The organism is Caenispirillum bisanense, assembly GCF_900230255.1.
In the GTDB taxonomy this organism is placed as follows: Bacteria; Pseudomonadota; Alphaproteobacteria; order Rhodospirillales; family Rhodospirillaceae; genus Caenispirillum; species Caenispirillum bisanense_A.
On record NZ_OCNJ01000013.1, the window covers coordinates 54,673 to 95,734 of the forward strand.

Consider the following 41,062-nt stretch of genomic DNA (forward strand, 5'->3'; position numbering starts at 1 on the left):
AAGAGCATACTGCCCCCCCAGCGCCGTCCACCCGCCGGGTTCGAGCGAGACCTGCAGCGCCGTCGCGTAGGAGGCGAAGTTGTAGGTGTCGTCGCCGCCGCCATCCCACAGCGTCATCAAGACGACCGGGGCCGTCGGATCGAAGCTGTAGATCGTGTCGCCCGCGTTGTTCGCCCAATTGGGGCCGTAGAGGTGCTGGACCGCCGCGATGTCGTTGAGCATCGGCCGGGACGGGTAGCTGCCCGGCGCGATGGTGTAGCTGCTGACCGGGCCGCCGATGGTCGACCGATAGCTCATGACCGACAGCGGCACGCCGTCGGCAGTCGGATCGGCGGCCGGGAAACCGTTGACGGCCTGGTCCGGGTGTTTGAGCCCGAGGGCGTGGCCGATCTCGTGCACCAGCGTGAAGTAGGGATAGCGCCCGGTCGAGAAGTCGCCCGCCACGGCGGCGCCCAGCTGGATGTCGCCGCTTTCCGCGGTCGCACCGGGAAAGGCGACCGTGCGGGCCGTCAAATTGCCGATATCACTGTAGCGGTAGATCCGCATGTCGGCGGGTTCGGCCGCGCCCTCGGTGAAGGTCAGGTTCGCGACGTCCGACCAGCTTTGCAGCGCCGACCGCACGGCGGCCATCTCGGTCACGGTCAGAGCATGGAAATCGTCACCGTCGGGCCCCGACGTATACCCCGTGACCTCGCCGACGAGCGTCGGAAAGCCGAAGGTCAGCGCCGAGGCGTTCCACTTGCTGCCGTAGAGGAGCGAATCGATGGTGGTCGAGCCGCTCGCCCCGACCAGCGTTCCGGTTGCCATTGCCTTGTTCCCCGCACCGCGCCGGTCCGCTCCACCGCCCTCTCCCGACGGTGGCATGGCGTGGACCGCACGTTGATATCATTCAGCGATAAAAGGATACCAAAAGGAACTTTTTACAAGGCAAAAGTCAACCTACGGCTAATTGGCGCCACTCTAGATCGCCCAGCGCGCGCCATTACCGCCATCGCTGCGGGACGCGACCAGCGCCTGCCCGGCCCCGTCTCCGTGGTTCTGGGACGCAGGTGGTTCCAGGTGCGAGAAGACCTGTGGGGAGGTGATCGGTTTGGCACTCAAGGGGGACGGTGAGAAGGGCGCCTAACCGGCGGATTTCTGCGCCTTTCGGGGCTACGGCCGCTTTGGCACCCGGTGAGCCGTTCTGCGCCAATCTGATCGGGGATCGATTGGAAATCGGCAGCGCTTTGGCACCAGACTGATCGGGGAACGATCTTTATCGGTGGTGGCGACCACCGGCGGGGTATGCGCCCACGGCTGCGCGCCCGGTGGGTGCATATGGCGCGCGTGACGATCACCCGTCAACGACTCTTCAACCCACCGCCGCTATCACGGTCGGCAGTGCCCCCTGCCAACCGTGATCCATCCATGTAGTTGCCTCACCGTAGAACAGCCTGGAAGCCTCAGAAACCCTGCGGCGAGGCCGGGCCGTGGGTGGGGGCGTCGCGTACCAATCTCAGGCCTGGCGTTTGGCGTGGGCAGGATCGGCGGCGTCGCGGCGCAACTGGGCACGGTGTTCCTCAATTCGGCCAGCGAGGGCCAGGCCCTGACCAATGGGATCGTCGGGTGCCTCGGCGACGATCTGGTTGTACCAGCCGGCGGCCACCTGCCCGACCTGGATGTCGGCAATCCCGACGCCCTGAGCCTTGTACAGCGCCTTGATGGCATCAACGACGCGGCCCATTAGCTGCGCGTCTACCTGCGCAGCGTTTTTGCTGCCAAGCATCGTACCCTCTCCGGTCAGCAGCCAGTGTGCGTCGAAGCCGAGGCGGACCAGTTGCTCGAGAACATCTGCCTTCGGCAGTTTCCCTTCGAGTTCATAGCGCTGCCAGGAGTTGATACCGAGCCCGAGCTTTGTCGACAACTCCTGCTGGCTCATCCTGAGGTGCTGGCGCACCGCCCTCAGTCGACCTGATACATCATTCATGATGTGAAGCTCCCAGGGGCCAAAGCTTCACACGAGACCTTCACTGGGACGGCGCTGTGAAGGTCCTGGAAAAAGTCTGATCTATCAATGCAATAAGGCTGGTTGTGGCACCCCCGCCGCCCCATGGGCGAGAGACGGTGACCTTCACATCTTTTTCCATGTTGACGACAACACCGAAACGGATGTATGCCTATTCCTGCGCCGGGAATTGGCGCGGTCACAGAACCTAGACCAGCACGGGGCGATATGATCAAGCCGAAGGACATTCCGACGTCTCCGCACGAACGGCAGCTGTGGGTGAGCATGCAGCTGAAACTGCGCGGGAAGACGCTCGCCGGCCTGGCCCGAGACAACGGGTGGGGCAAGACGACGATGTACTTCGCCATGCGCAGTCCGAGTTATCCGCAGGAACAGGTCATCGCCGACGCGCTTGGGATCGCTGTGCGCGACCTGTTCCCGGAGCGGTACGACGCCATCGGCAATCGCATCCACCCGACCCGCAGTAAAGCGGACGGTGATCCCGAGAGCAATGTCGAAGGCCTGGCGGCCGCCTAGGCACCGCCAGGCCTAACGCGGCGGGGGCCGCGACGGGGAAAGCAGCTTTTTCGCAGGGGAGTACCATTGATGACGATGACCAACCGGCTGGCCGAGAGCCAGCAGGAAACCCTGGCGGCTTGCCCGCTGCCGGCCGACACCGTGTTCATGCTGCGCTGTGACGAGGCGGCGGCGACGTTCGACGAGTTGTACCGCCTGACGTGGCCGAACATCGGCGACACGGGCTGCACGCTGACCGTCGTCGGCGGCGACGTGGTGGCGATCCTGTCCGTCATGCACGACGCTGACACCATCGCCACCTATGTGAACCGGGCCGCCGGTGGAGATGATCCGTTCATCGGCAAGGCCAGGGGCATCCAGGCGCTGTTGAAGGACCGCCTCGGCTTTCTGAGCACGGACCTGATGCCGACGCAGGTCCTGCTGGACGGCGCGCCGCTGGTCGACCTGGATCTGGATGACCTGGTCGCGCGGATCGCGGCGCGGCGGGAGGCGGGGGAATGAAGATGACCCGCCCCATCGGGATCGACGAGGTGCTGGAAGAGCGCAAGGCGATCCGGCAGGAACAGCAGGCGCGTCGCGCCATCCGCCGCGCGGAGATCATGTCCCGGCTGTCGCCTCCGCCGTCGTGGCGCCGGTGGCGCGGGACGGTCGCGAGGCTGCGCGCCAGCATCGTCGACGCCCGGAAGGCCGCAGGCCTGACGCAGGCCGATGCCGGTTTGCTGATCGGTGTGTCCCAGCGGACGTACCGCGACTACGAACGCGGCGCGATCGAGCTGCAGTGCGCCAAGGTGATCCAGCTGGCGGCGTTGCTGGGTCTGACCGTCACGGTGGGCGCGTGCGGCAATGGGCAGAATTCTGCCCATTCGAAGCGGCCGACGGATGCGGGGGATGGCAGCCATGATGCCGCCGCCGGGGCGGCCGCGCAAGAGGGCTTCGGGATCATCGAGCGCGTGAACGGCTTCCGGCTGGACCCAGCCCCCGCGCCGGAGCACGGGAGCCGGGATGTGGAGACGGTTCAGCGGGTGAATGACGTCCGGTCTACTCAGATGGCGGAGTTCTGACATGAACCGGCAAGCGCCGACAGTGCCCGATACCAGAACTCCGTATCTCCATACACGCGGTACGGCGCTGGATCAAACAGAGGCTCTGCATCACGCACTTCCCCCACTGCCCTTATTGCATGGGACAGAAGTCCCCGATACGAGGTCCCCACATAATCTTCCAGTTCTGCCGCTGCGCGGATCAGAAGAAGCGCCTCCAGTGAAGCCGCGACCGCACCAAAGCGGAGAAGCTCGGGTTCAGTCGCAGTCTTCAGAATTTTCTTCTGTTGGGCGGGAGTGGCGCCGACAAGCGCGGCTACGTCGTCAACGTGCTTTGCTTGCCACTCTGCCCACCCCACCAGGCCCATGGCGGCGAGCTTGGTACAGAGCCTGTCGATTGCTGCTTCAGTCCATCCAGCGCCTTGCTCCATCGCGAGGCCCCGAGCTTCCTGGGCGTACCGGTGAAGAGACATAGTTTTCCCCTGGTGGTTGCTTTCCCACCTCCACTCTAGGGGAAGCGGCGGCGGTCGTCACGGGGGCATTCCCCGGCCCGTCCCACCCGTGGCGACCGCGCCGCACCAACCTCCCCCGCACTGGCCGTCAACCCCGGTGCGGTTCCTCGGCCCGGCGCGTCGCGCGCGCAAAACGGCGCGCCGGGTCCTTTTCCACCCCATCAAGGGCAAGAGCAACATCATGACCAGGACGATCAAAGATCCTCGGCAGCTGGTGCTTGACGACTTGTACCAGGTGCCGCCGGCCCGACCGGCAACCCCCGGAAGCCTGCGGATCGCGGACGCGGTCTGCGAGGCGATGTCGGCGGCGCTGAAGGCGTCCTGCCTCAGCCGTTCCGAGATCTGCACCCGCATGAGCGACCTGACCCTCGACCGCATCACCGAACCGATGCTGAACGCCTGGACGGCCGCCAGCCACGGGCGGCACCGCTTCCCGCTTGAGTACGCGGCCGCGTTCGAGACGGCCGCCGAGACCGCCTGCCTGATCGAGCTGCTGGCCAGCCATCGCGGCAGCCTGGTGCTGCACGGGCGGGAGGCGCAGGACGCGCAGCTCGGCTGGGTGCGGCGCCAGCTGACGCAGCTGCGGGCGGCGGAGCGGACCCTTCTGCGGGAGGCATCGCGATGAGCGGGCTCATGCTGAGGGCGAGTGAAATCGCCAAGGCTACCGGAACAAAGCACACCGCCGTTCTCAATCGCGCGAAGCGTGAGAACTGGCCGCACACCGAAGCGAAAGACATGGGCGGCCGCATCAAGCTCTTCGACGCCCGCCGCCTTCCCCAGGACGTTCGGGAGGCGCTCGTCGCCCATGCGGCCCAGGCACCGGCCCAGATGGACCTGCCGCTGCCGCCGGTAGCCGTCGCCGCTGCGCCAACGCCCCCCTCGGCCGTCGGCTTGGCGGACTGGCAGCGGCGGTGCCGCGATGCCCGCATGGCGGTGTTGATGGAGGTCGACCGCTTGGCCGCGGTCGGCGGCATCAACAAGGCGGTCAAGACGCTGGTGGCGCTCGCCTCGGCCGGACAGTTGCCGAGGGCGCTGCAAGAGCTGGTGCCCGTCGCCAATGCGCGGGCCGGCGGAAACGGGGCACGGACGCTTTCCGAGCGCACCCTGAAGCGGTGGCGGTCGGACTTCGCGGCCGGCGGCCCCGCGGCGCTGGTGCCGGCCGACACCCGCACGCCGACGGCGCCGGCGGGCTGGGAGAAGCTGTTCCTGCGGCTCTACCGCATCCCCAGCAAGCCGTCGATCGCCGAGACGCTGGAACGGCTGGCCGAGCGCCTGCCCGAGGACGTCGACATGCCGTCCTACGAGCAGGCCCGCCGCTTCCTGAAGGGTCTCGGTGCGGTGGAGCGCGACCGCGGACGCCGCAGCAGTGGTGCCCTGCTGGCGCTCAAGGGGCACAAGCGCCGGTCGACCGCCGGCCTCCTGCCCATGCAGGTGGTCAGCGCGGACGGCCACAACCTCAAGCAGGGCGTGGCCCACCCGAAGCACGGCCGGCCGTTCACGCCAGAGGTGGTCACCATGCTCGACAGCGCCACGCGCCGGATCGTCGGGTGGTCCACCGGCATAGCGGAAGCCAGCCACGTCACCCTCGACGCCCTCCGCTGCACGGTCAGCACCCACGGCCTTTTCGACATCTTCTACACCGACAACGGGTCGGGCTTCGTCGCCAACGTCATGGGCGGCGAGGTGCTGGGGCACCTGGCGCGCCTCGGCATCACCCATGAGACGGCGACGCCCGGCCGCGCCCAGGCGCGCGGCAAGATCGAGCGCCTGCAGGCGATGTGGAAGCGGGCGGCCCGCCGAATCGTCACCTATCGCGGCCGCGACATGGACCGCGAGGCCCTGATCCGCATCGACCGCCGGATCACCAAGGCCATCCGCGAGAACGGCGCAAGCGACTGGCTGATGCCGTGGGAGACCTTCATGGCGTGGTGCCAGGAAACGGTGGACGCCTACAACGCCCGGCCGCACAGCGCGCTGCCTCGCATCACCGATCCGATCACCGGCAAGCTGCGGCACATGAGCCCCGACGAGGCGTGGCAGAAGCATCTGGACGAGGGGTGGCAGCCGCACACGCTGCCCGAGACGGTGCTGGAAGACCTGTTCCGCCCCTACGAGGAACGGACGGTCACCCGCTGTGAGGTGAGCCTGCCCTGGGGCCGGTACTACGCGACCGCCTTGGAGGACTGGCACGGCGAGAGGGTTCGGGTCGGCTACGACATCCACGATGGCAGCCGGGTGTGGGTGCGGACGCTTGACGATGGCCGCCTGCTGGCGGTCGCGGAGCGCGACGGCAACGTCATCCCCGAAATGCCGGAGAGCAAGCTGGAGCACGCCGCTGTCAAGCGCGCCCAGGGCCAGATCAAGCTGCTGGATCGCCACCGTGAAGAGGCCCTGGCCGCCCTGCCGACCCGCCATGGCGGCACGCGGCCGGCGCCCGAGCCGGCACCCCAGGACCGGCTGATGATCAGCCAGTCGGTGGAGCGCCTGAAGGCGGAAATGTCCGCCCCGGCGCCGACGCCGACCCAGCCGCAGACCCCGAAGGAACGATACCGCAAGGCGCTGGCCGTGCAGGCCGCGCGCGAGGCCGGCCGGCCGGTGGATGCCGCGGATCTTCAGTGGCTGGAGCGCTACCAGAAGCAGTCGGAGTTCCGGGTGCAGCAGGAACTGCACCAGGACTTCGGCGGGGCCTACGTCGCGGAAACGGCGTGACCCGAAAAGGATGCGGCCGGGGGTCGAGCCCGGCCGCGAGGTGACTAGTACCTTCCAGAGGACCGTTATGACCCAGACCTCCCTTACCGTCAATGCCCCCGCCGCCAGTGGTGGCACCATCGCGCCGCTGACCAACGTCGCGCTGTTCGCCGACATGCTGACGCGCCTGATCGAACGGCCGGCGCACCTGCCCGGCATCGGCGTGTTCCACGGCTTCTCGGGCTACGGAAAGACCTGGTCGGCCCGCTACGGCGCCAACAAGCGGCGCGCCTTCTACCTGGAGTGCGGCGAGAGCTGGACGAAGCTGAAGTTCCTGCGGTCGCTGCTGATCGAGATGGGGCGCAAGCCGCGCGGCACCGCTGCCGACATGATGGAGGAGGCGATCTCGGCGCTGGCCATGACCGGCCGGCCGCTGATCGTCGACGAGGGCGACCAGATCGTGAAGCGGGGCTACATCGAAGCCATCCGCGAACTGCACGACCAGTCCGGCGCGCCGATCGCCCTGATCGGCGAAGAGGGCCTGCCCGACATGATCGCCCGTGCGTCCGAGCGGACCCACAACCGGGTTCTCGTGTGGCAGCCGGCCCAGCCCGCCAGCGTCGACGACGCCCACGTCCTCGCCCAGCTGTTCCACGCCGACGTGGAGATCTCCGCCGGCCTGATGGCCGCCCTGGTCAAGGCCAGCGGCGGGCGGCCCCGGCGTATGGTGGTCAACCTCTACAACATCGCCGCCGAGGCTGCGGTGAACGGGTGGGGTGCGGTCGACGAGGCGGCCTGGGGTGACCGGGGCTTCTACACCGGCCAGACGCCGGCCCGGAGGGTCGGCTGATGGGGCGCCGTCCGGTGGATGAAGAGGCCAAGCTGTCGGTGCGAGTGCCGCGCGGCCAACAGGGCTTCTGGGACATCATGCGCGAGCTGCGGCGGTTCCGGCTGGCCGACGTCGACCAGCGGTGCAACGTCCACCGCGAAACCATCCGCGGCTACCTGAAGGGCCTGGAGCGCGCCGGCTTCGTCGAGCCCGTCGGAAAGGACGGCGATCATACCGTCTACGAGCTGCGGCGCGATCAGCCCGACGCTCCGTCGGTGCGGCGGGACGGCACCCTGCGCAAGCCTGCCCTGGGGCAGGAGCAGATGTGGCGGGTGATGAAGATGGCCGGCGCCGGAGGCTTCTCGGCCGACGACCTGGCCGTCACCGCCAGCACCGAAGAGGACCCGGTGGCGGTGGAGACGGCGCGCCGATACCTCCGGGCGCTGCACCGGGCCGGGTACCTCGCCGTCGTCACGCCCGGCAAGACCACCGGCGGCCGCACGGTCTACCGCCTCCTGCCGAACATGCGCACCGGGCCGCTGGCGCCGCAGATCCAGCGCATCAAGGCGGTGTGGGACCCCAACCTGCGGCGCCACGTCGGCACCGCCGAGGTCGAGGGAGGCGCGTCATGAGCCATCGCGACAAGGCCGCCGCCGCCTGGCCCGATCTGCCCGACTGGGTGGCGGTGCTGGCCGAGCGGTGCGACCAGGCCAGCCAGCAGAAGGTGGCGCGCACGGTCGGGTACTCGGCCGCGACCCTCAGCTACGTCATCGGCAACCGGTACAACGGGGACCTCGGCAAGGTCGAGCAGGCCGTGCGGGCGACACTGATGGCCGCCGAGGTGGCCTGCCCGGAACTGGGCACCATGGCCCTCGTGCAGTGCATGGAATGGCGCGAGCGCGCCAAGACCTTCGAGACCACCAGCAGCTTGCGCAGGCAGATGTACGACGCCTGCCGCAGCTGCCCCTTCAACGGGGAGTGAAGGCATGTTCAGCGACCGCTTGCGAAACCTTGCACGGGATGTGCGCATCCAGCGGCACCAGCATTCGACGGCGCAGCGCGTGCTGGCCGACCAGCTGGACTACCTCGCATCCATGGCGCCCTGCGCGACGGTGGCCGACCGCCTGCGCGAGACGGCGGCGGGCCTCCGCACGCTGGCCGACATGGACCCGTGGGAGGCCATGACGCCGATCGAACTCCAGCAGTTCGCCGACTTCCTGGAGCTGGCGGCCGGCACCGCCGAACGGTCGGAGCGCCGCAGCGCGGCAGGGGGTGCGGCATGAAGCCGCCGCGGATCGGCGAGCGGCATCACCTGCCCGACGGGCGGTGGGGGACCATCGTCACCACGCGCGGTGCGGCCCGTGGCGGAAAGGTGTGGTGTGGGGTCAGCCTCGACGAGGGCGGCATCGTGTGCCTCTCCATCGAGACCGGCGAGACCGAGGACCGCCTGATGGTCACCGACGTTCCCGTCGGCCAGGCCTTCGAGCTGGCGCAGTTGGTGATCGGCGGGGCGTCCGTCGCCATGCCCGTGCAGTCCCAGCTCCTGCTGCTCGCCCATGCCCTGATCGCCACGGCGAGGCCGTCATGAGCCGCCGCCCCCCGATCAAGCCGCCCAAGACCCGCTTCGCTCATGTCCCCGGCGGCGGCCCTACTGGCAAGACCTGCGGCGACTGCGGCCACCGTCGTTTCGACGGCAGGACGAAGTACACCTGCCAGGAAGCCGCCCGCATGGCCGGGCTGCGGCCCGAGGCCTGCCAACCGGTCCCGGCGACCACGGACGCCTGCAAATACTTCACCCCCGCCACACCCCGACCTGGAGACCCGCGATGACCCTGCGTCACCTCCTGCTCGGCCGCCTGCTGACGGTCCTGCGGCCGCCGCCGGCGCCGCTGCCCCACGCGGAGCGGCTCGCCCTTTCCGGCGCCGCCAGCGACCCGCGCGCCAAGACCATCACCCCCACCACCTGACCGAGGACAGCATGACCACCACCACCGACCTCCCCGCCGGTTACATGAAGGACGCCAAGGGGCGCCTCGTGCCCGAGAGCATGGTGAAGGATCACGAGCGCCTGGAGGACCAGACCGTTCGGACCATCATCGGCTTCGCCCAGGACCTCGCCGCGCAGATCGGCCGGTTCAAGGGCCACACGTTCGAGGACGTGGCGACCCACCTCGACCTGGTCGCCGACAAGTACGGCCACCGGCCGCGCGGCCTGGACGGCAAGGGCAACGTCACCCTCTCCACCTACGACGGCACCATGCGCGTGCAGGTCCGCATCAACGACCAGCTCGACTTCGGGCCGGGCCTGCAGGTCGCCAAGGACATGATCGACGACTGCCTGCGCACCTGGAGCGTCGACGCCCGGCCCGAGCTGCAGGCGCTGGTGACCGAGGCCTTCCGCACCGACAAGACCGGTACGGTCAGCCGCGAGGCGGTGTTCCGCCTGCTGCGGGTCGAGATCCAGGACCCGCTGTGGCAGCGCGCCATGGAGGCTCTGCGCGAGAGCATCCGCGTCGTCGGCTCGAAGACGTACATCCGCCTGCAACATCGCCCGAGCGGCGCCCAAGGGTGGGCCACCATCGCCATCGACCTCGCCAGCGCCGAGGTGCCCGAGGGCATGGTCACGTCCCACCTGGACGGCGCCGGCGGCGAGAGCGGGGAGGTCGACCATGGGTAAGCCGCTGGAGTTCCCGCCCGTCGGCGACATCGTCTTCGTTCCGCCCGGCCTGCAGGGGCCGATCAAGGCGAAGACCGCGCTGCCCTGTGGGGGCGCTCGCCTCGAAGTGGAGCAGGAAAAGACCGGCGTCGTGTACGTCGCGACGATCCGGGTCATGCCGGGCAGCCGCGTCGACATCTCCATCTCCGCGCCGGAGGCCACCAATGGCTGACCGGGTCACCTGCGGCTGCCCGGCCTGTCGGGTGGCGGACCATGCCGCTCAGGTCGCGGCCGAAGCGAAGGTCGTCGGCACCGAGGACGACACCATCGGCCTGCTGCTCGCCGCCGTCGTCAAGGCCGGGCGCAAGGCCGGCTGGGACGGCGCGAAGATCGCCCACGTCGTCCTGCGAGCCGGTGGCCAGTTGATGGTCGAGCATCTGGCGGAAACCGCGATCCCCGGCACCCCTGCACCGCCGCCTCCGGCACCGTCCGCCCGCGGCCGGCTTCACTGAGGGAGGGACTAGAGCCATGACCGACACCCCCTCGACCACCTACGGCACGCCGCCGCGCTTCGCATGGCTGCCGACGGATACGCTGGTCGTCGACGAACGCTACCAGCGGAGCATCACCAAGGACGGCTGGAAGCGCATCCGCAAGATGGCGGCCGCCTTCGCGTGGCAGAAGTTCGGCGTCCTGCTCGTGAGCGAGGGGGACCGCATCGGCGATCACGCCGTCTTCGACGGTCAGCACCGTCTGGAGACGGCCCGCCTGCTGAAGCTGCCCGAGGTGCCCTGCATCATCGTGGACGCACCGGACCTCGCGGCGCAGGCCGTGGCGTTCAAGGGCGTGAACAAGGACCGCATCGGTGTCACGCGGGTCAACATCTTCTGGGCCGATCATGCCGCCGGCGTGCCGCAGGCCGTCGCCATCAAGGAGCTGTGCGACGCCTGCGGGGTGGTGATTTCCCGTGTCGGCACCGGACGCCAGAAGCCGGGCCACACGGTGGCCCTGGCCGCCATTGAAGCCTGCATGGCCCTGGACGAAGAGAGCCTCCGCCAGGGCCTGCGCGCCCTGGTGACGGCACAGGGCGAAGCCGAGAACGCCTTCCGGTCGGCGACGATCAAGGCCCTGACGCGGTTGCACGCCATGAACCCCGGCAAGGTCGAGCAGGAACGCCTGGTGCGCATCCTGGCCGATCTGGACCTCGACGACGAAATCGACGAGGCGCGGATCGCGGCCAAGAGCTTCCGCGGCAAGACTGAGATCGCCCTGCAGATGCGGCTGACCCGCGCCTACAACAAGAACCTCGGCGCCGACCGCCGCCTGGAAGAGCCGAGGCTGTGAGCATGCCGCACACCGACGCGCTGCTCCGGTGGGGCCTGTGGCTCTGCCTCCATCACCAGGACGCCGGCGAGCCCGTGACGCCCGTCGACGTGCTCGACCGCTGGCATGCCGAGCAGCCGGGCGCCGTCGAGCTGGTCGACGACATCGTCTGGATCACCCACCGGACCACCGTCGCCAGCCACGTCCGCGCCGAGTGGCCGGTGCCGCGCATCCGGTTCGGCCGGGGCATGGAACCGGTGCTGGAGATCCGCGACCGGGCCTCGGGCGAGATCCTGGCCAGCGCCCGCGGCGACGAGCTGGGGACGATCGGGCTGGCCCTGCTGTCGGCCGACGATCCGCCGGCGCCGCCGGTGGAGGTGGCGGTGGTCGAGCCTCGCGCCAGCGATCTGGGACGTCCCGACCCCGAGGACTGGCGCGAGCGGACCAGCCAGCTCCCGCCCCCGCCGCCGCGCGGGCAGCTTTCTCTCTTCTGACGGAGGGCCTGATGGCCGACAAGGACACGATCAAGCGGCGCATCCAGGCGCTGCTGGGCAAGACCACCGACCGCGGCTGCACCGATGCCGAGGCGGAAGCGGCCGCCGCCATGGCTGCCCGCCTCATGAGCGAGCACGGCCTGTCGCGCGAGGACCTGGTGATGGACGTCGACCGGGCGCCGTCGACGGCCCGCCCGACGGCGGTAGACCGTCTGTGGTCGGTGCTGGCCCACTACACCGGCTGCGTCAGCGTGCGCGAGGTCGGCATCCAGTCCCGGCGCGCCTACGTCGGCGAGCAGCCGGGGCCGACCATCGCCGTGTACCTGCACACCTACCTGCATCGCCATATCGAGGCGGCCGTCCGGCGCTACCAGGACAGCCGCGAGTACAAGCGCAAAAAGGCGGGCGGGTCCCGCCGGCGGGCCTGCGAGGCCTTCCGCGCCGGCATGGCGATGCGGCTGGAGCGGACCCTGGCGCAGCACTTCGACCGGCCCGACCCGGCCCGCATCGCTGCCGCCAAGACCTACCTCGCGACGCTCTACACCGGGCTTGAAGCGGACGGAACGAAGAAGCCCTCGACGAGGCACATGCGGGCGGCGGCGGCCGGGTACGTGGCCGGGGGCGAGGTGGAGATCCGCAACGGCCTCGCCGGCGGCACCGCCGGCCTGATCGGGAGGGAGTGATGGGGAGCCAGAGGGTGGTCCGCGCGCTCCCGACCCAGGGCGACCTGGAAAAGCGCCTGGCGAAGCTGACCAAGGATCAGCTGGTGCAGCTCTGCCTGAAGCTCGGCGGTTCGCTCTTCCAGGTCGGGGGCCTGGAGACGTACGTGCGCGAGATCCGGCAGGCGCGTGTGAAACGCGACATCGATGAGGCGTGGGCGGAACACGAACGGCTGACCGTCGCCGAGCGCGATGCCTTTGATGCGGCTTATGGCGCGAAGGAGGGCTTGTCGACCTCCAAGCGCCTCCAGCTGCAGCTGGCGGCCGAGAAGGCGCGCGAAGCCCGGCACGCCGCCTGGATGCGGTGGGAGCGCCTAAGCGACCTGGAGATCGCGCTCTACGACGACCCGTGGAAGGGGCTGTGACCATGGCGACCGCTGCCTGCTACCTCGGCCAGCTCGGGGTCGGCGGCTGGCTGGTGGCCACCTTCATCGTCACCGTCCTGCTGTGGGACTGCCGCTACACGCTGCGCATCACGGGCGACAACAACGTGGTGATCGGCCGTGCCTGCACCGACTGATGGGGCAAGCGCCGGCACGCGGTGCGCCTACGCCGAGGCGGCGACCGGCAAGACCTGGCCCTGGACCTACTGCCGCACCTGCGCCCGAGGACCGAACCACGGCCGGGGCAAGAGCTTCACGCCCTACTTCGCGCCAGGCGCCAAGGGACGGCCCGGCGAATGGGATTGCGCCGACCACCAGCGCCCCCGAAAGGACACGCGATCATGACCAAGTCCGCCCGCACGCCCGTCGCCCCCCAGCGGCGCGCCGCTCTCGCCAAGGTGGCCATCGGCCGCAAGACGCTGGGTTGGGACGACGACACCTACCGCGACACCCTGGAGGCGCGCTACGGCGTGCGCTCGGGCTCGCAGCTGACCGACCGTCAGCTGGTGGACCTGCTGGAGCACATGAAGGCCTGCGGCTTCAAGGGTGAGGCCGCACGGCCGAAGCGCGCCGGCACGCGGCGCCCGGCCGAGAACCCGGAGGGCCGCAAGATCCGCGCCCTGTGGCTGTCCCTGTGGAACCTCGGGGTCGTGCAGGAGCCGTCGGAGGACGCCCTGGCCTCGTTCGTGCGCCGGCAGACCAAGGTCGAGGCGTTGCAGTGGCTGACGCCGGCGCAGACGTGGCAGGTGATCGAGGCGCTGAAGAAGTGGGCGGCCCGCGACGGCGTCCTGTGGGACGATGCCGTCAACCCGGCGAAGTGCGTGGCGCTGGCGCAGGTGCGCAAGCTGAAGCTGCGGGGCCGGTTCGTCGGCCTCGACCTCGCCGCGGTCGCCTACCAGCTGATCGGCGTGCCGGGCCTGGCCTTCATGGGCACCGACGAATGGAACCGGCTGGTCGGCGAGCTGGGCAAGCTGGTGCGGGCGCAGCCATGACCGTCAGCTACCGCCAGACCTACGGCTACCTGCCCGAGCCCTGCGTGCGCCTCCTGGAAGGCGGCGACGAGGAGCTGATGTGGCGTGTGGTCGGCCGTCTGGGCGGGAACACGGTCACGGTCCCCGTGCGGCTGACCGCGAAGTGCATCCTGGTCCGCGAGCTGGGCCAGGACGATGCCGCGCGCGTCTGGCGGATCTGGCGTGGCGACGGCGCCGGCGGCGAGATCGAGGTCACGGTGCCGCGCATGACGCACGCCGCCCTGAAGGTCCGCCGTCGACGGCTGTTGTCTCTGATCGAAGCCGGCGTTACGGTGCGTGACGCCGCCCGGCGTCTCGGCGTGACCGAGCGGACGGCCTATCTCGACCTGGCGCGCGCGCGGCGCGACGGCGAGATCGCGACGCCCCAGCTCGATCTGTTCCCCGGCCTGTAGCGTCTCCCCCTGAAACCTTTCAGGGGCCTTGAAGGGCGCCTGAAACCGTACCTTCCCCGGAGTTACCACCTCCGGTGAGGGTTCCGCCGTGTCCACGCCCATCCTGGCGACCGCCGCCGACCTCGACATCATGGCCCGCACGCTGTGGGCCGAAGCGCGGGGTGAAGGCATCCCCGGCATGATGGCCGTCGCGCACGTCATCTGCGAGCGCCGCCGCCGCCGCCGGTGGTACGGCAAGAGCGTCCCCGGCTTCGACGACCACACCATTGCGGCTGTCTGCCGCAAGGAGTGGCAGTTCTCGTGCTGGAACGCCGGCGATCCCAACCTGCCCAAGCTGCTCGCCGTGGACCTGTCCGACCGCCACTTCCGGCGGGCGATGCTGGTGGCCTGCGCCGTCGTGAACGGCGAAGCCGGCTATGGCGACATCACCCAGGGCAGCGACCACTACTACGCCATGAACACGCCGATCCCGAAGTGGGCGCGCGGCCGGCAGCATGTGGTCGCTATCGGCCGGCATCTCTTCTTCAACGACATTCCGTGAGGCGCGCCATGACCGCTTCCCTGCCCAAATCCCCGCTGGCCAGCCGCACCATCATCGGCGTGCTGGTGTCCCTGCTGTCCAGCCTGTTGGACCGTTACGGCCACGGCCTGTCGCCCGCGCTTCAGGGCGAGGTCGTCGACCTGGTGTTCCAGATCATGACCATCGGCGGCGCCGCCTTCGCGATCTACGGCCGCTGGCGCGCCGAGCGCCCGCTGCGCCTGCTGTCTTCCGGCGGCGGCGACCCCGGCGGCGGGATCGCGCGGCTGTTCCTGCTGGCCTTCCTGTTCGGTGCCCTGGCCGTCACCGGCCCGGTCGCCTGTGCGAGCAAGGTCGAGACCGAGACGCCGCAGCAGCAGGTCTACGCCATCAAGTCGGACCTCGTGGCGGTGCAGACGGTGGCGGCGACCATGGTCGAGAGCCCGCAGACGCCGCCCCTGGTGGTCACGGCGATCCGCACCGCCAACGCCGTCGCCGTGGCGGCCGTGGATGCCGCCGAGGCGGCGGTGCGCGGCGGCGACCCCGCCACGGTGCCGGCGCTGATCGCCGCCGCCGTCGAGGCCGTCGACCAGTTCCACCAGCTGACCAGAGGGACGCCGTCATGACCGCTCTCGCCTACCTCACCCTCGGCCTGCGCATCGCCGAGGCGGCCGCCGCCGGCGTCGCCGCCGCCCAGAGCGGCAAGCGCCTGGTCGAGCGCATGGCCGCCGAAGGGCGTGACCCGACGCCGCAGGAGTGGGCCGAACTGGACGCCCTGTCCACCGCCCTGACCGCCCGCATCGAAGGCGATGGCTGACTTCGCCGACGAGGCGGCGGCGCTGACCGAGCGTGAGCGCACGGCGATCCTGACCCGCCGCGCCGCCACGCCCGCCCCGCCCGTCGCAGACGGCCCCTGCCGTCGGTGCAGCGGCGACATTGAGCCCCGCCGCCGCGCGACCCTGCCTCACACCACCCTGTGCGCCGCCTGCGCCCATGACGTCCGGAGCCCGCCGTGATCGACACCCTTCTCAAGTTCTGGCCGGCCGGCTTCGCCGTGATGAACCTCTTCGGGCTGTGGGTCATGTGGTCGCTGCGCCACACGTTCGTGTCGCGCGGGGATCTGGAAGCGCTGCGGGCGGAACTGTCGAAGGCCCAGAAGGCGACGGCCGACCGGGCCGAGGAAAGCGTCAAGGCAGTCCGCGCCGAAGTGGCCGAGGTGCGCGACGACGTCGAGAACGTGCGCGAGGCCCTGGGCCGCACCGCCACCCATGCGGAGATGGCCGAGCTTCAGCGGACGCTCGCGGCGGTCGGGGGCGACGTGAAGGAGCTGCGCGCCACCGTCCAGGGCATGGGCGCCGCCGTCGCCGGCGTGGCCGAGAACCTCAACATGCTGATCAAGCACCACGTGGAGCGGGGACGATGACGGAGATCCTGGAGCGCATCGCGCAGCATCACCGCCTGGTGATCCTGCGCTGCCTGACGGAGCGGCCGCGGGAGGAGATCACGCGGCTGTTGATCGTGTGGACGCTCGCGACACTACCCGAGGGCATCGGCAACCTCGCCATCCTGCAGGACCTCGTCGAGGGCCGCGGTCACCCGGTCACCCGCGATCAGGTGGCGACGGCCGCCGGCTGGCTGGCCGACCAGGGCCTTGCCGTCGCCGACCTGGGCGCGGCGGTGCCGGGCGTTGCGCTGACCGCCGCCGGCGCCGACGTCGCTCTCGGGCGGCGCCAGGTGCCCGGCGTGATGCCGCTGCCGTCCTCGGCCTGGCTGCAGGACGCCATGCGGCGCGTCCACATCGCCGCGAGCATGGAGGACATCGACGCCGCCACGTCGTGGCTGCGGCAGCATGGCCTGGTCGACGGCACCGCCGCCGCATGGTGGCCGGTGCTGCCCGACGCCGCCGACGTGGCCGCCGGCCGGAAGGTGGTGGAGGGTGTCAAACGGCCGTCGCTCGGTGCCTCCGCTCTGACGGCGGCGGCCCGGCTTGCCGGCGACCGGCTGCGGGGCGTGTGATGGCGCACACGCCCGAAACCAAGGCGGCGGTGCGCCGCAGCTACATCGCCGACCGCCTGGGCCTGGAGGCGGCGGCAGAGCGTCACGGCGTGTCGCTGCCGACCGCCCGCCGGTGGAAGAGCCAGGCTGCGGCGGCCGGTGACGACTGGGACAAGATCCGCGCCGCGAGTGCCATCTCTCACAGCGGCGCCAACAATATCGCCCAGTTGGTGCTGACGGACTACCTGACCCTGCACCAGGCCGCCCTGGACGGCCTGAACGCCGCCACCGACGTGTCGCCGCTGGACCGGGTGAAGGCCATGGCGCTGCTTGGCGACAGCTTCACCAAGATCACGAACGCCGTTTCCCGCGCGGCTCCAGACGTTGCGCGTCACGCCGTCGCCATTGAAGTGCTTCACTTCCTGGTGGACTTCCTGCGAGCCAACTATCCCGCCCTCGCGACGGCGTTCGCAGATGTGGTCGAGCCGTTCGCGGCGGCATTGAGCGAGAAGTACGGAGCATGAAGGCCGGCGGTATTCCCCGGTGGAAGCGAAAGGGCCGCTTCGGGACCGAGGAATTCCTCGAAGAGGCGCGCCTCCTGGCCCAGTCGCTGCGCGACCAGATCGCCCAGGCCGACGTGCTCGGCGACGACTTCCCGGCCGACGCGGCCAGCATCGCCGCCCGCCGTCGCCGGGCCGGCGACGACTTCGGCTACTTCTGCCGGACCTACTTCCCGCACCGCGGCCGGGCCGAGTACTCGACCTTCCATCGCTGGATCTTCGCGCGCTGCCACGAGATCACGGAAGCCGGCGGCGGCGCCCGCGATGCCGTCGCCGCGCCGCGCGGCAACGCGAAGTCGACGTACCTGACCGAGCTGTTCCCGCTGTGGTGCATCCTGACCCGCCGGCGCCGCTATCCGGTGATCCTGTCCGACGCCATCGAGGTCGCGGCCATGATGCTGGAAGGCATCAAGACCGAACTGACCGACAACCCGCGCCTGGCGGTGGACTTCCCGGCGGAGACGGGGCAAGGCGCCGTCTGGCAGGTCGGGGTTATCGTCACCCGCACCGGCTGCAAGGTCCAGTGCGGCGGCGCCCGCAAGCGCCTGCGCGGCTTTCGCCACGGGGCGCAGCGCCCTGACCTGGTCATCCTCGACGACCTGGAGAACGACGAGAACGTCCGGTCACCGGAACAGCGCCAGAAGCTCGACGACTGGATCAACAAGACCGTCGAGCCGCTCGGCCCGCCCGACGGCTCCATGGACATCGTCTACGTCGGCACGGTCCTGCACCTCGACAGCGTGCTGGCCCGGAAGCTGAAGGACCCGACGTGGCAGTCCACCCGCTTCCAGGCGATCATCCGCTGGCCCGACCGCATGGACCTGTGGGAGCAGTGGGAAGAGGTCTACCGCAACACCGAGGCCGGCGGCGCGGCGGCGGCGGAAGAGTTCTATCTGGCCAACCGCGACGAGATGGAGCGCGGGGCCGAGGTGCTGTGGCCGGCCGTGCAGACGCTCAAGCGCCTGATGCTGATCCGCATGCGCGTCGGCACCAGCGCGTTCAACAGCGAGTATCAGAACAACCCGCTGGCCACCGACGCGACCTTCACGGCCGTCACCTACTGGGTCCAGCTTCAGCCGCGCCTCGTCTACTTCGGGGCGCTCGACCCGTCCCTCGGCAAGAACAACAAGAGCCGCAGCGACCCGAGCGCCCTGCTGATCGGGGCCTTCGACCGGCAGGCGCCGCGGCTCGACGTGGTCGAGGCGTCGATCCGCCGGCGGCCGCCCAACGTCATCATCGCCGACGCCATCGCCCTGCAGCGCCAGTACCGCTGCGTGCTGTGGTTCGTCGAGAGCGTCCAGTTCCAGGACTTCCTGCGCACCGAGCTGATGGCGGCGGCCGCCCGCGCCGGCATCAACATGCCGTGCCGCGCGGTGCTCAACAGCACCGACAAGGACCTTCGCATCGAGAGCCTGCAACCGCCCATCGACGCCGGCATGATCCGCTTCCATCCGAGCCAGACCACGCTGCTGGCGCAGTTGCAGGGGTGGCCGCAGGCCGATCACGACGACGGGCCGGACGCGCTGGAGATGCTGTGGGCCGGCGCCGTGGCCAGTGCCGCGCTGGTGGACGGCGGCGGGATCGTCGTCGGCGGCCGCCGCGCCAGCGCGACCCTGGAGCCGACCCGCGCCGCACCGGCGCAGATGCACGGCGCCGGCTTCGCCACGGCCCCGAGCAGCCTGAACCTGAGGGACTACTGACATGGGTGAAAAGGTCGTGAAGCCCCTGCTGAAGGAAGTGGCGGCGAGCCGGGACGTTTACCTGTGGGACGGCTACGTCGGCGAGATCCGCGGCACGCCCGACCCGGTGCTGGAGAGCATCGGCGGCGACCTGGCGCTGTACCGGGGCCTCTTGCGCGACCACCAGGTCAAGGCGGTCTGGCAGCAGCGGGTCCAGGCCATGACGGCCGCCGAGTGGGTGGTCGAGCCGGGTGGTGACGCCGCCGTCGACAAGGAGGCGGCCGACTGGTTGCGCGACACCCTCAACGGCCTGCGATGGGACGCCGTCTGCGCCAAGATGGCGCATGCCCAGTTCTTCGGCTTCGCCGTGGCCGAGTTGATCTACGAGCGCGACGGCGGCCGCATCGCCCTGGCCGACATCCGCGTCCGCCGCCAGGAGCGCTTCGGCTTCGACCGCGACGGCACCCTGCGCCTGCGCCGCCACCTCGCCGACTGGAAGGGCGAGCCGGTGCCGCCGGCGAAGTTCTGGGTGGTGAAGGCCGACGGCGACAACGACGACGACCCCCATGGCGTCGGCCTGGGGCACCATCTGTGGTGGCCGGTCTTCCTGAAGCGGAACGGCGCCCGGTTCTGGGCCATCGCGCTGGAGAAGTTCGGCATGCCGACCGTTCTCGGCCACCATCCGCCCGGATCACCCGACAGCGACGTCCAGGCGCTGCTGTCGTCGCTGATGGCCGTCCACGGCTCGACCGCCATCGCGCTGCCCGAGGGCTTCAAGGCGGAGCTGCTGGAGGCGGTGCGGTCCAGCGGCGGCGACCACGAGCGGTGGATGCGCTACTGGGACGGCGCCATCGCCAAGATCGTCGCCGGCCAGACCATGACCACCGACGACGGGTCCAGCCTCGCCCAGGCGAAGGTTCACCAGGACACCGGCGACGCCATCGTGAAGGCCGATGCGGACCTCCTTCACCAGTCCTTCAACGTCGGCCCCGTGCGCTGGCTGTGCGGCTGGAACTACCCCACCGCCGCGCCGCCGCGGGTGTGGCGCCAGCTGGAGGCGGAGGAAGACCTGACGCAGCGCGCCCAGCGCGAAGCGGCGGTCGCCCGGATGTCGGGCCTGCGGCCGACCGCCCGCCACGTCGCCGAAGTCTACGGTGGCGAGTGGGAGGCGCAGCCGGCGCCGGTTCCCCCGGCACTCGGCCAGACGCCGGCGGCCGACGCGCCGGCGGAGTTCGCCGAGGCGCCGCGCGATGCCGTCGACGATCTGGTCGACCAGGTGGAGACGCTGGCCGCGTCGGTGATGGACGGCCTGGTCGCCAAGGTGCGCGCCCTGGTGTTCGCCTCCGACCTGGAGAGCCTCGACCACCTGCCGGCGCGGTTGCTTCAGCTCGCGCCGAACCTGCCGACGGACCAGCTGGCCGAGATCCTCGGGCAAGCCATGATCCTCGCCCACCTCGACGGGGCGGCGGAGGCGGCCGATGCCTGACGGCGGCGTGCCCTTCGTCGAGGCGCAGGAGTACCTGCGTCAGAAGATCCGCCTGCCGTCGCGCGCCTGGACGGATCTGAGGGAGGGTGCCCACGCGCGCTCGTTCGTGGTGGCCGGCGCCAACTCCGACACCCTGGTCGCCGACTTCCACGCCAGCATCCAGCGCATGCTCGACGACGGGCTGACGCTGGCCGACTTCCGGCGCGACTTCGACACCATCGTCGCCAAGCACGGCTGGACCTACAAGGGCGGCCGCACCTGGCGCACCCGCGTGATCTTCGACACCAACCTGCGCATGGCGCGCGCCGCCGGCCGGTGGGCGCAGATCGAGCGCCAGGCGGAGCGGGAAGCCCGCCTCGGCCGGGTGCTCTACCTGCGCTACGTGGCCGTGCTGGATGATCGGACGCGCCCCGAGCATCGCGGCTGGCATGGCCTGGTGCTGCCGTGGGATCATCCGTGGTGGGCGTCGCACTACCCGCCCAACGGCTGGTATTGCCGCTGCACGATCCAGGTGCTGACCGAGCGCGACCTGAAGCGGTTCGGCTTCACCCCGACGCCGGCCGACAAGGTGCCGGCGGTGGAGATGGAGGCGCGTTCCGTCACCCTGGCCGACGGGTCGAAGGAGATCTGGGAGACGCCCGCCGGCATCGATACCGGCTTCGGCCACAACGCCGGGCGGAGCTGGCTGTCGGGTGCCGTGCCGCGCGAGCTGCAGGAGCCCCTGCCGCCGGCGCCGGCGCCGCTGCCCCGGCCGGAGGATCTGCCGCCGCTGCCGCCGCCCCGGCCGGTGGCGCCGGAGAAGATCCTTCCCGACGACCTGGCGCCCGAGGACTATGCCGCCGCCTTCCTGGGCGAGTTCGGCGCGACCGTCGAGCGGGGCGCCCTGTTCCGCGACGCGGCCGGGCATGCCGTGGGCATCGACGCCGATCTGTTCCGCCGCCGGGACGGCACCTGGAAGGTCGACAGCCAGGGGCGCCACCGGTTCCTGCTCGTGCTGGCGGAAGCCCTGAAGGACCCCGACGAGATCTGGATCGACTGGGCGGAGGATCACGAGGGGCGGCCGATCCTGCGGCGGCGCTACCTGACGGCGTTGACGCTTCCGAAGCTGTCGAAGGACGAGAAGGGAACGGGCCTCTACGCCGCCGTCGAGTGGACGGCCGCCGGGTGGCGGGGCGTCACACTCTTCCAGAGCCGCACCGCCCCGTATCTCGACCGCCAGCGCACCGGGGTCCTGCTGTATCGGAGATAGAAGCGGGATGCGGTCAGGGCGCCTCTCGACCGCATCCACCATGATCGCTTGGGAAACCAGGGCCGGTTCGCGATCATGGGAGCCCCGTGACCACCATTCTAGCGCCCCGCCGGCGGGCTGGCAACCGAGGCCGCCGTAGAGGCCGCTGGGATGATGTTCTACCCCCTTCGGGGCGCGCCGATACGCAGGAAGGGGCTTGCGCGCGTCCTGCCCCCTTCAAAACCCCTTCAACGGCGATCCTCCCGCGTGGGGTATTGACGCATTCGCGGTCCCGGCCCAGTGTGGTGCCGCATCCCCCACAGAGCCGCCCCTGAAACCTTTCAGGGACCCGCCGCCGGACGGCCCCGGCATTCTCGCTCCATCCAACGCCACCGATGGAGCGACCGGCCGTGTCCGTCCCCACCCCCGTCATCGAGATTTTCGCCGCCGGCACGCATACCGCGATGTCCGGGCAGCAGCTGGCGTTCGCCGAAGCTGATCTGCAGGCGACGGCCGACGGCTACGACCCGGCCCTGCACCAGGCGCCGGTGGTGATCGGCCACCCCAAGACCGACGATCCGGCCTACGGCTGGGTGTCGTCGGTCGCGGCGGCCGACGGCCGCATGACGGCCCACCTCGACCAGTTGGACCCGGCTTTCGCGGAAGCGGTGCAGGCCGGGCGCTACAAGAAGGTGTCCGCCGCCTTCTGGTCGCCGAAGGCGCCGGGCAATCCCAAGCCGGGCATCTACTACCTGAAGCACGTCGGCTTCCTCGGCGCCAAGGCGCCGGCCGTGAAGGGCCTCGCGCCCGTGCAGTTCGCCGGCGACGACGAGGGCGTGGTGACCGTGGAATTCGCCGAGGGCGCCGCCACGCTGTGGCGCGTCAGCGCCGCCCTGCGCTCCATCGGTCGCATCCTCGGCGCCCTGCGCGACCGCATGATCGAGACCGACGGCGTCGAGGCCACGAAGAAGCTGGTCGACGAGTGGGATCTCGACCGCATCACCAGCATCGCCGGCGAGCTGGAAGGCGCCGCCGATGCCGAACAGACCCCGGCCTATGCCGCTCCCGACACCCAGGAGGCCCCCGTGACCACGAAGGTTCCGGCCGCACCCGCGGCCGCCAATCCCCCGACCGCCGACGACGTCGCCGCGCGCGAGCGGGATCTCGCCACCCGTGAAGCCGCCTTCGCCGAACGCCAGGCGCGGGCCGACGCCGAAACCACGGTCGCCGCCCTGGTGGCGGCCGGCAAGGTGCTGCCGCGCGACCAGGGCTTCCTGGTGGCCTTCATGGCGGGCCTCGACGACGCCGGCACGGTGGAGTTCGCCGAGGGCGACCAGACCGTGAAGCGTCCCCGCCGCGAGGCCTTCGCCAAGTTCCTCGACGGTCTGCCCCGCATCGTCGAGTTCGCCGAGCTGGCGGGGCCGGAAGGCGCGGCCGCCGACCTGGTCGAGTTCGCCGGCGCCGACGGCCTGGCGGTCGACCAGGCCGACCTGGCCGTCCACGCCCGCGCCGTCGAGTACCAGCGGCAGAACCCCGGCACCGACTACCTGACGGCCGTCAAGGCCGTGGGTCGCAAGTAAGGAACCCGCGCATGCCCAACCGCAGCATCCACGCCGAAACCCTGCGCGCCGCCGGCGCGGTCGCCGCCGCCCGTCTGGTCGGCTTCGACGGTGCCCAGGCCACGGTCGCCGGGCAGAAGGTGCTCGGCCCCGCCCAGTACGCCGCCGCCGACGGCGAGCTGGTCGCGGTCGACGCCATCGGCACCAGCATGGTCGAGGCCGGCGCCGCCATCGCCGTCGGCGACGACCTGATCGCCGACGCCCAGGGCCGGGCCGTGCCCGCCGCCGGTGGCGCCGGCGAGTACGTCTTCGCCGATGCCCTGCAGGCCGCCACCGGCGCCGGCCAGCGCATCGAAGCCATCCTGCGTCGCTGACGCCCGATCCGGAGCCTCACATGTCCAACAGCCAGATGAACACGGCGCAGGCGCGGGTGATCGACCCCATCCTGTCCAACCACGCCCGCGGCTACACCAACGCCGAGCACGTCGGGCACACGCTGTTCCCCAACGTCCCGATCCCGCAGCGCGGCATCCGCCGGCTGGAGTTCGGCAAGGAGGCCTTCCGCGCCCAGAACACCCGTCGCGCGCCGGGCGGTGCCACCAAGCGCATCCAGTTCGGCTACGAAGGCAAGCCGGTCGCCCTGGAGCAGCACAGCCTGGAAGGCAAGGTCGCCTGGGAGCACATGGAGGACGCCAGCCGGGTGCCGGGCATCGATCTGGCGACCGGCGCGGTCAACCTGGTGCTCGACGTGATGGCGCTCGGCCGGGAGATCCAGCAGGCCGGCGCGGCCCGCAACCCGGCGAACTACGACGCCAACCACAAGCTCGTGCTCGCCGGCGCCGACAAGTGGTCCGACGGGGCTTCCAAGCCGGTGCAGGACGTCAACGACGCCAAGGAAGCCATCCGGTCGACGGCCGGGCGCTACCCCAACACCATGGTGATCGGCCCGAAGGTCTTCCTGGACCTGAAGGTTCATCCGGCCGTGATCGAGCAGTTCAAGTATACGGGCAAGGACAGCATCACCGTCGACATGCTGGCGCGCTACTTCGACGTCGAGCGCCTGGAAGTCGGCAAGGCCGTGTTCCTGCCCGAGAACGCCGGCGACGACGACGCCTTCACGGACGTCTGGGGCAACGACGTGGTGCTCGCCTGGGTGCCGACGGCGGGCGCCAACTGGCAGACGCCGTCCTACGGCTACACCTACCACCTGGCCGGTCATCCCTTCGTCGAGAAGCCCTACGACGAGCGCAACGCCAAGAGCTGGTTCTACCCGGTCACCGACGAGCATTCCGTCGAGCTGGTCGGCGCCGACGCCGGCTTCCTGATCCAGGGCGCGCACTGATGCGCGTCCTGGTGACCAGCCCGACCAAGTACGGTGGCCGGTTTCACGGGCCGGGCGCCGTCGTCGACATGGAGCCCGCCGAGGCCGAGCGCCTGGAGGCTCTGGGCGCCGGCCGCCGTATGCGCGAGCCGGAGCCCCCGCCGCCGCCTGCGCCCCCGCCGCCGGAGCCGGAGCCGGAGCCCCAGGCGGAGCCGGAGCCCCAGGCGAAGCCGGAGCCCCAGGCGAAGCCGGAGCCCCAGGCGAAGCCGGAGCCCCAGGCGGAGCCGGAACCGACCCCGGAACCGGAACCCCAACCGGAACCGACCCCGGAGCCGGAGCCCCAGCCGGAACCGGCCCCGACCCCCACCAAGGCCCGCAAGCCCGCCCCCAAGTGACCCGAGCGGCCGCCATCCCCGGCGGCCCTCCCGACTGATGGACCCGCCGTCCCATGGCCTACGCGACGCTCGCCGACCTGATCGACCGCTTCGGCGCCGACGAACTGGACGATCTCGCCCGCCCGCACCAGGTGCCGGAGGGCGAGACGGCGCCGGCGTTCGCGGCGGCCCTGGCAGCGGCCGACGCCGAGATCGACGCGGCGCTGGCGGGGCGGTACGCGGTGCCCGTCCCCGAGCCCGTGCCGACGCTGCTGGTGGACATCGCCTGCGACATCGCCCGGTGGCGCCTGCACGACACCAGCGCCGACGAGATGGTGACGGAACGGGCGCGGGTGGCGCGTGCCCAGCTGCGCATGCTGGCGCTCGGCCAGTTGACCCTGCCGCTCCCGGCGGCCGCCGGCGGCGGCGCCGGTGTCGGCCCGCGTCATGTGGCGGCGCCGGTGGTGTTCACCCCCGACAGCCTGCGGGGTCTGTGATGGCCGGCGCCGACATCACCCTCGGCCTCGAAGTCGTCGACGGCGACCTGCCGCTGGCGGTTCTGCAGGCCGTCGCCGCGCGCGCCGTCGACATGACCGACGTCATGACCGCCATCGGCGAGGCCCTGGTGCGCTCCACCCACGTCCGCATGGAGCGCGAGCAGGCCCCGGACGGCACGGCGTGGCAGAAGTCCCGCCGGGCCGCCGAGACGGGCGGCCGCACACTCTACAAGATCGGCCACCTGTACCAGTCGATCACCTCGCAGGCCGGCCCCGACAGCGTGGCCGTCGGCAGCGATGTAGTCTATGCGGCGATCCACCAGTTCGGCGGTGACGTCCAGCACGCGGCCCGCGTGCAGACGATCTACCGCCGCCTCGCTGACATGCAGGCCGAGCGTCCGGCGCCCTTCGTCAAGCGCGGCCGGGCCACCTTCGTCTCGAACCACCAGGTCGCCGCGCACACCGTCACCATGCCGGCGCGGCCCTATCTGGGCGTGTCGGCCGACGATCAAGCCGAGATCCTGGCGGTGGTCGAGGACGCCTTCCTTCTGGCCATGCAGGATGCCGGGCGATGATCGATCACGCCGCCATCGCCGCCCGCCTCACGGCCCAGGTGCCCGATCTGAAAGGGGGCGTCGAGGTCAGCCTCGACATCGCCGAGATCGCCGACCGGCCGGTGAAGCTGCCCCAGGCCTTCCTGTGCCCGACCGGCGACCGCGCCGGCCCGCCGGCGCATGTGACCGGGCACGACCAGCGGCTCGCCCACAGCCTCCTGGTGCTGCTCGGCCTGCCGTCCCGCAACGACCCCACCGGCGGCGGCGGCGTCTCCGCCCTGGAGGCCCTGCGCCGTGACATCCGCGCCGCCCTGCACGGCTGGATGCCCGCCGGCGGCGCCTCCGCCCTGATCTACACCGGCGGCCGCCTGATCGCAGCCCCGAAGGGCGCCGTGTGGTGGGGCCTAACCTTCAGCGTCGACACCTACGAGGACGATCCGACATGAGCGTCGAACGAACCGGCGGGCGCTACGTCCGCGACCCCGAGACCAAGAAGCTGACGCAGGTCGACGGCCCTGCGTTGCGCGCCGCCGCCGAGCAGAAGGCCCAGGCGGCCGCTGCGGAGGCCGCCAAGAAGGACAAGGCGCCCGCCTCGCCCAAGGCCGCCCTGCCGGCCGCCGAGAAGGAGTAACCGCGCATGCCCCGTCAAGACCGCGTCAAGGCCCTTCTGGTCGGGCTCAATACCGGCGCCTACGGCACCGACCCCGTGCCGGACACGGCCATCCGCGCCTTCGACTTCGGCCTGTCCATCGATGGCCAGACCCTGGCCGACGATCCGGTGCAGCCCTACATGGGCGCCGGCGACGATCACATCGTCGGCCGCAACGTCGGCCTGCAGTTCAGCATCCGCGCCGTCGGCGCCGGCACCGCCGGCACCGCGCCGCCGTATGGGGCGCTGCTCCGTATGTGCGGCCTGTCTGAGACCGTCACCGCCGCCACCGACGTCACCTACGAGCCGGTGTCGAAAGCGTTCGAGGACGGCGCCCTCTATTACGTGGTGGACGGCAAGCAGCGTGCGCTGCTCGGCGCCCGCGGGACGGTGACGCTGACGGTGGAGCGCAGCAACGTTCCCATGCTGCGCTTCGAGATGCGCGGACTCTACGCCGCGCCCACCGACGGCGTCGCCATGCCGGCGGTGGACTGGAGCACCTGGCCGCGCCCGAAGCCGGCGGAACCCGCCAATACCCCCACCTTCACCTTCCATGGCCACAGCCCCAAGCTGCTGCGCATGGAAGCCGCCCTCGGCCAGGCGGTGGAGTTCGTGCCGCGCGTCAACGACGAGCGCGTCGACATCACCAACCGCGCCTCGACGGGCAGCGTGACGATCGACGAGCCGGACAGCCTGGCGACCAAGGACTACGAGGCCGCGTGGGTCTCGGGCGAACGCGACGTGCTGCGGGTGGTCCACGGCACCACCGCCGGCAACATCGTCGAGTTCGTCGCCGACAAGGCGCGGATCACCAGCGTCGGCGAAGGCCAGTCCGAGGGGCGCGTGACCCAGCAGCTCGGGCTGTCGCTCAAGCCCGACGGCGGCAACGACGAATGGCGTCTCATCGTGCGCTGAAGCCCGCCTGAGACACCTTCCAGATCCTCCTGACGATAGGGACAGCACCCAATGAAGTTCATCCTGACCGAAGACCGCCGCGCCACCATCGACGTCTCCGCCAAGCTGCCCAACGACAAGGGCGGGATGAGCGAGTTCAAGATGAAGGTCACCTACCGCGTCCTCGCCGACGACGAGTTCCAGGAACTGGCCGGCAACAAGGCCTCTGATTCGGTGGTGGAGCGCTTGGCGGCGCTTCAGCGCAATGTCGATGCCGACGTGCTGAAGGCCACCGTGGTCGACTGGACGGCGCCCGATCTGGTGGACGAGGCCGGCGAGCCCGTCCCCTTCAGCGCCGACGCCCTCGCCAAGATCTGCGCTCACGTCGTGCCCCTGCGCACCGCCATGGCGGCCGGCTACGTCCGCGTCCACAACGGCGAGGGCGTGCGAAAAAACTGATCGACGCCGCCCGGGCCTGGGCGGGTGGCGCCCCGCCGCCCGAGACCACCGCCGACGTGGTCGACGAGCTGGCGGAATGGGGCGCGCCGCCGGAGCTGGTGGAGGAGGAAAGTGCCGCCGCCGAGCGCGCGGCGGCGACCGACCACGTGGCGACTTGGCCGGAGAACTGGCCGGCACTTCGGATCTTCCTCGCCAGCGCGACCCAGTGGCGCGTGGCCCACGGCGGACGGTCGGGCCTCGACTATCCGGCCGTGGAGTGGGTGGCCAAGCGCCACGGTATCGAGATCGACGCCGACTGCCTGGACCGGCTCCAGGTGCTGGAGACGACGGCCCTGGAAGTCTGGGCGGATCAACGTGAGCGAGCAGCCGAAAAGGCGAAGAGGGAGCGGAACCGGTGAGGGGTGACCTGCAAGTCAAGCTTGTCCTGACGGCCGATGCAGCCCAGCTGCAGACCGGCCTGCGGCAGGCCGAGCAGGCCATGACCGGCACGGTCACCACCGCCCGCGACCTCGGCCGCCAGATGACCGAGGCCGGGCGTTCGGCCATCACCGCCTCCACCGGCATCACCACCGCCGCCACCGGGCTGGCCGGCATCGCGCGTGCCGGCGCCGCTGCTGCCGCCGGCCTCGGCCAAGCCGGTGCGGGCGTCGCCGGCGTCGGTGAGCAGGTCGATCGCATGTCGATCAGGGCCAGCGGCGCGCTTACTGCGCTGGTCGCCCATGCGCGGCAGGGCACCGGCGCCGTCGCCGCGGTCGCCCAGGCGGCCGCCGACGCCGCCAAGGCGGCCGAGGGCACCGGCATCCAGGCCGCCGGCGCCGTGCGGGCGGCGCTGGGCGATCTTCAGGGCTTTTCGGGTGCCGTGGCCGGTGCCGTCCGCGAGGTGGGGGCGGCTTCGGAAGTCTCGGCCGGACAGGCCTCCATGGCCCGCCAGATCGTCACCCGCAACATCATGGACATCGGTAACGTCGCCGTCGCCACCGGCGGCCACATCACGTCCATGCTGTCGCCCCTGCCCGACCTGTTCTACGGCCTCAGCCTGCAGGGCGGCCGCATGGCGGGTGTCTGGTCGGCCCTGGCCGGTCCCATGGGCCTGGTGCTGATGGTCGCGGCCGCTCTGGCGCCGGCGCTTATTGCGGGCAGCGAGGCCAGCGAGGCGGCAAGCCGCGCCGCCGACAGCTACGCTCGGGCGCAGGAGTCTGCGGGCCGCGTTACCGAGGACGCGGTCGGCAAGGTCGAGCGGCTGAAGCGGTCCTACCAGGAGCTATCAGCGGCGCAGCAGGATGCGGTTCAGGCGGACCTTCGCAAGCAGCTGGAGGCCGATCAGGCCGCGGCGGAGAAGGCGGCGCAAAGGTTCAAGGACGCCGCCCGCAGCCTGCTCGCCCCTTTGCGCGAGGCCATGCGGGATGCCGGCGACGGTGACGCGTTCAGCGGTCTGACTGCCCGTCTGCGGTCGGTGGTCGACGACGACGCCCTGGTGGCGGTGGAGCGCCTGCAGCTGGAGCTGCGGCAGCTGGCCGCGACAGCTGGCGGTGAGGTGGCGACCCAAGCCGCAGAGGCTGCCGACGGCGTGGCCGGTATGGGAGCCGAGCTACGGGCAGCCAAGGAACAGGCGGCACTCACTGCGGCACAGGTTGCGGAGCTGGACAACAAGCTCACTCCGGCTCAGGAGGCCCTGCTCTCGGCTGCCCGCGCCGGCACGGCATTCCGCGAGGCCCTGCGGGACGTGACGACGGGCGCCGCCGAGGCACAGGCGGTGCTGGAAGCCTACCGCATCGGCGGCGAGGCGGCAGCGCGGGCGGCGGAGGATCTCAACCAGGCGCGCCGGCAGGCGGGTGAAGGAGCCACCCCGGAGGCCGTCGCCCAGCTGCGCGCGCAGATCGAGGCGGCGCGCCTGGCGCGCGAGGAAACCGACCGCCTGCGGGAGGCCGATCGAAAGGCCGTCGCCGAGGCCGAACGCGCCGCCCAGGACCGCAAGCGGGCCGCCGAGGAGTGGGAACGGCAGATCGCCTCGCTGGTCGAGCGCTACGACCCGCTGACCGCCGCCCAGGTCGAGTTCGAGGCGAGCCTCACGCTCATCAACCAGGCGCTCGATCAGGGCCGTATCTCCGGCGCCCAGTACGACGAGATGCTGGCCGGGATGGTCGACGCCTACGCCGAGGTGGTCGACGAGGCCGACATCCTCGGCCGGGCCCACGAGGAGATCTCGCAGCGGCTCCGCGAGCAGCGGGAAGAGCTGGAACTGCGCCTCGCCTACGAGGGCGATACGACAGGCGAGCTGGAAGTGCAGCTGGAGCTGCTGCGCATCCGCCGGCAGCTGGAAGCCGAGGGGGTCAAGGACGCCGCCGCCGTGGCCGCAGGCTACGAGGCCCAGGTCCGCGCCATCGTCGACGCCAACCGCGAACTCGAGCGCGCCGCCCGCGAGCTGGCCACCCCCATCGGCCGGGCCTTTCAGGCGATGGCCGACGAGGTCGAGGACGGCTTCAAGGACGCGTTCAAGGATGCCTTCCGCGAGGGTGAGGGCGGCTTCAGGCGGCTCATGGACGGCTTCGAGAACATGTTCTTCGACATGCTGGCGGAGCTGGCCTACCAGGCGCTGGCCAAGCCGATCATCGTGCCGGTCATGCAGCAGGTGGGCGGCGCGCTGGGCCTATCGGAAGCGGCCACCAACAAGGCGCTGGGCGTCGAGGGCGGCGCGGGCGGGGGTGGCTTCGGCCTGCCCGGCATGGGCGGCAACGGCCTGTTCTCCGGCGACTTCTTCACCAAGCCGTGGCTGTCGGTCGGCGGCGGCGTGTCCTCCGTGACGCAGATGACCTCGGCGGCCGGTGGACTGGCCCATGGCGCCGGTGTCGCCAGTGTGCCGGGCGGGATCGGCAACGCCGCCGGAGCGATCTCCACCACGTCCTCGGCGGCGGCGCCGGCGGCGTTTCAGTTCGGGGCCACTCAGGCCTTGGGCGCGGCCGGGACGCTGTTCTCCGCCTACAACTTCGCCAAGGACCCGAGCGTCGGGTCCGGCCTCGGCCTGCTCGGCAGCGGCGCGGCGCTCGCGTCCTCCATGTCGCCGGCGCTGGCCGCCATGGCGCCGTGGCTCGGCCCGGCGGGCATCGCGCTGGCGGTGGCCGGCCCGCTGATCGGCAGCCTGTTCAAGAAGAAGCCGGCCAACCCGAGCATGGCCATCGGCATCAACGCCGACGGTTCCGGCGCGTTCGCCGCCGGCGGCGCGACCGCCAAGCACCTGAGCCTTGCCGAGGCGCAGGCCATGGGCGAGCCGATCGCCGCCGCCGTCAACCAGACCCTGCAGCAGTTGCTGCCGGGCGCGGTGGTCGCCGGCAGCCGCTACCACGCCCTCGGCTACGACCAGCGCAAGGGCGTCTATGCCGTCCACGACGAGAGCGGCATGGTGGCGGAGTACAAGGACCAGGCCCAGGCCGTGGCCGACCTGATCTTCCGCGTCATCAAGGGCGGCGACTATGCCGGCGTCGGCGAGGACATCGCGACCGCCGTGCGCAACTCGACGGCGGCGAACCTGCAGGAGCTGGCGGCCGACATCGCGTTCGTGCGCGGTCGCCACACCATGTTCGACGCCGCCGATGCGGTCGGCGCCCTAGAGGGGGCGACGCGGACCCTGGTCGACCAGTACGAGGCCGCCACGGCCAAGGCCGAGCAGCTGGGTGTCAGCACCGACAAGATGACCGTGTCGTTCCTCGGCGCGTTGACGCGCCTGGCCGAGCCCGAGGCCGTCACCGGCCCGTTCGAGGCGGCGGTCAACGACTGGCGCAAGGCCATGGCGCTGGCCACCGAAGCGGCCGCCGACGGCGCCGACCAGGTGGCGGCGGCCTGGGAGCGCGCCGGGGTGCGCCTGCGGGCCGGCATCGTCGAAAGCCTCGACCGCGAGATCCGTGGTCTCTCCGGCCTGGGATGGGTGGACGAGCTGCAGGACGTGCTCGACGCCGGCACCGCCCGCCGGCGCGATCTGACACGCGCCGGCATCGGTACCGACCGCGGCGAGGCCCTGACCCGCGCCCAGCTGCGCCAGGTTCTGGAGGGCCTCGACCTGGCGGAGCTGACGGCGGCGGCCGATCGCTTCGGCGGCGTCGTGGCCGAGGTGGCGGTCGAGGTCGCCGCCGCCGCCGAGCTGACCGACGTGCGCGAGCGCATGCTGGACGCCTACGGCCGGGAGGCCGCGGCGCTGGAGCAGCTCGAAAGCCGCTGGATGTCGACGGCCGCGAGCCTGCGGGAGGCCTGGGCGCGGAACCAGATCGGCGACCGCTCGCCGCTGGCGCCGGGGGCGCAGCTGGAGGAGGCGCGCCGCCTGTGGCTCGACGCCCTCGGCCGCTCGCGCTCGCCCGATGCCGAGGTCGCGCAAGCCGCCATGGCCGAGATGACCAGCCTCGGCCAGCAGTATCTCGACGTCGCGCTGGCCAACCTCGGCGCCTCGGAGGCCTACTACGAGATCTGGCGCCAGGTGCAGGCGGAACTGCTGCGCGCCGGCGCCGTCGCCGAGGACCAGGCCGCGATTTTGCGCGACCAGCGCCAGCTGATGCAGCAGCAGCTCACCGCCATGGGCGTGCTGACGGCGGCGACCGAACAGGGCTTCGCCCAGCTCGTGGCGGCATTCCAGGCGGCCGAGGCGGCACGGTCGGCGGCGGCCGCGGCCGCGGCCGCGGCGGCGGCGGCCGGAGGCGCTGGGGGTGCGGCCGGTGGCGGCGGCGGCGGTGCCGGGCCGGGCGTCCAGCCCATCATCGACGGCATCAACAGCGGCTCGGTGTCGGCCGGCTCGGTCCTCGACCGGGCGCAGGCCTACCTGAGCAACAACCCGGACGTCCGCGATGCCATCAACAATGGCACCTGGGGCAGCCAGTACTCCGGCGCCTCTGCCATCGAACTGGCCATGCACCACTACCGGGATCACGGTCAGTACGAGGGGCGCGGGTTCGAGACCGGCGGCGTCACGAGCCACGGCGAGATCGTCCGCGTCCACAACAACGAGCTGCTCTACACCGGCCCGTCGACGCGCGTCTTCAACGCCCAGGAGGCGGCGGAGATCCTCGGCGGCGGAAGACGCGACGACAGCGGCATGCAGCGCCAGGTGGCCATCCTGGTCTCGATGGTCGCCAACCTGACCGCCGAGGTCGCGGGCCTGCGCGACGACACCGGCCGCCACCACACCGAGGCCCAGACCGTCCGCCGGCGCACCGCCGACGACCTGGCGCTCACCACCGCCGGTCTGGCGCCGGCGGGAGGCCGCCGATGACCGCGCCCGCCACCTGGGACGATCTGGTTCGCGATCCGCGTGCCGAGCGGCGCTGGCTTGTCATCGCCCGCCCCTACGACCCGGACCTCGGCGCGACCGTGCCGCAGTACTGGTCGACCCACCCGCTGTTCACGCGCCCGATCGACGGCCTGGCCAACGTGCTGTTCGAGCCCCGCGTCAGCACGCCCCTGGCCCTGCGCGAGAGCGTCTTGAGCGGCAGCCGGGTGCGCGGCCTGACCGCCACCGACGCCGGCTACATCGGCCTGCGCAACGAGGACGGCGGCCTCCATGCCCTGCGGCACCTGGTGTGGCAGGGCTGGCCGGTGGAGGTGCGCATGGGCGCGGCCGGCTGGCACGTCGACCAGTACCAGACCGTCTACAGCGGCGTCATGGCCGACCTGGAAACGCGGAGCGAGGAAGCCCGCCTGATCCTGCGGGACAAGCGCCAGGCCCTTGAAGGCGCTGTCACCGCCGGCACCTTCTCGGGCACGCCCGGCGCCGACCTGACCGGCGGCCCGGCCGAGCTGACCGGCCGGGCCAAGCCGCTGCCGCTCGGCCGCTGCCTTGTCGAGCCCGTGCGCCTCGGGACCACGACCGAGGGCAAGGTGCGGCTGATGGTGTCCGGCCTGCCGGTCCACGACATCCCCGCCGCCTGGACCGGCGGCTACCCGCTGACCAAGGTGGCGGGCACGCCGGCGGAGGGCCAATACCGCGCCCTGCCCGAGATCGGCTGCATCGACCTCGGCGGGTCGAGCCTCAACACCGTCATCATCGCCGAGGTGCAGGGCGTGCTCGATCACACCGGCGCCTGGGCCTCCAGCGCTGCCCAGCTGATCGAGTGGGTGGCGCGCCGGCGCGGCCACACGGCCGCTGACCTGGACGCCGCCAGCCTGGCCGCCGCCCATGCCTTGCAGCCGGCCGAGATGAGCCTCTACAGCAGCGGCGAGGCCGACGGCCTGCGCCTGGTCGGCCAGCTGGCGGCCGCCGCCGGCATGCTGGTCGGCCACGACCGCGCCGGCCGCCTCGGCCTCGACCGCCTGGAGCCGCCGGCGGCGGAGCCCGACGCCAGCTTCGGCGCGCACGAGATCCTGTCCATCCGCCAGGTCGCCACCACGCCGCCGCTGGCGGGCATCCGGCTGCCGTGCGCGCCCACCTGGCGGACGCTGAGCGGCGGCGAGCTGGTGGCCGAGGCGACGGAGGCCATGCGCGCCCGCCTGTCGACCGCCTGGCGCTACGCCGAGGCGCCGGCGCCGGCCGCCACCCTGGCGGCCTGGCCGCTGGCGGAGGTCGAGACCTTCGACGACGGCGGCGGCTTTGCCACGGTGGCCGCCGCCGAGGCCGAGGCCGCCCGTCTGGCGCTGCTGCACGGCGTCGGCCGCGCGGCGTGGGAGGTGGAGGTGGCCAGCGAGGCGCCGCTCGCCCTGCGGCGCGCCGCCACCATCGGCCTCACCGATCCGCGCAGCGGCCTCGACGGGTGGCACGGGCGGCTGATCGGGCTGGCCGGGTCGCCCGGCGGCGGCACCCTGACCCTGACCGTGTGGGGCTGACCCATGGCGCTCTCCACGGCCCATCACCTGCTTCTCAGCTGGCAGTCGTTCTGCGACGGCGCCGACGTCGACTGGTCGGCCTCGACCGGCTTCCTGGCCGGGGCGCCGGCGTCGCGGCTCGCTGATCACCGCCTGTGGCGCGCCGCCCGCACCAGCGGCCTGACCGCCGAGATCGTGTGGTACCGCGCGCGGCCCATGGCCATCAGCATGATCGCGTTGCTCGGCCACAGCTTGAGCGAGCGCGGCACCTGGTCGGTCGAGTGCGCCTCGCAGGCCGACTTCTCCGACGCCGAGACCGTGCTGCCCGAGGAGCTGATCTGGCCGCAGACCGTGCCCTTCGGGAGCCGGCCGTGGGGCGAATGGCCCTGGAATGGCCGCGAGCTGACCCCGGGCGGCAACAAGGGCCTCGCCCTGTTCGAGGCCCGCTATCGCAGCTGGTGGCGCGTGCGGATCGACGACACGCGGCGCACCGACGGCGTGACGTGGCTCGACCTCGGCCGGCTGATCGCCGACAGCCCCTTCCGGCCCCGCCGCAACATCGCGCTGGGGTGGGAGATCGGCGTCAACTCCGACACCCAGCGCCGGCGGTCCCGCGGCGGCACCCTGTGGGCCGAGGCCGGGCCGTCCTGGAGCGAGCTGGTCATGGATCTGGCCGACCTGACGCGCGACGAGGCCATGACCTACGGCCTCGACGTCGACCGCCTGGTCGGCACGCACACCAACGTGCTGGCCATCGTCGACCCGGCCGACGTCGGCAACCGCCACCGGCTGGCCGTGTACGGCCCGCTGGACAAGCTGAGCCGGATCTCCAACCCGCAGCAGCTCCGGTACCGCAAAACCATCAGCATCATCGAGGACCTGTAATGGGCACCGTCAGCTTCACCAACGACGACGAGAGCGTCACGACGCTGTCCGATGCCGAGATGTTCGGCGCCGACGGCAAGGGCTTCTTCACCGAGGACAAGCCGGTGAACGGCGTGACCTATGGCCGATTCCTGGCGGCCTGCGCCATGGCCATCGCCTCGGCCGCCCGCGCCGCCGCCGGCGCCGGCAACGCCGTCGACCAGGCGGCGGCCGCGGACCTCGCCCGGGCCGCCGCCGAGGCCGCGGCGCTGGCCGCCAACGCCGCGAAGCTTTTGGCGCAGCAGGCGGTGCTCGATGCCGGGGCGCAGGTGGCACTGGCGGTGGAGGAGGCCGACCGGGCGGAGCTGGCGGCGAACAGCGTGACCGGCTCGACGGTGCCGGATCCGGCGCCGGACAACGCGGCAATGGTCGCCTACTCGACCGGCTCGGCGGTGACGTGGGCGCGCGGGTCGTCGGCGGCCGTAATCCCCGTCGCCGCCGACGTGCTGTTGATGGATGGCCTGGCGTACCGCCTGACGGCCGCGGCGCCGGTGACGGTGACGTTGCCGGCCGACCCCGCCACCGGGGCGGCCGTGCGCCTCATCGACGCCGGGCTGGGGGTGACGCACACCGTCGCCCGCAACGGCCGAACCATCATGGGCGCGGCGGAGGATCTGGTGTTGGACGTGCCGGGTCTGGTGGTCGACGTCTGGTTCAACGGCGCCGACTGGCGTCTAGCCTGAGAGGGTATCTGAATGGGCAACGTTTCGCAGTTTCTCGCCGACCGGCCGGCCGTCGTTGGCCGGGTGCTGGCAAACCGCCGCATGTGGCTTCGGGCGGGTAACTATACCTTCACGGTTCCTGCCAACGTCTATGAGCTGTGGGTGTACGTCTGGGGCGCCGGTGGTGGAGGGGCCACCAGTAACAACGGCGGCGCCGGTTGCGCGCGAGGCGGCGCCGGTGGTGGATACTCCTTCAAGCGGTGGGCAGTGCAGCCGGGCGACACCGTGACCATCACGGTCGGCGCGGGAGGTGTCGGCGCGGGGCCGGGTTCCGCCATGGTGAACGGGACGAACGGGGGTACGACGTCCGTCACCATCAACGGGGTTACGGTCCAGGCGACCGGCGGAGAGGGCGGTAAGCACACGCCGGCCGCCACTGTCGTCGGGGGTGTCGGGAGCGGGGGCGATGTGAACCGCTCGGGGGGCTCCACCACAGCCATGCTTGGGACGAGCCTCATTAACTGCGGGCAGGGGGGCGCTTCCTCGGGGTCGCCGTTCGGAAACGGCTTTCCGGGCGCAAACCTCGCCAACCTGAACTCGTCCGTTACTGGGGGGCTCGGCGGTGCAGGGTGGGGCGGCAGTGGCGGTGATCTGTGGAACACGGGGGGACGAACGGGCCGATTGCGACCGGCGGGGGCGGCGCTGATGGTGCGGCACCGCTCGTGCCCAACCCGTCTATGAGCACGCCGTATGTCGGCGGTGCTGGTGGCGGTGGAAAGGGCGGGGCTTCGCCTATCTCCGCCACGTCGAACCCCTACTTCCAAGCCGCGGGAACACCCGGCTGGGGCGATCCCTGGTGGCTGCCCGAGGACATCAACGGAGGGGGGGGTGCCGGGTCCAACGGCAGCTTGCCGGCTACCCCTGGGGGTCCGGGTGGTGGTGGCGGTGGTGGGTCTAGTTCGAACTACCCTGGCGCTCCTGGTGGCTTCGGCGGTGGTGGTGGCGGCGGGGCCGGCGCGCGGGGCGGTGACGGTGGTACGGGCGGCGGCGGTGGTGGGTGTTACGCGCCATCTACCCATTCCCGCGCCGGCAACGGCGGTGACGGTGGCGTCATCGTCTATTTCTAAGGGAGTCGACCATGGCGAATTACGCCCGATTGAATGATGCCGGCGAGGTGGCCGAGGTCGTCGATTTCGACTGGTCGGCGCGCCATCCCGGGTCGCCGCTGGTGTTCGTGCCGGCGCCGGATGCCGTGCGGCAGGGGTGGGCGCTGGTTGATGGCGAGTGGGTGGCGCCGCCTCCGCCGCCGGACATCGAACCGGCGCCGCCGCCTCCGCCTTCCCCGGCGCCGCCCCGCTCGCTGTCCAAGCTGGAGTTCGCCCGCCTCCTGGTGTCCGCCGGCGGCATGACCATGGAAGGTGTGCGTCTCGCCCGCGAAGACCCGGTCCTGGCGACCATGTGGTTCGTCCTCGACTTGGCTCAGGCGGTCGAACGGGACGACGCCGATACGTTGGCCGGCCTGGATGCCATGGTCGCCACCGGCCACCTGACGGCCGAGGGCCGGGCGGCGGTGCTGGCGGAGTGGCCGTCGTGACGAGCCGGCTGTCGCGCCTCGCCGCACTCGCGTCCCAGGCGGCCAACGTGATCCTCTTCAACGGCCAAGCCGACGAGACCATCAGCGGGCGCGCCTGGCGCGAGGGTGACCTTCACGGCGAACCGGTGTGGCGCGGCCGGCGGGTGCTGATCGACCGCCTGTTCTGGACGCTGGCGCGGCAGCCGGACCACTGCCGCGAGAGCCACCAGCGAGACGTCGAATTCGCCCTGCTGATCCTGGCCGACTGATCGGCCGGCGGGGGCCGGGGTGCGGGAACACCCCGAGCCGGGAGGTTGGCTCTCCCACGACCGCATCCGGCCGACATACGGCCGTCCCGCCACCCTCGCGAGGGCGGGAGATTCCTACAGGTATCGAAGAGTGGAGTCCATACGATGCGGGCGGTGCGCCCGCCTGTTGGCCAGGGCGACCGAATTTACCGCCCTGGAGATCAAGTGCCCGCGCTGCGGGACCATCAACCACAGGGCCGCGAGCCCGTCCCCCGAGCGCCATGGAGCGCCCTCCGAACGAGGCACCCATGGCAAAACGTCCGTCCCACCATCCGCCGGCCGCCGGCGTCATCATCCGCCGACCGACGACTGACGATCCCGGCTACCTCTACAGCAGCGACGGCGTCGTCGGCTTCGGCACCCGCGAGTTTCACGTCGCCGCGATCCCCCGTTCACGGGCCGTTGAGATGATCCTTCACAACCACTACAGCGGCCGCATTGTCCAGAACTCCTACGTGCACCTCGGCGTCCACATCGGCGGTGCTTTGGTCGGGTGCCTGCAACTCGGCTACGCCATGAACCCCATGCACGTGGGCAAGGTGGTGGCCAACACCGGCCCGCGGGAACACCTGGAGCTGAACCGCATGTGGCTCGACGACGCCGCGCCGCGCAACTCCGAAAGCCGGGCGTTGAGCTACACCATGAAATACCTGAAGCGGGCGCTGCCGGCGGTGCGCTGGGTGCAGTCCTTCGCCGACGAGCGGTGCGGCCGCTGGGGTGTGGTCTACCAGGCCGCCGGCTTCCTCTACCTCGGCAGCCACCGGACGGAGTTCTACGAGGTGGATGGGCAGACCTACCACGGGATGCTGCTGACCGCCCACGGCAAGGGCGGGCAGCGTGGCCAGGTCCTCCGCGAGAACCTGGGCCGGGCCACGCGGCGATCGCTGCGGCAGTTCCGCTACCTGTTCTTCCTGAAGCCCAGCGCCCGCAGGGACCTTCGCATGCGGCCCCGGCCCTACCCGAAGCCGGAGCGGGACAGGTAGGCGGCCGCACGGGCGGGCGGGTGTCTATCCGCCCGCCGTTCTTTGACATTGTGAAGGAGAGGCAAGCGTGGGAGCATCCCCACGCTTCATCCACAGGAGGAATATGACGTGAAGGAAGCGACGTGGCTCCGACTTGCCGGGGCAGCCCTCATCGTACTTTCGGTAGGATGGCTTTTTGGTGCATGGCCGACGCCCGAAGAGGAAGCGGACTTGAGGCGTTTCGGACAGGTCGGCGGCGTCGCGGTCGAGCAGGCTAAACAGACGGTGACGGTCGTGAGCATTGGTGGCTTCGCCCTGGGACTAATCCTGATCGGCCTCGGAGGAGTACAGCATCGCCAGGACCGGCTGACCGCAACGGATGCACTCGACGGCGACGAGGTGACCTGATCTGCGGCCCGAGGGGAGCCTCAAGGCGCGCCCGCACCGATCGTCAGGAGTTTCTCCACCTCCTTGGTGGTGCCAAACCATCTGCCGATCGGTGCCAAACCGTTTGCCGCGCTACAGACCCTGCCGACGAGAGCAGCCGCGGCTAGTGGATCTGCGGAAAGCACAAACGAAAAGGGCCCCGGCAGTACCGGGGCCCTTTCATTTGGTAGCGGAGGAGGGACTTGAACCCCCGACACGCGGATTATGATTCCGCTGCTCTAACCAGCTGAGCTACTCCGCCATCGCGCTGGGAGGCCCGTATATAACGGCAGCCGATGCAGGCGTCAACACCTTGTTTTTCATAATTCGGCAACCCCCTGCCCCCTTGCGCGCCGCGGCCTGCGGGTCCATCGTTGTGCGGTGCAGCACGAGCCGGAAGGAGCCTCCCGTGTCCGAGCAGCAGCCGCCGAAACCCAATGCCGAAGACATTCCGCCCGTCGGTGCCGACACCCCCTGCCGCGAGCCGGGCGAGCCGCGCCGGCGCTTCGCCGCCGGGGTGAAGGCGGCGCTGGGCAAGGTGTTCCGCTTCCGCCCGCCGCAGGTCAAGCTCGAAGGGCGCGGCAAGCCGGTGAACCTCGCCCTGCAGGGCGGCGGGGCGCATGGCGCCTTCACCTGGGGCGTGCTCGACGCCCTGCTCGCCGACGACCGGCTGGAGATCGAGAGCCTGTCGGGCACCTCGGCCGGCGCCATGAACGCCGTCGTGGTCGCCGACGGCCTGTCCCGCGGCGGGCGGGAGGCGGTATCCAGCGACGATTACGATGGCCGCTCTGCCGACGACTACGATGTCCGCATGGGGTGACCGTAGGGCGGGCGTAGCCCGGCCGGAGGTCACCCCATGCGGTGCGCGGTCTTCATAGACCCCGCCGACGGCCGTGATGGGAGACACTGTGCGAAACTCAACTGCAAAGACGAGAACCGCCGGTGCCTGGAACCCACATCACGGACCATCAGGTGAGACTTTACATGAAGCACCGAGGACAACACACGCAGCACGTCGCGGCCGCCAAGGCCGGGTTCAGCGAGAGGACGGCCCGGCGGATCGACAGGGA

The 41,062-nt window shown here is 71.1% G+C and carries 55 protein-coding genes, 1 tRNA gene and 1 pseudogene (1 of these 57 cut by a window edge); 53 read left to right on the plus strand and 4 right to left on the minus strand.

Features of this window, described 5'->3' with window-relative positions; all coding sequences use genetic code 11:
- Together CRP50_RS21640 and CRP50_RS21645 are read right to left on the minus strand one after the other, a co-directional pair.
- Positions 1-807: the start of a matrixin family metalloprotease gene (locus CRP50_RS21640; RefSeq protein ID WP_097281286.1), read on the minus strand. It extends 2,247 nt beyond the left edge of the window; the window shows 807 of its 3,054 coding nt (coding positions 1-807); the start codon lies at positions 805-807; the stop codon falls past the left edge of the window.
- A gap of 688 nt (positions 808-1,495) precedes the next feature.
- Positions 1,496-1,966, minus strand: a complete 471-nt coding sequence (locus tag CRP50_RS21645; protein ID WP_141415221.1) for a helix-turn-helix domain-containing protein — start codon at positions 1,964-1,966, stop codon at positions 1,496-1,498.
- Positions 1,967-2,212: 246 nt separating this feature from the next.
- On the opposite strand from CRP50_RS21645, the gene CRP50_RS21650 reads away from it, so the two are divergent.
- From CRP50_RS21650 to CRP50_RS26570, 3 genes and pseudogenes are all read left to right on the plus strand, one after another.
- Entirely contained in the window at positions 2,213-2,521 is a 309-nt protein-coding gene (locus tag CRP50_RS21650; protein WP_217992100.1) for a helix-turn-helix domain-containing protein, read from the plus strand.
- 69 nt (positions 2,522-2,590) lie between these two features.
- Positions 2,591-3,022: a hypothetical protein gene (locus tag CRP50_RS21655; protein WP_097281288.1), complete on the plus strand. Its 432-nt coding sequence runs from the start codon at positions 2,591-2,593 to the stop codon at positions 3,020-3,022.
- Between the two features lie 98 nt (positions 3,023-3,120).
- Positions 3,121-3,333, plus strand: a pseudogene (locus CRP50_RS26570) (helix-turn-helix domain-containing protein); the annotation flags it as partial.
- A 230-nt stretch (positions 3,334-3,563) separates the two neighbouring features.
- On the opposite strand, the gene CRP50_RS25285 reads toward CRP50_RS26570, so the two are convergent.
- Positions 3,564-3,992: a hypothetical protein gene (locus tag CRP50_RS25285; protein WP_141415222.1), complete on the minus strand. Its 429-nt coding sequence runs from the start codon at positions 3,990-3,992 to the stop codon at positions 3,564-3,566.
- A 262-nt stretch (positions 3,993-4,254) separates the two neighbouring features.
- Here CRP50_RS25285 and CRP50_RS21665 point away from each other — a divergent pair, with 262 nt between their 5' ends.
- The 49 genes from CRP50_RS21665 to CRP50_RS25315 all read left to right on the plus strand — a co-directional run bounded on the left by CRP50_RS21665 (position 4,255) and on the right by CRP50_RS25315 (position 39,974).
- Entirely contained in the window at positions 4,255-4,698 is a 444-nt protein-coding gene (locus tag CRP50_RS21665) for a hypothetical protein (RefSeq protein ID WP_097281290.1), read from the plus strand.
- 110 nt (positions 4,699-4,808) lie between these two features.
- Positions 4,809-6,782 (plus strand): Mu transposase C-terminal domain-containing protein, encoded by a 1,974-nt coding sequence (locus CRP50_RS21670; protein WP_176525296.1) that lies wholly within the window; start codon positions 4,809-4,811, stop codon positions 6,780-6,782.
- A gap of 67 nt (positions 6,783-6,849) precedes the next feature.
- A complete protein-coding gene (locus CRP50_RS21675) occupies positions 6,850-7,611 on the plus strand; it encodes an AAA family ATPase (protein WP_097281292.1) in 762 nt (253 codons plus the stop codon).
- A complete protein-coding gene (locus tag CRP50_RS21680) occupies positions 7,611-8,222 on the plus strand; it encodes a hypothetical protein (RefSeq protein ID WP_097281293.1) in 612 nt (203 codons plus the stop codon). Before CRP50_RS21675 ends, CRP50_RS21680 begins: the two co-directional genes overlap by 1 nt.
- On the plus strand, positions 8,219-8,572 hold the full coding sequence (locus tag CRP50_RS21685; protein ID WP_097281294.1) for a hypothetical protein: 354 nt from the start codon (positions 8,219-8,221) through the stop codon (positions 8,570-8,572). The genes CRP50_RS21680 and CRP50_RS21685 overlap by 4 nt, the downstream gene beginning before the upstream one ends.
- A gap of 4 nt (positions 8,573-8,576) precedes the next feature.
- Positions 8,577-8,873 carry a hypothetical protein gene (locus CRP50_RS21690; RefSeq protein WP_097281295.1) on the plus strand — a complete coding sequence of 99 codons (297 nt, stop codon included), beginning with the start codon at positions 8,577-8,579 and terminating at the stop codon, positions 8,871-8,873.
- Positions 8,870-9,178: a hypothetical protein gene (locus CRP50_RS21695; protein ID WP_097281296.1), complete on the plus strand. Its 309-nt coding sequence runs from the start codon at positions 8,870-8,872 to the stop codon at positions 9,176-9,178. The genes CRP50_RS21690 and CRP50_RS21695 overlap by 4 nt, the downstream gene beginning before the upstream one ends.
- 238 nt (positions 9,179-9,416) lie before the next feature.
- The gene (locus CRP50_RS25680; RefSeq protein ID WP_176525297.1) at positions 9,417-9,557 is read left to right on the plus strand and encodes a hypothetical protein; all 141 of its coding nucleotides are present in this window, start codon (positions 9,417-9,419) and stop codon (positions 9,555-9,557) included.
- Between the two features lie 11 nt (positions 9,558-9,568).
- A complete protein-coding gene (locus CRP50_RS21700; RefSeq protein WP_097281297.1) occupies positions 9,569-10,267 on the plus strand; it encodes a DUF3164 family protein in 699 nt (232 codons plus the stop codon).
- Positions 10,260-10,478 (plus strand): hypothetical protein, encoded by a 219-nt coding sequence (locus CRP50_RS21705; RefSeq protein ID WP_097281298.1) that lies wholly within the window; start codon positions 10,260-10,262, stop codon positions 10,476-10,478. Before CRP50_RS21700 ends, CRP50_RS21705 begins: the two co-directional genes overlap by 8 nt.
- A complete protein-coding gene (locus tag CRP50_RS21710) occupies positions 10,471-10,758 on the plus strand; it encodes a hypothetical protein (protein WP_097281299.1) in 288 nt (95 codons plus the stop codon). The genes CRP50_RS21705 and CRP50_RS21710 overlap by 8 nt, the downstream gene beginning before the upstream one ends.
- A gap of 16 nt (positions 10,759-10,774) precedes the next feature.
- Complete coding sequence (locus CRP50_RS21715; protein WP_097281300.1) at positions 10,775-11,590, plus strand: ParB N-terminal domain-containing protein; 816 nt, start codon at positions 10,775-10,777, stop codon at positions 11,588-11,590.
- A 2-nt stretch (positions 11,591-11,592) separates the two neighbouring features.
- Positions 11,593-12,063 (plus strand): hypothetical protein, encoded by a 471-nt coding sequence (locus CRP50_RS21720; protein WP_097281301.1) that lies wholly within the window; start codon positions 11,593-11,595, stop codon positions 12,061-12,063.
- Positions 12,064-12,074: 11 nt separating this feature from the next.
- On the plus strand, positions 12,075-12,746 hold the full coding sequence (locus tag CRP50_RS21725; RefSeq protein WP_097281302.1) for a DUF2786 domain-containing protein: 672 nt from the start codon (positions 12,075-12,077) through the stop codon (positions 12,744-12,746).
- 14 nt (positions 12,747-12,760) lie between these two features.
- Positions 12,761-13,147: a hypothetical protein gene (locus CRP50_RS21730; RefSeq protein ID WP_141415223.1), complete on the plus strand. Its 387-nt coding sequence runs from the start codon at positions 12,761-12,763 to the stop codon at positions 13,145-13,147.
- 2 nt (positions 13,148-13,149) lie between these two features.
- Complete coding sequence (locus CRP50_RS25685) at positions 13,150-13,302, plus strand: hypothetical protein (protein ID WP_176525298.1); 153 nt, start codon at positions 13,150-13,152, stop codon at positions 13,300-13,302.
- Between the two features lie 204 nt (positions 13,303-13,506).
- Positions 13,507-14,157, plus strand: coding sequence for a regulatory protein GemA (locus tag CRP50_RS21735; protein WP_176525299.1), 651 nt, complete (start codon positions 13,507-13,509; stop codon positions 14,155-14,157).
- Positions 14,154-14,588: a hypothetical protein gene (locus CRP50_RS21740; protein ID WP_097281305.1), complete on the plus strand. Its 435-nt coding sequence runs from the start codon at positions 14,154-14,156 to the stop codon at positions 14,586-14,588. The genes CRP50_RS21735 and CRP50_RS21740 overlap by 4 nt, the downstream gene beginning before the upstream one ends.
- 88 nt (positions 14,589-14,676) lie before the next feature.
- Positions 14,677-15,129: a cell wall hydrolase gene (locus CRP50_RS21745; RefSeq protein ID WP_245913620.1), complete on the plus strand. Its 453-nt coding sequence runs from the start codon at positions 14,677-14,679 to the stop codon at positions 15,127-15,129.
- 8 nt (positions 15,130-15,137) lie between these two features.
- Positions 15,138-15,731 (plus strand): hypothetical protein, encoded by a 594-nt coding sequence (locus CRP50_RS21750; RefSeq protein WP_097281306.1) that lies wholly within the window; start codon positions 15,138-15,140, stop codon positions 15,729-15,731.
- The gene (locus CRP50_RS21755) at positions 15,728-15,922 is read left to right on the plus strand and encodes a hypothetical protein (RefSeq protein WP_097281307.1); all 195 of its coding nucleotides are present in this window, start codon (positions 15,728-15,730) and stop codon (positions 15,920-15,922) included. The genes CRP50_RS21750 and CRP50_RS21755 overlap by 4 nt, the downstream gene beginning before the upstream one ends.
- The gene (locus CRP50_RS21760) at positions 15,915-16,121 is read left to right on the plus strand and encodes a hypothetical protein (protein ID WP_097281308.1); all 207 of its coding nucleotides are present in this window, start codon (positions 15,915-15,917) and stop codon (positions 16,119-16,121) included. Before CRP50_RS21755 ends, CRP50_RS21760 begins: the two co-directional genes overlap by 8 nt.
- Positions 16,118-16,528, plus strand: a complete 411-nt coding sequence (locus CRP50_RS25690; protein WP_097281309.1) for a hypothetical protein — start codon at positions 16,118-16,120, stop codon at positions 16,526-16,528. Before CRP50_RS21760 ends, CRP50_RS25690 begins: the two co-directional genes overlap by 4 nt.
- Entirely contained in the window at positions 16,525-17,121 is a 597-nt protein-coding gene (locus tag CRP50_RS25695) for a hypothetical protein (RefSeq protein ID WP_101614040.1), read from the plus strand. Before CRP50_RS25690 ends, CRP50_RS25695 begins: the two co-directional genes overlap by 4 nt.
- Positions 17,121-17,624, plus strand: a complete 504-nt coding sequence (locus tag CRP50_RS21770) for a DUF1804 family protein (protein WP_101614042.1) — start codon at positions 17,121-17,123, stop codon at positions 17,622-17,624. Before CRP50_RS25695 ends, CRP50_RS21770 begins: the two co-directional genes overlap by 1 nt.
- Positions 17,621-19,360, plus strand: coding sequence for a phage terminase large subunit (gene terL, locus CRP50_RS21775; RefSeq protein WP_097281311.1), 1,740 nt, complete (start codon positions 17,621-17,623; stop codon positions 19,358-19,360). Before CRP50_RS21770 ends, terL begins: the two co-directional genes overlap by 4 nt.
- Position 19,361: 1 nt before the next feature.
- Positions 19,362-20,825, plus strand: a complete 1,464-nt coding sequence (locus tag CRP50_RS21780) for a DUF935 domain-containing protein (protein WP_097281312.1) — start codon at positions 19,362-19,364, stop codon at positions 20,823-20,825.
- A complete protein-coding gene (locus CRP50_RS21785; protein ID WP_097281313.1) occupies positions 20,818-22,074 on the plus strand; it encodes a PBECR2 nuclease fold domain-containing protein in 1,257 nt (418 codons plus the stop codon). Before CRP50_RS21780 ends, CRP50_RS21785 begins: the two co-directional genes overlap by 8 nt.
- A 389-nt stretch (positions 22,075-22,463) precedes the next feature.
- Positions 22,464-23,633 (plus strand): peptidase, encoded by a 1,170-nt coding sequence (locus CRP50_RS21790; RefSeq protein WP_097281314.1) that lies wholly within the window; start codon positions 22,464-22,466, stop codon positions 23,631-23,633.
- 11 nt (positions 23,634-23,644) lie between these two features.
- A complete protein-coding gene (locus CRP50_RS21795) occupies positions 23,645-23,986 on the plus strand; it encodes a capsid cement protein (RefSeq protein WP_097281315.1) in 342 nt (113 codons plus the stop codon).
- A gap of 20 nt (positions 23,987-24,006) precedes the next feature.
- Positions 24,007-24,954 (plus strand): major capsid protein, encoded by a 948-nt coding sequence (locus tag CRP50_RS21800; protein WP_217992101.1) that lies wholly within the window; start codon positions 24,007-24,009, stop codon positions 24,952-24,954.
- Positions 24,954-25,328: a hypothetical protein gene (locus CRP50_RS24905; protein WP_101614044.1), complete on the plus strand. Its 375-nt coding sequence runs from the start codon at positions 24,954-24,956 to the stop codon at positions 25,326-25,328. The genes CRP50_RS21800 and CRP50_RS24905 overlap by 1 nt, the downstream gene beginning before the upstream one ends.
- A 53-nt stretch (positions 25,329-25,381) precedes the next feature.
- Positions 25,382-25,804 carry a phage protein Gp36 family protein gene (locus CRP50_RS21810; RefSeq protein ID WP_097281316.1) on the plus strand — a complete coding sequence of 141 codons (423 nt, stop codon included), beginning with the start codon at positions 25,382-25,384 and terminating at the stop codon, positions 25,802-25,804.
- The gene (locus tag CRP50_RS21815) at positions 25,804-26,379 is read left to right on the plus strand and encodes a phage virion morphogenesis protein (protein ID WP_097281317.1); all 576 of its coding nucleotides are present in this window, start codon (positions 25,804-25,806) and stop codon (positions 26,377-26,379) included. Before CRP50_RS21810 ends, CRP50_RS21815 begins: the two co-directional genes overlap by 1 nt.
- Entirely contained in the window at positions 26,376-26,804 is a 429-nt protein-coding gene (locus CRP50_RS21820) for a hypothetical protein (protein ID WP_097281318.1), read from the plus strand. Before CRP50_RS21815 ends, CRP50_RS21820 begins: the two co-directional genes overlap by 4 nt.
- Positions 26,801-26,989, plus strand: coding sequence for a hypothetical protein (locus CRP50_RS21825; RefSeq protein WP_097281319.1), 189 nt, complete (start codon positions 26,801-26,803; stop codon positions 26,987-26,989). Before CRP50_RS21820 ends, CRP50_RS21825 begins: the two co-directional genes overlap by 4 nt.
- 6 nt (positions 26,990-26,995) lie before the next feature.
- On the plus strand, positions 26,996-27,922 hold the full coding sequence (locus CRP50_RS21830) for a hypothetical protein (protein WP_097281320.1): 927 nt from the start codon (positions 26,996-26,998) through the stop codon (positions 27,920-27,922).
- Positions 27,923-27,973: 51 nt separating this feature from the next.
- Positions 27,974-28,360: a hypothetical protein gene (locus tag CRP50_RS25290; RefSeq protein WP_097281321.1), complete on the plus strand. Its 387-nt coding sequence runs from the start codon at positions 27,974-27,976 to the stop codon at positions 28,358-28,360.
- 56 nt (positions 28,361-28,416) lie between these two features.
- Positions 28,417-28,758 carry a DUF1799 domain-containing protein gene (locus CRP50_RS25295; protein ID WP_097281322.1) on the plus strand — a complete coding sequence of 114 codons (342 nt, stop codon included), beginning with the start codon at positions 28,417-28,419 and terminating at the stop codon, positions 28,756-28,758.
- The gene (locus tag CRP50_RS26225) at positions 28,755-33,611 is read left to right on the plus strand and encodes a hypothetical protein (protein WP_097281323.1); all 4,857 of its coding nucleotides are present in this window, start codon (positions 28,755-28,757) and stop codon (positions 33,609-33,611) included. Before CRP50_RS25295 ends, CRP50_RS26225 begins: the two co-directional genes overlap by 4 nt.
- A complete protein-coding gene (locus tag CRP50_RS21850; RefSeq protein ID WP_097281324.1) occupies positions 33,608-35,158 on the plus strand; it encodes a hypothetical protein in 1,551 nt (516 codons plus the stop codon). Before CRP50_RS26225 ends, CRP50_RS21850 begins: the two co-directional genes overlap by 4 nt.
- 3 nt (positions 35,159-35,161) lie before the next feature.
- Positions 35,162-36,022 carry a hypothetical protein gene (locus CRP50_RS21855; protein WP_097281325.1) on the plus strand — a complete coding sequence of 287 codons (861 nt, stop codon included), beginning with the start codon at positions 35,162-35,164 and terminating at the stop codon, positions 36,020-36,022.
- Complete coding sequence (locus CRP50_RS21860; protein WP_097281326.1) at positions 36,022-36,744, plus strand: hypothetical protein; 723 nt, start codon at positions 36,022-36,024, stop codon at positions 36,742-36,744. Before CRP50_RS21855 ends, CRP50_RS21860 begins: the two co-directional genes overlap by 1 nt.
- Before the next feature lie 81 nt (positions 36,745-36,825).
- A complete protein-coding gene (locus CRP50_RS26575; RefSeq protein ID WP_416045218.1) occupies positions 36,826-37,464 on the plus strand; it encodes a glycine-rich domain-containing protein in 639 nt (212 codons plus the stop codon).
- A gap of 397 nt (positions 37,465-37,861) precedes the next feature.
- Positions 37,862-38,317, plus strand: coding sequence for a hypothetical protein (locus CRP50_RS21870; protein ID WP_097281327.1), 456 nt, complete (start codon positions 37,862-37,864; stop codon positions 38,315-38,317).
- A complete protein-coding gene (locus CRP50_RS21875) occupies positions 38,314-38,565 on the plus strand; it encodes a hypothetical protein (RefSeq protein WP_097281328.1) in 252 nt (83 codons plus the stop codon). The genes CRP50_RS21870 and CRP50_RS21875 overlap by 4 nt, the downstream gene beginning before the upstream one ends.
- A gap of 130 nt (positions 38,566-38,695) precedes the next feature.
- Positions 38,696-38,917: a Com family DNA-binding transcriptional regulator gene (locus CRP50_RS26580; RefSeq protein WP_097281329.1), complete on the plus strand. Its 222-nt coding sequence runs from the start codon at positions 38,696-38,698 to the stop codon at positions 38,915-38,917.
- Complete coding sequence (locus CRP50_RS21885) at positions 38,853-39,587, plus strand: hypothetical protein (protein ID WP_217992103.1); 735 nt, start codon at positions 38,853-38,855, stop codon at positions 39,585-39,587. Before CRP50_RS26580 ends, CRP50_RS21885 begins: the two co-directional genes overlap by 65 nt.
- Before the next feature lie 108 nt (positions 39,588-39,695).
- Positions 39,696-39,974: a hypothetical protein gene (locus CRP50_RS25315; protein WP_141415226.1), complete on the plus strand. Its 279-nt coding sequence runs from the start codon at positions 39,696-39,698 to the stop codon at positions 39,972-39,974.
- Between the two features lie 203 nt (positions 39,975-40,177).
- On the opposite strand, the gene CRP50_RS21890 is transcribed toward CRP50_RS25315, so the two are convergent.
- Positions 40,178-40,254, minus strand: a tRNA-Met gene (locus CRP50_RS21890).
- Between the two features lie 267 nt (positions 40,255-40,521).
- Between CRP50_RS21890 and CRP50_RS26440 the strand changes: the two genes are divergently transcribed.
- Positions 40,522-40,812: a patatin-like phospholipase family protein gene (locus CRP50_RS26440; protein ID WP_416045219.1), complete on the plus strand. Its 291-nt coding sequence runs from the start codon at positions 40,522-40,524 to the stop codon at positions 40,810-40,812.
- Positions 40,813-41,062 lie beyond the last annotated feature (250 nt).

Bases quoted from the DNA above. Each gene is read 5' to 3' on its own strand.
- CRP50_RS21645 (WP_141415221.1), bottom strand. From the start codon at position 1,966: ATGAATGATGTATCAGGTCGACTGAGGGCGGTGCGCCAGCACCTCAGG.
- CRP50_RS21650 (WP_217992100.1), top strand. From the start codon at position 2,213: ATGATCAAGCCGAAGGACATTCCGACGTCTCCGCACGAACGGCAGCTG.
- CRP50_RS21655 (WP_097281288.1), top strand. From the start codon at position 2,591: ATGACGATGACCAACCGGCTGGCCGAGAGCCAGCAGGAAACCCTGGCG.
- CRP50_RS25285 (WP_141415222.1), bottom strand. From the start codon at position 3,992: ATGGAGCAAGGCGCTGGATGGACTGAAGCAGCAATCGACAGGCTCTGT.
- CRP50_RS21665 (WP_097281290.1), top strand. From the start codon at position 4,255: ATGACCAGGACGATCAAAGATCCTCGGCAGCTGGTGCTTGACGACTTG.
- CRP50_RS21670 (WP_176525296.1), top strand. From the start codon at position 4,809: ATGGGCGGCCGCATCAAGCTCTTCGACGCCCGCCGCCTTCCCCAGGAC.
- CRP50_RS21675 (WP_097281292.1), top strand. From the start codon at position 6,850: ATGACCCAGACCTCCCTTACCGTCAATGCCCCCGCCGCCAGTGGTGGC.
- CRP50_RS21680 (WP_097281293.1), top strand. From the start codon at position 7,611: ATGGGGCGCCGTCCGGTGGATGAAGAGGCCAAGCTGTCGGTGCGAGTG.
- CRP50_RS21685 (WP_097281294.1), top strand. From the start codon at position 8,219: ATGAGCCATCGCGACAAGGCCGCCGCCGCCTGGCCCGATCTGCCCGAC.
- CRP50_RS21690 (WP_097281295.1), top strand. From the start codon at position 8,577: ATGTTCAGCGACCGCTTGCGAAACCTTGCACGGGATGTGCGCATCCAG.
- CRP50_RS21695 (WP_097281296.1), top strand. From the start codon at position 8,870: ATGAAGCCGCCGCGGATCGGCGAGCGGCATCACCTGCCCGACGGGCGG.
- CRP50_RS25680 (WP_176525297.1), top strand. From the start codon at position 9,417: ATGACCCTGCGTCACCTCCTGCTCGGCCGCCTGCTGACGGTCCTGCGG.
- CRP50_RS21700 (WP_097281297.1), top strand. From the start codon at position 9,569: ATGACCACCACCACCGACCTCCCCGCCGGTTACATGAAGGACGCCAAG.
- CRP50_RS21705 (WP_097281298.1), top strand. From the start codon at position 10,260: ATGGGTAAGCCGCTGGAGTTCCCGCCCGTCGGCGACATCGTCTTCGTT.
- CRP50_RS21710 (WP_097281299.1), top strand. From the start codon at position 10,471: ATGGCTGACCGGGTCACCTGCGGCTGCCCGGCCTGTCGGGTGGCGGAC.
- CRP50_RS21715 (WP_097281300.1), top strand. From the start codon at position 10,775: ATGACCGACACCCCCTCGACCACCTACGGCACGCCGCCGCGCTTCGCA.
- CRP50_RS21720 (WP_097281301.1), top strand. From the start codon at position 11,593: ATGCCGCACACCGACGCGCTGCTCCGGTGGGGCCTGTGGCTCTGCCTC.
- CRP50_RS21725 (WP_097281302.1), top strand. From the start codon at position 12,075: ATGGCCGACAAGGACACGATCAAGCGGCGCATCCAGGCGCTGCTGGGC.
- CRP50_RS25685 (WP_176525298.1), top strand. From the start codon at position 13,150: ATGGCGACCGCTGCCTGCTACCTCGGCCAGCTCGGGGTCGGCGGCTGG.
- CRP50_RS21735 (WP_176525299.1), top strand. From the start codon at position 13,507: ATGACCAAGTCCGCCCGCACGCCCGTCGCCCCCCAGCGGCGCGCCGCT.
- CRP50_RS21740 (WP_097281305.1), top strand. From the start codon at position 14,154: ATGACCGTCAGCTACCGCCAGACCTACGGCTACCTGCCCGAGCCCTGC.
- CRP50_RS21750 (WP_097281306.1), top strand. From the start codon at position 15,138: ATGACCGCTTCCCTGCCCAAATCCCCGCTGGCCAGCCGCACCATCATC.
- CRP50_RS21755 (WP_097281307.1), top strand. From the start codon at position 15,728: ATGACCGCTCTCGCCTACCTCACCCTCGGCCTGCGCATCGCCGAGGCG.
- CRP50_RS21760 (WP_097281308.1), top strand. From the start codon at position 15,915: ATGGCTGACTTCGCCGACGAGGCGGCGGCGCTGACCGAGCGTGAGCGC.
- CRP50_RS25695 (WP_101614040.1), top strand. From the start codon at position 16,525: ATGACGGAGATCCTGGAGCGCATCGCGCAGCATCACCGCCTGGTGATC.
- CRP50_RS21770 (WP_101614042.1), top strand. From the start codon at position 17,121: ATGGCGCACACGCCCGAAACCAAGGCGGCGGTGCGCCGCAGCTACATC.
- terL (WP_097281311.1), top strand. From the start codon at position 17,621: ATGAAGGCCGGCGGTATTCCCCGGTGGAAGCGAAAGGGCCGCTTCGGG.
- CRP50_RS21780 (WP_097281312.1), top strand. From the start codon at position 19,362: ATGGGTGAAAAGGTCGTGAAGCCCCTGCTGAAGGAAGTGGCGGCGAGC.
- CRP50_RS21785 (WP_097281313.1), top strand. From the start codon at position 20,818: ATGCCTGACGGCGGCGTGCCCTTCGTCGAGGCGCAGGAGTACCTGCGT.
- CRP50_RS21795 (WP_097281315.1), top strand. From the start codon at position 23,645: ATGCCCAACCGCAGCATCCACGCCGAAACCCTGCGCGCCGCCGGCGCG.
- CRP50_RS21800 (WP_217992101.1), top strand. From the start codon at position 24,007: ATGTCCAACAGCCAGATGAACACGGCGCAGGCGCGGGTGATCGACCCC.
- CRP50_RS24905 (WP_101614044.1), top strand. From the start codon at position 24,954: ATGCGCGTCCTGGTGACCAGCCCGACCAAGTACGGTGGCCGGTTTCAC.
- CRP50_RS21810 (WP_097281316.1), top strand. From the start codon at position 25,382: ATGGCCTACGCGACGCTCGCCGACCTGATCGACCGCTTCGGCGCCGAC.
- CRP50_RS21815 (WP_097281317.1), top strand. From the start codon at position 25,804: ATGGCCGGCGCCGACATCACCCTCGGCCTCGAAGTCGTCGACGGCGAC.
- CRP50_RS21820 (WP_097281318.1), top strand. From the start codon at position 26,376: ATGATCGATCACGCCGCCATCGCCGCCCGCCTCACGGCCCAGGTGCCC.
- CRP50_RS21825 (WP_097281319.1), top strand. From the start codon at position 26,801: ATGAGCGTCGAACGAACCGGCGGGCGCTACGTCCGCGACCCCGAGACC.
- CRP50_RS21830 (WP_097281320.1), top strand. From the start codon at position 26,996: ATGCCCCGTCAAGACCGCGTCAAGGCCCTTCTGGTCGGGCTCAATACC.
- CRP50_RS25290 (WP_097281321.1), top strand. From the start codon at position 27,974: ATGAAGTTCATCCTGACCGAAGACCGCCGCGCCACCATCGACGTCTCC.
- CRP50_RS21850 (WP_097281324.1), top strand. From the start codon at position 33,608: ATGACCGCGCCCGCCACCTGGGACGATCTGGTTCGCGATCCGCGTGCC.
- CRP50_RS21855 (WP_097281325.1), top strand. From the start codon at position 35,162: ATGGCGCTCTCCACGGCCCATCACCTGCTTCTCAGCTGGCAGTCGTTC.
- CRP50_RS21860 (WP_097281326.1), top strand. From the start codon at position 36,022: ATGGGCACCGTCAGCTTCACCAACGACGACGAGAGCGTCACGACGCTG.
- CRP50_RS26575 (WP_416045218.1), top strand. From the start codon at position 36,826: ATGTGGCTTCGGGCGGGTAACTATACCTTCACGGTTCCTGCCAACGTC.
- CRP50_RS21870 (WP_097281327.1), top strand. From the start codon at position 37,862: ATGGCGAATTACGCCCGATTGAATGATGCCGGCGAGGTGGCCGAGGTC.
- CRP50_RS21885 (WP_217992103.1), top strand. From the start codon at position 38,853: ATGGCAAAACGTCCGTCCCACCATCCGCCGGCCGCCGGCGTCATCATC.